The 56621-nt window shown below is 54.5% G+C and carries 53 protein-coding genes, 1 tRNA gene and 1 riboswitch (1 of these 55 only partly in view); of the genes, 25 read left to right on the top strand and 29 right to left on the bottom strand.

Going from position 1 to position 56621, the window contains the following annotated elements; translation table 11 throughout:
• Positions 1-198: 198 nt before the first annotated feature.
• The 3 genes from ACXI0A_RS18765 to ACXI0A_RS18755 all read right to left on the bottom strand — a co-directional run bounded on the left by ACXI0A_RS18765 (position 199) and on the right by ACXI0A_RS18755 (position 2068).
• Positions 199-357 (bottom strand): hypothetical protein, encoded by a 159-nt coding sequence (locus ACXI0A_RS18765; RefSeq protein ID WP_476150907.1) that lies wholly within the window; start codon positions 355-357, stop codon positions 199-201.
• Between the two features lie 649 nt (positions 358-1006).
• A tRNA-Ile gene (locus ACXI0A_RS18760) sits at positions 1007-1082 on the bottom strand.
• 203 nt (positions 1083-1285) lie between these two features.
• Positions 1286-2068, bottom strand: coding sequence for an SDR family NAD(P)-dependent oxidoreductase (locus ACXI0A_RS18755; protein WP_476150908.1), 783 nt, complete (start codon positions 2066-2068; stop codon positions 1286-1288).
• 136 nt (positions 2069-2204) lie between these two features.
• Between ACXI0A_RS18755 and ACXI0A_RS18750 the strand changes: the two genes are divergently transcribed.
• The 3 genes from ACXI0A_RS18750 to ACXI0A_RS18740 all read left to right on the top strand — a co-directional run bounded on the left by ACXI0A_RS18750 (position 2205) and on the right by ACXI0A_RS18740 (position 4151).
• Entirely contained in the window at positions 2205-2792 is a 588-nt protein-coding gene (locus ACXI0A_RS18750; protein WP_476150909.1) for a TetR family transcriptional regulator, read from the top strand.
• Positions 2789-3304: a G/U mismatch-specific DNA glycosylase gene (gene mug / locus ACXI0A_RS18745; protein ID WP_476150911.1), complete on the top strand. Its 516-nt coding sequence runs from the start codon at positions 2789-2791 to the stop codon at positions 3302-3304. The genes ACXI0A_RS18750 and mug overlap by 4 nt, the downstream gene beginning before the upstream one ends.
• A gap of 88 nt (positions 3305-3392) precedes the next feature.
• Entirely contained in the window at positions 3393-4151 is a 759-nt protein-coding gene (locus tag ACXI0A_RS18740) for a substrate-binding domain-containing protein (RefSeq protein WP_476150912.1), read from the top strand.
• A 50-nt stretch (positions 4152-4201) separates the two neighbouring features.
• On the opposite strand, the gene rpoD is transcribed toward ACXI0A_RS18740, so the two are convergent.
• The 3 genes from rpoD to rpsU form a co-directional block, all read right to left on the bottom strand.
• Positions 4202-6046, bottom strand: a complete 1845-nt coding sequence (gene rpoD, locus ACXI0A_RS18735; protein WP_224933918.1) for an RNA polymerase sigma factor RpoD — start codon at positions 6044-6046, stop codon at positions 4202-4204.
• A 356-nt stretch (positions 6047-6402) separates the two neighbouring features.
• Positions 6403-8148 carry a DNA primase gene (gene dnaG, locus ACXI0A_RS18730; protein WP_224933917.1) on the bottom strand — a complete coding sequence of 582 codons (1746 nt, stop codon included), beginning with the start codon at positions 8146-8148 and terminating at the stop codon, positions 6403-6405.
• Positions 8149-8266: 118 nt separating this feature from the next.
• Positions 8267-8482, bottom strand: coding sequence for a 30S ribosomal protein S21 (gene rpsU / locus ACXI0A_RS18725; protein WP_001144069.1), 216 nt, complete (start codon positions 8480-8482; stop codon positions 8267-8269).
• A 278-nt stretch (positions 8483-8760) separates the two neighbouring features.
• Here rpsU and tsaD point away from each other — a divergent pair, with 278 nt between their 5' ends.
• On the top strand, positions 8761-9774 hold the full coding sequence (gene tsaD, locus ACXI0A_RS18720; protein WP_224933916.1) for a tRNA (adenosine(37)-N6)-threonylcarbamoyltransferase complex transferase subunit TsaD: 1014 nt from the start codon (positions 8761-8763) through the stop codon (positions 9772-9774).
• Positions 9775-9804: 30 nt separating this feature from the next.
• Here tsaD and plsY read toward each other — a convergent pair whose 3' ends face one another.
• Complete coding sequence (gene plsY / locus ACXI0A_RS18715) at positions 9805-10404, bottom strand: glycerol-3-phosphate 1-O-acyltransferase PlsY (protein ID WP_034828352.1); 600 nt, start codon at positions 10402-10404, stop codon at positions 9805-9807.
• A gap of 107 nt (positions 10405-10511) precedes the next feature.
• Here plsY and folB point away from each other — a divergent pair, with 107 nt between their 5' ends.
• On the top strand, positions 10512-10871 hold the full coding sequence (gene folB, locus ACXI0A_RS18710) for a bifunctional dihydroneopterin aldolase/7,8-dihydroneopterin epimerase (RefSeq protein ID WP_224933915.1): 360 nt from the start codon (positions 10512-10514) through the stop codon (positions 10869-10871).
• Between the two features lie 191 nt (positions 10872-11062).
• On the top strand, positions 11063-11881 hold the full coding sequence (bacA, locus tag ACXI0A_RS18705; protein ID WP_476150914.1) for an undecaprenyl-diphosphate phosphatase: 819 nt from the start codon (positions 11063-11065) through the stop codon (positions 11879-11881).
• Positions 11882-11898: 17 nt separating this feature from the next.
• Here the strand turns inward: bacA and ACXI0A_RS18700 are convergent, their stop codons facing one another.
• Both ACXI0A_RS18700 and ACXI0A_RS18695 read right to left on the bottom strand, forming a co-directional pair.
• Complete coding sequence (locus ACXI0A_RS18700; RefSeq protein ID WP_476150916.1) at positions 11899-13131, bottom strand: multifunctional CCA addition/repair protein; 1233 nt, start codon at positions 13129-13131, stop codon at positions 11899-11901.
• Positions 13132-13271: 140 nt separating this feature from the next.
• On the bottom strand, positions 13272-13895 hold the full coding sequence (locus tag ACXI0A_RS18695; protein ID WP_224933913.1) for a TIGR04211 family SH3 domain-containing protein: 624 nt from the start codon (positions 13893-13895) through the stop codon (positions 13272-13274).
• A gap of 204 nt (positions 13896-14099) precedes the next feature.
• Here ACXI0A_RS18695 and ACXI0A_RS18690 point away from each other — a divergent pair, with 204 nt between their 5' ends.
• The 3 genes from ACXI0A_RS18690 (at position 14100) to hldE (ending at position 19854) form a co-directional block, all read left to right on the top strand.
• Entirely contained in the window at positions 14100-15410 is a 1311-nt protein-coding gene (locus ACXI0A_RS18690) for a CYTH domain-containing protein (RefSeq protein WP_476150917.1), read from the top strand.
• Positions 15411-15441: 31 nt separating this feature from the next.
• Positions 15442-18300, top strand: a complete 2859-nt coding sequence (gene glnE / locus ACXI0A_RS18685; RefSeq protein WP_476150919.1) for a bifunctional [glutamate--ammonia ligase]-adenylyl-L-tyrosine phosphorylase/[glutamate--ammonia-ligase] adenylyltransferase — start codon at positions 15442-15444, stop codon at positions 18298-18300.
• A gap of 129 nt (positions 18301-18429) precedes the next feature.
• Positions 18430-19854, top strand: a complete 1425-nt coding sequence (hldE, locus tag ACXI0A_RS18680; protein WP_476150920.1) for a bifunctional D-glycero-beta-D-manno-heptose-7-phosphate kinase/D-glycero-beta-D-manno-heptose 1-phosphate adenylyltransferase HldE — start codon at positions 18430-18432, stop codon at positions 19852-19854.
• A gap of 241 nt (positions 19855-20095) precedes the next feature.
• On the opposite strand, the gene ubiK is transcribed toward hldE, so the two are convergent.
• The gene (ubiK, locus tag ACXI0A_RS18675) at positions 20096-20401 is read right to left on the bottom strand and encodes a ubiquinone biosynthesis accessory factor UbiK (RefSeq protein WP_034828368.1); all 306 of its coding nucleotides are present in this window, start codon (positions 20399-20401) and stop codon (positions 20096-20098) included.
• A gap of 171 nt (positions 20402-20572) precedes the next feature.
• Positions 20573-20722: riboswitch (FMN riboswitch) on the top strand.
• 111 nt (positions 20723-20833) lie between these two features.
• On the opposite strand from ubiK, the gene ribB reads away from it, so the two are divergent.
• Positions 20834-21490: a 3,4-dihydroxy-2-butanone-4-phosphate synthase gene (gene ribB / locus ACXI0A_RS18670; RefSeq protein ID WP_224933909.1), complete on the top strand. Its 657-nt coding sequence runs from the start codon at positions 20834-20836 to the stop codon at positions 21488-21490.
• A gap of 220 nt (positions 21491-21710) precedes the next feature.
• Positions 21711-22496, top strand: coding sequence for a 4,5-DOPA-extradiol-dioxygenase (ygiD, locus tag ACXI0A_RS18665; RefSeq protein ID WP_476150923.1), 786 nt, complete (start codon positions 21711-21713; stop codon positions 22494-22496).
• Positions 22497-22533: 37 nt separating this feature from the next.
• On the opposite strand, the gene ACXI0A_RS18660 is transcribed toward ygiD, so the two are convergent.
• The 3 genes from ACXI0A_RS18660 to tolC form a co-directional block, all read right to left on the bottom strand.
• Entirely contained in the window at positions 22534-23697 is a 1164-nt protein-coding gene (locus ACXI0A_RS18660) for a glutathionylspermidine synthase family protein (protein WP_476150924.1), read from the bottom strand.
• Between the two features lie 8 nt (positions 23698-23705).
• Positions 23706-24395, bottom strand: a complete 690-nt coding sequence (locus tag ACXI0A_RS18655; protein WP_476150925.1) for a DUF1190 family protein — start codon at positions 24393-24395, stop codon at positions 23706-23708.
• Between the two features lie 141 nt (positions 24396-24536).
• On the bottom strand, positions 24537-26009 hold the full coding sequence (tolC, locus tag ACXI0A_RS18650; RefSeq protein WP_476150926.1) for an outer membrane channel protein TolC: 1473 nt from the start codon (positions 26007-26009) through the stop codon (positions 24537-24539).
• Positions 26010-26222: 213 nt separating this feature from the next.
• Here tolC and nudF point away from each other — a divergent pair, with 213 nt between their 5' ends.
• Genes nudF through ACXI0A_RS18620 form a run of 6 tightly spaced genes read left to right on the top strand, consistent with a single transcriptional unit; the run spans position 26223 to position 31630 of the window.
• Positions 26223-26858 (top strand): ADP-ribose diphosphatase, encoded by a 636-nt coding sequence (gene nudF, locus ACXI0A_RS18645; protein WP_224933904.1) that lies wholly within the window; start codon positions 26223-26225, stop codon positions 26856-26858.
• A complete protein-coding gene (locus tag ACXI0A_RS18640) occupies positions 26855-27280 on the top strand; it encodes a DUF1249 family protein (protein WP_224933903.1) in 426 nt (141 codons plus the stop codon). The genes nudF and ACXI0A_RS18640 overlap by 4 nt, the downstream gene beginning before the upstream one ends.
• A gap of 37 nt (positions 27281-27317) precedes the next feature.
• Positions 27318-28145, top strand: coding sequence for a 3',5'-cyclic-AMP phosphodiesterase (gene cpdA / locus ACXI0A_RS18635; RefSeq protein ID WP_476150928.1), 828 nt, complete (start codon positions 27318-27320; stop codon positions 28143-28145).
• Between the two features lie 3 nt (positions 28146-28148).
• Positions 28149-28730: an esterase YqiA gene (gene yqiA / locus ACXI0A_RS18630; protein ID WP_224933901.1), complete on the top strand. Its 582-nt coding sequence runs from the start codon at positions 28149-28151 to the stop codon at positions 28728-28730.
• Positions 28731-28777: 47 nt separating this feature from the next.
• Positions 28778-30673 carry a DNA topoisomerase IV subunit B gene (parE, locus tag ACXI0A_RS18625; RefSeq protein WP_224933900.1) on the top strand — a complete coding sequence of 632 codons (1896 nt, stop codon included), beginning with the start codon at positions 28778-28780 and terminating at the stop codon, positions 30671-30673.
• Positions 30674-30730: 57 nt separating this feature from the next.
• The gene (locus ACXI0A_RS18620) at positions 30731-31630 is read left to right on the top strand and encodes a LysR substrate-binding domain-containing protein (RefSeq protein ID WP_224933899.1); all 900 of its coding nucleotides are present in this window, start codon (positions 30731-30733) and stop codon (positions 31628-31630) included.
• Between the two features lie 32 nt (positions 31631-31662).
• Here the strand turns inward: ACXI0A_RS18620 and ACXI0A_RS18615 are convergent, their stop codons facing one another.
• Both ACXI0A_RS18615 and ACXI0A_RS18610 read right to left on the bottom strand, forming a co-directional pair.
• The gene (locus ACXI0A_RS18615; RefSeq protein WP_224933898.1) at positions 31663-31971 is read right to left on the bottom strand and encodes a putative quinol monooxygenase; all 309 of its coding nucleotides are present in this window, start codon (positions 31969-31971) and stop codon (positions 31663-31665) included.
• A gap of 31 nt (positions 31972-32002) precedes the next feature.
• Positions 32003-32584, bottom strand: coding sequence for an NAD(P)H-dependent oxidoreductase (locus tag ACXI0A_RS18610; RefSeq protein WP_224933897.1), 582 nt, complete (start codon positions 32582-32584; stop codon positions 32003-32005).
• Between the two features lie 163 nt (positions 32585-32747).
• Here ACXI0A_RS18610 and ACXI0A_RS18605 point away from each other — a divergent pair, with 163 nt between their 5' ends.
• Positions 32748-33512, top strand: a complete 765-nt coding sequence (locus tag ACXI0A_RS18605) for a transporter substrate-binding domain-containing protein (RefSeq protein WP_476150930.1) — start codon at positions 32748-32750, stop codon at positions 33510-33512.
• 86 nt (positions 33513-33598) lie between these two features.
• On the opposite strand, the gene ACXI0A_RS18600 is transcribed toward ACXI0A_RS18605, so the two are convergent.
• The 6 genes from ACXI0A_RS18600 to ACXI0A_RS18575 all read right to left on the bottom strand — a co-directional run bounded on the left by ACXI0A_RS18600 (position 33599) and on the right by ACXI0A_RS18575 (position 39175).
• Positions 33599-34462, bottom strand: a complete 864-nt coding sequence (locus ACXI0A_RS18600; RefSeq protein ID WP_200576816.1) for a ketose-bisphosphate aldolase — start codon at positions 34460-34462, stop codon at positions 33599-33601.
• Positions 34463-34820: 358 nt separating this feature from the next.
• Positions 34821-35672 carry a class II fructose-bisphosphate aldolase gene (locus tag ACXI0A_RS18595; RefSeq protein ID WP_476150933.1) on the bottom strand — a complete coding sequence of 284 codons (852 nt, stop codon included), beginning with the start codon at positions 35670-35672 and terminating at the stop codon, positions 34821-34823.
• A 9-nt stretch (positions 35673-35681) separates the two neighbouring features.
• Positions 35682-36773 (bottom strand): PTS fructose transporter subunit IIC, encoded by a 1092-nt coding sequence (locus ACXI0A_RS18590; RefSeq protein WP_224933894.1) that lies wholly within the window; start codon positions 36771-36773, stop codon positions 35682-35684.
• A gap of 11 nt (positions 36774-36784) precedes the next feature.
• Entirely contained in the window at positions 36785-37099 is a 315-nt protein-coding gene (locus tag ACXI0A_RS18585; RefSeq protein ID WP_034828411.1) for a PTS fructose transporter subunit IIB, read from the bottom strand.
• Positions 37100-37123: 24 nt separating this feature from the next.
• Positions 37124-37594 (bottom strand): PTS sugar transporter subunit IIA, encoded by a 471-nt coding sequence (locus ACXI0A_RS18580; RefSeq protein WP_100703384.1) that lies wholly within the window; start codon positions 37592-37594, stop codon positions 37124-37126.
• Between the two features lie 18 nt (positions 37595-37612).
• Entirely contained in the window at positions 37613-39175 is a 1563-nt protein-coding gene (locus ACXI0A_RS18575; protein WP_476150936.1) for a PRD domain-containing protein, read from the bottom strand.
• 411 nt (positions 39176-39586) lie between these two features.
• On the opposite strand from ACXI0A_RS18575, the gene parC reads away from it, so the two are divergent.
• The 3 genes from parC (at position 39587) to ftsP (ending at position 44174) form a co-directional block, all read left to right on the top strand.
• Positions 39587-41860 carry a DNA topoisomerase IV subunit A gene (parC, locus tag ACXI0A_RS18570; RefSeq protein ID WP_224933892.1) on the top strand — a complete coding sequence of 758 codons (2274 nt, stop codon included), beginning with the start codon at positions 39587-39589 and terminating at the stop codon, positions 41858-41860.
• Positions 41861-41898: 38 nt separating this feature from the next.
• Positions 41899-42636, top strand: coding sequence for a 1-acylglycerol-3-phosphate O-acyltransferase (locus tag ACXI0A_RS18565; protein WP_224933891.1), 738 nt, complete (start codon positions 41899-41901; stop codon positions 42634-42636).
• Between the two features lie 110 nt (positions 42637-42746).
• A complete protein-coding gene (ftsP, locus tag ACXI0A_RS18560; RefSeq protein ID WP_224933890.1) occupies positions 42747-44174 on the top strand; it encodes a cell division protein FtsP in 1428 nt (475 codons plus the stop codon).
• Positions 44175-44333: 159 nt separating this feature from the next.
• Here the strand turns inward: ftsP and dkgA are convergent, their stop codons facing one another.
• The gene (gene dkgA, locus ACXI0A_RS18555) at positions 44334-45161 is read right to left on the bottom strand and encodes a 2,5-didehydrogluconate reductase DkgA (protein WP_476150939.1); all 828 of its coding nucleotides are present in this window, start codon (positions 45159-45161) and stop codon (positions 44334-44336) included.
• Positions 45162-45367: 206 nt separating this feature from the next.
• Here dkgA and ACXI0A_RS18550 point away from each other — a divergent pair, with 206 nt between their 5' ends.
• Positions 45368-46279 (top strand): AraC family transcriptional regulator, encoded by a 912-nt coding sequence (locus ACXI0A_RS18550; RefSeq protein ID WP_224933889.1) that lies wholly within the window; start codon positions 45368-45370, stop codon positions 46277-46279.
• On the opposite strand, the gene ACXI0A_RS18545 is transcribed toward ACXI0A_RS18550, so the two are convergent.
• The 5 genes from ACXI0A_RS18545 to ACXI0A_RS18525 all read right to left on the bottom strand — a co-directional run bounded on the left by ACXI0A_RS18545 (position 46280) and on the right by ACXI0A_RS18525 (position 51201).
• Positions 46280-46939, bottom strand: coding sequence for a DedA family protein (locus ACXI0A_RS18545; protein ID WP_224933888.1), 660 nt, complete (start codon positions 46937-46939; stop codon positions 46280-46282).
• Between the two features lie 105 nt (positions 46940-47044).
• Positions 47045-48235: a cystathionine beta-lyase gene (metC, locus tag ACXI0A_RS18540; RefSeq protein WP_224933887.1), complete on the bottom strand. Its 1191-nt coding sequence runs from the start codon at positions 48233-48235 to the stop codon at positions 47045-47047.
• A 133-nt stretch (positions 48236-48368) separates the two neighbouring features.
• Complete coding sequence (locus tag ACXI0A_RS18535) at positions 48369-49655, bottom strand: TRAP transporter large permease subunit (protein ID WP_476150942.1); 1287 nt, start codon at positions 49653-49655, stop codon at positions 48369-48371.
• A 15-nt stretch (positions 49656-49670) separates the two neighbouring features.
• Positions 49671-50177, bottom strand: coding sequence for a TRAP transporter small permease subunit (locus ACXI0A_RS18530; RefSeq protein ID WP_476150944.1), 507 nt, complete (start codon positions 50175-50177; stop codon positions 49671-49673).
• A gap of 49 nt (positions 50178-50226) precedes the next feature.
• The gene (locus ACXI0A_RS18525; protein ID WP_476150946.1) at positions 50227-51201 is read right to left on the bottom strand and encodes a TRAP transporter substrate-binding protein DctP; all 975 of its coding nucleotides are present in this window, start codon (positions 51199-51201) and stop codon (positions 50227-50229) included.
• A 353-nt stretch (positions 51202-51554) separates the two neighbouring features.
• Here ACXI0A_RS18525 and exbB point away from each other — a divergent pair, with 353 nt between their 5' ends.
• From exbB to tcuC, 3 genes are all read left to right on the top strand, one after another.
• Positions 51555-52283 carry a tol-pal system-associated acyl-CoA thioesterase gene (exbB, locus tag ACXI0A_RS18520; protein ID WP_224934022.1) on the top strand — a complete coding sequence of 243 codons (729 nt, stop codon included), beginning with the start codon at positions 51555-51557 and terminating at the stop codon, positions 52281-52283.
• 5 nt (positions 52284-52288) lie between these two features.
• The gene (gene exbD / locus ACXI0A_RS18515) at positions 52289-52711 is read left to right on the top strand and encodes a TonB system transport protein ExbD (protein WP_224933883.1); all 423 of its coding nucleotides are present in this window, start codon (positions 52289-52291) and stop codon (positions 52709-52711) included.
• A 182-nt stretch (positions 52712-52893) separates the two neighbouring features.
• On the top strand, positions 52894-54216 hold the full coding sequence (tcuC, locus tag ACXI0A_RS18510) for a tricarballylate/proton symporter TcuC (protein ID WP_476150947.1): 1323 nt from the start codon (positions 52894-52896) through the stop codon (positions 54214-54216).
• Positions 54217-54371: 155 nt separating this feature from the next.
• Here tcuC and ACXI0A_RS18505 read toward each other — a convergent pair whose 3' ends face one another.
• Positions 54372-55343 (bottom strand): spore coat protein U domain-containing protein, encoded by a 972-nt coding sequence (locus ACXI0A_RS18505; protein WP_476150949.1) that lies wholly within the window; start codon positions 55341-55343, stop codon positions 54372-54374.
• Positions 55340-56621, bottom strand: the 3' portion of a protein-coding gene (locus tag ACXI0A_RS18500) for a fimbria/pilus outer membrane usher protein (protein WP_476150951.1). The gene runs 1154 nt beyond the window's last position; the window shows 1282 of its 2436 coding nt (coding positions 1155-2436); its start codon lies beyond the right edge, outside the window; it ends in the stop codon at positions 55340-55342. Before ACXI0A_RS18500 ends, ACXI0A_RS18505 begins: the two co-directional genes overlap by 4 nt.

Genomic DNA, 56621 nt, shown 5'->3' with positions numbered 1-56621 from the left:
TTTAAAATCTCGTATATAGCATTTCATTATTTCCTCTTGATAGAGCTTATCAATATTCATGATATTGAAATTTAAGTCTATTTTTGTAAGTTGACCGTTTGTTCTTTGGCATAAAGCGTTTTGTTTGAACGCTATTCAGGCCGGAGTTTTGGGTAACTATATTTCGATGATAAAGCTGATTAACGATGTTTTGCCGAATTAGCGCGCTAAACCGATAACTCTTGCCTGAGCTTGATACTGTTTAAGATTTTGCTCAATTTTTTGCACAGTTTCACCCGTTTCAATAGCTGTTGAGCTAGCTACGGAGCGGTAGATTTGTTGTTTGGTGATTTTGGCGCTGGTAACTCGACATTGCATTAACTGGTCCTCGTTGTGCTTAACATAATTGTGGAGGGTGTGAGATGGGCTTTCAAGGTGGTTTATCAGCGGATGTTTCCCGGAATATAGCCCACCCTTGAGATGGGCTCAGCAGCTTAGTCTTGGTGTCTGGCTCTTGCTCTCATTTCCTGCATGTTCATTCCGTGATGTGTACGCGGATGTCCGCACATCCAGCATGAACAGGGGCATGGCGTATGGTAAGCCTTACCGATATTGACGATAGTCGCGCCTTTAGGCCAGTTGTAAGCAGCATTATTATAATGACTGCGTTTAGCTTTGAGCCTTTTCATATGATGGCGGCGAAACGCTCGAGTTCTTGATTGCATGGGTAATCCCCGAAAAAACCGTCGGGGCAGCCACACCTTCGTGTGACCGCCGGAACGTGTATTCGGAGTGGAGGATTTTACGCATTGTTAAGCCCTCTGATTCACTGCTTTGCTGATTTATTCCAGAAAATTAAGTCCGGCTTAAACATTCCATGCCCGCCCGTGAGTTGCTGATTTCATTTCAAGCTGGGTGATTATAAAACTAGCTAAATATTATGAGAGCGGGATTAGGACGTCGCTAAGCAACTATATCAATTGAAAGATTATAAATTATTATGAGCTATTGATTGGAATGGAGAATTTGGTGGCCCCTGCTGGGTTTGAACCAGCGACCAAGCGATTATGAGTCGCCTGCTCTAACCACTGAGCTAAGGGGCCAGCGGAGCGGGGATTATAAAGTATCTCGGAGGGGTGATCCAGCGTTCGCCAATCGGTTGGTGAAAATTAGAACAATCTCTGACTCCTTGATCTCCAAGAAAAAATCCCTTTCCACCACCTAAGATCCTCCAATCAGCCCCCAACCTCAGCAGGTTTTTGAGACAAGGCCATCCTTCAACCTCATCTCAATCACCACTCAAAACTCACAAATAGCGCGAAGCCGGCTTATTCAACGAGATAAACGGCAGGATGGCGAAGCGGGCGCTCTCCATGCTCTGCCACAAGCCCACATCCTCCACCGAAGGGATGGTGATCAGCTCGCCGCTATCCAGTCCGTGCAGCGCCGCGACCACCAAATCCTCAACCTCCATCACGCTTTCTGGCGGAAGGTCATCAACCGATTTCCCTGAGCGTTCGAAGATCTCGGTACGGGTTAAGCCCGGCAGCACAGCCTGAATACGCACGCCACTCTCCGCCAGCTCACGCTGCATATTACGCGTCAGCGAGAGCACAAAGGCTTTACTGGCGTTATACGCACCATTCGCCATTTCATTCACCAGCGCCAGCACGGAAGCGATATTCACAATCGTGCCTTCGCCACGGCCGCGGAATGCTTGCGCGGCTGCATGCGCCAACTGCGTCAGCGCTACAATGTTCAATGTCAGCATGGTTTGTATCTGCGTGATATCACCCGCTACGAACTCGCCTTCGACTGCCATCCCGGCATTGTTCACCAGCATCGTAATCTGCTCATTGTCCGCAAGGGCTTGCGCCACACGCTGCAAATCTTCAGTGCGCGTCAGATCCGCCGCCAGCACACTCACTTCCACGCCGTGAGCGTCACGCAGCGATTGCGCCAGCTGGTTAAGACGTGACGCATCACGTGCCACCAGAATCAAATTGCTGCCGCGCGCGGCCAGCTGTTTTGCATAGGTTGCGCCAATTCCGCTGGATGCGCCGGTAATCAATGCCAGTTGTTGTGTCATGGTCGGTTCCTGTAAATGATGGTTGTCATATCTAATGGAACTTAATATGACGGCCATCATATTTTCCGTCAAGCTGGAATATGATGATCGTAATAATTACACTGATTGCCATAAACGATGAGCAGGATGGTGAGAGATGGAAAAGCTGAGCCACAAGGCGCGCACGCGGCAGCGCATACTGGATGAGGCAGCAGTGGTGATGCGCGAATGCGGCACCGAAGGCATTGGCGTGGCGGCGCTGATGAAGCGCGCAGGCTTAACTCACGGCGGCTTCTACGCCCACTTTGATTCGCGGGAAGCGCTGGTTGAAGCGGTGATTGCCGAGATGTTTGCCGATTCAGCGCAGCGCTTTGCCGCCATCACCCAAATCGAAGATCCAGCCGAGCGATTGACACAACTGATCGACAATTACCTCTCTGAGCATCATCGCAACACGCCGGGAGAAGGCTGCCCGATGCCTGCTCTGGTGAGTGAGATTGCCCATCTGCCGATTGAAACACGCACTCTGTTTTCACAACGTCGTGATGCGGTGCGTCAGCGACTGGCGCAGGCACTCAACGAAATGCATCATCCTCAGGCTGATGATGTCGCCGCCAGCATACTGGCCGAAATGGTCGGTGTGGTAGCGCTGGCGCGTGCCTGTCCGGATGATGAGGAAGCGCGCACTATGCTGGCGATCAGCCGTCAATCGGTGAAACAGCGCGCAGGATTGGAGAACGCATGAGCGAACACGATATTCAGGACATCATTGCACCGGGTTTGCAGGTGCTGTTTTGCGGCATCAATCCGGGCAAATCTTCGGCGCACACCGGCTTTCATTTTGCGCATCCCGGCAATCGCTTCTGGAAAGTGATCCATCAGGCCGGTTTTACCCGCGAATTGCTGAAACCAGAACAGGAGCAGCGACTGCTGGATACCGGTTGTGGCATTACCATGCTGGTTGAGCGTCCCACCATTCAGGCCAATGAACTGGCGGGTGAAGAGTTAAGGGATGGCGGGGCACGATTGCAGGATAAGATCTTACGTTATCAGCCGCGCGCACTGGCGGTGCTGGGCAAGGATGCGTTCCAGAAAGCGTTTCGACAGCGTAAAGTGGAGTGGGGCGAGCAGCCGCAAACGTTGGGGGAAACCCGTTTATGGGTGCTGCCGAATCCCAGCGGGTTGAACCGCGCGACGATTGAGGAGATGGCGGCGGCTTATCGCCAACTTCATGATTGGTTACAGAATAACGCGTGAGCGTGCTCCGCTTAACGCGGCCCTGAAGTTGTTCAATTTGCAGTTTCTGACTAAACCCAAATCTTTACGGCCAATAAAGAGAGGGAAGATGAAACGCACACTCGCGTTAGCGGCGCTGCTGGTGATGGCGCAACCAACGGCACAGGCAGAGACACTGAAAGTGTTTAGCTCCGGTGGCATGTATCCGGTAATTGAGAGCCTGAAGCAGGATTATCAGCAGCAAACCGGCAATACCCTGCAGCTGGAAGCGGCGCCATCGATGGGCGATACGCCGCAGGCCATCCCTAATCGTCTGAAACGTCAGGATAATGCCGATGTGCTGGTGATGGTCGATTACGCCATTAAACCGCTGGAGCAGGCTAAATTTGTTGATAGCAGCAGTCATCAGGTGTTGGCGCACTCCTACATCGCGATGGCGGTGAAACAGGGCATGACGCCGCCGGATATCAGCACCGTGGCGAAATTCAAACAGGTCCTCACGGAAGCATCCAGCATCGCGATATCAGACAGCGCCAGCGGCAAATATATTCAAGGCAAGATGCTGAGTAAGCTGAAGTTGGGGCCGAAGACCGCCAGCAAAGTGTCCGTGATCCCCGCTACGCCAGTGGGTGAAGCGGTGGCGCAGGGTAAAGCGGAGCTGGGCTTCCAGCAGAACAGTGAACTGCAGGCAGTGAAGGGGATTACCATCGTCGGACTGATTCCGCCAACGGTGCAGCAGGATACGCTATACGGCGCGGTGATTACGCGCAGCACACAGCAGAAGCAGGCGGCGGCGCAGTTTGTGAAGTATTTGCAGAGCGACAAAGCGCGCAAAATGATGCAGGAAAAAGGGCTGACGCCGTTTTGAAGGCAATAAAAAACCCCGGCAAGCCGGGGTTTTTTTCGTCTTAACGAGGATTAATCGTCAAGGAAGCTACGCAGTACTTCGGAGCGGCTTGGGTGACGCAGCTTGCGCAGCGCCTTGGCTTCGATCTGACGAATACGCTCACGCGTAACGTCAAACTGTTTGCCAACCTCTTCCAGCGTGTGGTCGGTGTTCATATCGATACCGAAACGCATACGCAGGACTTTCGCTTCACGCGCAGTCAGACCCGCCAGCACGTCGTGGGTGGCTGAACGCAGGCTTTCTGAGGTAGCAGAATCCAGCGGCAGCTCCAGCGTGGTGTCTTCGATAAAATCGCCCAGATGTGAATCTTCATCATCACCAATCGGCGTCTCCATTGAGATCGGCTCTTTAGCGATTTTCAGCACTTTGCGAATTTTATCTTCTGGCATCAGCATACGCTCAGCCAATTCTTCCGGCGTCGGCTCACGGCCCATCTCTTGCAGCATCTGGCGCGAAATACGGTTGAGCTTGTTAATGGTCTCAATCATATGCACCGGAATACGGATGGTACGCGCCTGGTCAGCGATAGAACGGGTGATAGCCTGACGAATCCACCAGGTCGCATAAGTTGAGAACTTATAACCACGACGGTATTCAAACTTATCAACCGCTTTCATCAGGCCGATGTTACCTTCCTGAATCAGATCAAGGAACTGCAGACCACGGTTGGTGTATTTCTTCGCGATAGAAATAACCAGACGTAAGTTTGCTTCAACCATCTCTTTCTTCGCACGACGCGCTTTGGCTTCGCCGATCGACATGCGACGGTTGATGTCTTTAACCTGCTCGATGGTCAGGCCGGTTTCTTCTTCGATCTGCTGCAATTTCTGCAGTGAACGCGTTACGTCGTCTTCAACTTCCAACAGTTTTTCTGACCAGGGTTTATTCATGGCCAGCGCAGCTTTGAACCAGCTTGGATTGGTTTCATTGCCGGTAAACAGAGTGATGAAGTTTTTCTTCGGCATTTTACAGATTTCAATACACAGCTTCATGATCAGGCGCTCTTGCGTGCGCACACGATCCATCATCACTCGCATACTGTTCACCAGGTAATCGAATTGCTTCGGTACCAGGCGGAACTGTTTAAACACTTCAGACAGGTTGTTGATCTCTGCAACGGCATCAGCGTGACTGCGGCCTTTCGCTTTAATCACCGTACGGGTGGTTTCGTACTGAGTGCGCAGGTCGTTGAATTTCTCACGCGCCAGTTCTGGATCGATGGAATTATCATCGTCAGAGCTGTCGTCATCGCCATCTTCGTCTTCTTCTTCGTCGTCGTTACGGTCTTCTTCAGACAGTTCAGAACCGACGTGGGTCGCGGTAGGGGCAACATCTGCTTCCGCGTTCGGATCAACAAAGCCGGTGATCAGATCAGACAGGCGAGAATCGCCCGCTTCCACGCGATCGTACTGATCGAGCAGATAGGTGATGGCTTCCGGGTATTCGGCAACAGAGCACTGAACCTGATTGATACCGTCTTCGATACGCTTGGCGATGTCGATTTCGCCTTCGCGCGTCAGCAGCTCAACGGTACCCATTTCGCGCATATACATACGCACGGGGTCAGTAGTACGACCAATTTCAGATTCAACGCTGGAGAGTACCTGCGCGGCAGCTTCAGCGGCATCTTCGTCAGTATCACTGCTGTTTTCATTCAGCATCAGATCATCGGCATCAGGTGCTTCTTCAACAACCTGAATACCCATGTCATTAATCATCTGGATGATGTCTTCGATCTGATCGGAGTCGACGATATCTTCCGGCAGATGGTCATTGACCTCAGCATAGGTCAGATAGCCCTGCTCCTTACCACGGGTGACAAGCAGCTTAAGCTGTGACTGCGGGTTTTGCTCCATAAGACGGTATCCACACTTCTGTTAATTAGATTGGTGTCGGTCGGCAGCGAGCCAACTATAACAGTGAAGGCGTTGTGTTTTTGCCGCTGCCTTCAACGCGGCCAGGGCTTCAGCCCTTCATATATCGGCACTTAAGCCGCTTGAGTTCTGTTCGGGCCTGGCTTACTCGCCATTTCCGTCCCCGGCAGTGCTCGCAATCCTCACGTACTTCAGTACGCTCCGGTTGCTGCGCGCTGGCGGTAACGAAACTGGCTTCGACGCCGACGGCCCTCGTACGGTGCGCTTAAAACCGAACCGAACGATCAAACCAAAACGGCGGCTTTAACAGCCTTCAACGTTCTGGTCTGGTAAAAATCTTATTTTTTCGCTAATGCCTGGCTTAAAGCCCAGAATTCGCGGCGTTCGGCGGCGCTAAGGCCTTCGGTACGATCGCGTGCGATGAGCGCTTCAAGGCGCTGTTCAAGGGCTGAGTCATAAAGACTCGCCAGTGAATCCTGGAACACGGCTTCTGCTTCTTCATCCACTATCATGTGGTTCCAGGTTGCCAGCGTTTCAAGGGGCTGGCTAAATTCTGTCCCGCGATATAACTCTAGTAGCTGTCCGGTCGTCAGGCCAGGATTCTCCGTACAACGACTGACTATCTCCACAAACAGCGGCAAACCCGCCATTTTTGACTGCTCAAGCCCGTCCAGCGTAGGAACGATGGCGGCAAATTGCGGATTCTGCACCAGCAACGCAATCAACACGCGCATGGTGGTGCGCTTCAACGGAGGAGCCGTTGGCGCTGCACCGCTCTCTGCCAGCTTCGGCATCAGCTTGTCTAACTGGTTATCGTCAAGAATGCCGAGTTTATTACCCAACGTTTGACGCATATAAATACGTAACGTTTCGCCTGGGATCTGGCTTATCAACGGTAAAGCTAGCGTTGCCAGCTTGGTTTTACCGTCGCGTGTGCTCAGATCGACCTGCGGCATCAGGCTGTCGAATAAAAACGTGGAGAGCGGTAAAGCCTGCTCCATCCGCGCTTCGAAGGCTTCTTTACCCTCTTTTCGAACCAGCGTGTCCGGGTCTTCTCCATCCGGCAAAAACATAAAGCGTAGCTGACGACCGTCATTCATGTAAGGCAATGCAGTTTCAAGTGCACGCCAACCGGCTTCGCGTCCCGCTCGGTCGCCGTCGTAACAGCAAATCACCGTATCGGTGGAACGAAACAGCAGCTGAATGTGTTCAGCAGTGGTCGAGGTGCCCAGCGAGGCAACGGCATAATCGATGCCAAATTGCGCCAGCGCCACCACGTCCATATAGCCTTCTACAACCAGTAAACGCGCTGGCTGCGGATGATTCTTTTGCGCTTCATACAGGCCATATAACTGACGGCCTTTATGGAAAATCGGTGTTTCCGGGGAGTTCAGGTACTTCGGCGTATCGTTGCCCAGTACACGTCCACCAAAGCCAATTACGCGTCCACGTTTATCGCGGATCGGGAACATCACGCGATCGCGGAAACGATCATAAGTGCGGCCGGAATCGTTACTGACCAGCATGCCCGCTTCCATCAAGGATTCGCGGTCTTCTTTCTGCTGACCAAAACGCTTCAGTGCGTTATCCCAACCTGCTGGTGCATAACCAATCGCAAAGTGATCGATCACTTGCTGGCTGAGACCGCGCGTGGCGAGATAATGTTGTGCAGATGTCGCTTGCGGGTTACGCAGGCTTTGCTGATAGAAACCGTCGAGGCCTTCCAGCAGCTGATACAGACTTTGACGCTGATGACGTTCCATCGGGCTGGGGCCGTTGCCCGCTTCATACGGCACTTCTAAGCCGTGTTGCGTGGCCAGCTCCTCAACGCTTTCCACGAAATCCAGACGATCGTGATTCATCAGGAAATCGATGGCGTTACCTTTGGCGCCACAGCCGAAGCAGTAATAGAACTGCTTCTCACCGCTTACGGTGAAAGAGGGGGTTTTCTCGTTATGAAAAGGACAGCACGCGTGATAGTTCTTACCCTGCTTTTTCAGCTTAACGCGGGCATCGATAAGATCCACGATATCCGTGCGGGCAAGTAAATCATTGATAAATACGCGTGGAATTCGTCCAGCCATAAGCCCCGGTTTTTCCGCTCATAAACGGCAACAAGCCGCGCTTCCTTTCGGAAAGCACGGCCTCTTACTTGACTCTGTCTGCGTTTAACACGCGGCGGAAGCGAACTTCCGAAAGAAATTAGTACAGACGAGTGCGGCGTGCGTTTTCGCGAGCCAGTTTCTTGGCATGACGCTTAACTGCAGACGCTTTAGCGCGCTTACGCTCAGTCGTTGGTTTTTCATAAAACTCACGACGACGAACTTCCGCCAGAACACCTGCTTTCTCGCAAGAACGCTTGAAGCGACGCAGTGCTACGTCGAAAGGCTCGTTTTCACGTACTTTAATTACCGGCATGTAACTCTTACCTCGATAAATTCGGTTTTGCTGCTGACTGCGGCGCCAGCACTTTTAAAATGGTGCAGCATTTTACTCCAGCCGTAGCTGACTTGTAAAGCACCATGAACAATTTAGAACCAACAGAGGCATTTGCCATCGCGGCTGCCGGTTTTTTCAGGCCGTGGAGTATAGCGCACTCTTTGTGCGACAGAAAAACACTTTTTCCTGGCAAAGTCGTCCAGCGTGTGATTCGCCTGTGCTACACTGCGCGCCGCAAGAAGAGGGTGATAAAAGCTATGCGAGTACTGGGTATTGAAACGTCCTGCGATGAAACCGGCATCGCGATTTATGACGATGCGTCCGGTCTGTTGGCGAATCAATTATATAGCCAGGTCAAACTGCACGCCGATTACGGTGGTGTGGTGCCCGAACTGGCCTCACGTGACCACGTGCGCAAAACCGTTCCGCTGATTCAGGCCGCGCTGAAAGAAGCCGGACTGGAAGCAAAAGAAATTGATGCTGTGGCTTATACTGCGGGTCCAGGTTTGGTCGGTGCGCTATTAGTGGGCGCCACTATCGGCCGTGCGCTGGCGTTCGCGTGGAACGTCCCTGCCGTGCCGGTTCATCATATGGAAGGCCATCTGCTGGCGCCGATGTTGGAAGACAATCCACCAGAATTTCCTTTTGTGGCGCTGCTGGTTTCCGGCGGTCACACGCAGTTAATCAGCGTTACCGGCATTGGTGAATACACCTTGCTGGGCGAATCGATTGACGATGCGGCCGGCGAAGCTTTCGATAAAACGGCCAAACTGCTCGGTCTGGATTATCCAGGCGGGCCGATGCTGGCGCGCATGGCGCAGCAGGGCACGCCGGGCCGTTTCAGATTCCCGCGCCCGATGACCGATCGCCCTGGGCTGGATTTCAGCTTCTCAGGTCTGAAAACCTTCGCCGCCAACACCATTCGTGAGCATAACGGCGATGAGCAGGCGCGTGCCGATATCGCACGTGCGTTTGAAGATGCGGTGGTGGATACGCTGATGATCAAGTGCAAACGCGCGCTGGAGCAAACGGGCTTTAAACGCCTGGTGATTGCCGGCGGTGTGAGCGCCAACCGCACGTTGCGTGAGCGTATGGCGGAGATGATGCAAAAGCGCGGTGGTGAAGTGTTTTACGCTCGCCCGGAATTCTGCACCGATAACGGCGCGATGATTGCCTATGCTGGCATGGTGCGGCTGAAAGGCGGTACGCGCGGTGGATTGGGCGTCAGCGTCCGGCCACGTTGGCCACTGGCCGAATTGCCCGCCATCTAAAACGAAAAAACCGGCATCGCGCCGGTTTTTTTATTTCTTCTTTTTCCGCTTCCAGATCTTATTTTCCTGGCCGCGCCACAGGCGCTGGATGTTGTCGTGATGACGCAACAGAATCAAACAGGAGAGCATCGAAACCGGGAAGGTAAACTGCGGTTTGAACCACCACACGTAGAACGGAGCGATCAGCGCACTGACAATCGCGCCCAGCGAGGAGTAGCCGCTCAGCAGCACCGTCAGCAGCCAGGTGCCGGTCATCAATCCCGTCAAATCCCAGCCAATCGGCGCAATCGCACCAAAGGCGGTTGCCACGCCCTTACCACCACGGAAACGGAAGAACACCGGATAGATATGGCCGAGGCAGGCAGCAATCGCCGTTAAGCCGAGATACATCGGCGTGACGTGCAGCAGATAGGCGATCCACACCGGAATCATCCCTTTAGCGACATCGAAAATCAGTACCGCTGCGGCAGCGGCTTTACCGCCGATACGCAACACATTGGTTGCGCCGGGATTGCCGGAGCCAGCAGTACGCGGATCGGGTAAACGCGCGAGTTTACAAACCAGTATCGCACTGGAAATCGAGCCGCAAAGATACGCGAAAATAATCATACCAAGCGCGATAGCACTCATAGCCTCGTACCGTTCCTTTTGGGTCGTTTTGTTCTCGATAAGCGTGGATAATACGCATAATCCGCCGGAAGTGGTATCCGGCTTAGCCAAAAACAGAGACTGACATCATGGATATCGTATTTATAGAACAACTCACCGTGTTCACCACCATTGGCGTTTACGACTGGGAACAGGGCATGCAGCAGAAGCTGGTGCTCGATGTCGAAATGGCGTGGGACAACCGTCGTGCCGCGGTGAGTGACGATGTGAACGACTGTCTGAGCTATGCCGATGTCACCGAGGTTATTCTTAATCATCTGCAGGGCCAGCGGTTTGCCTTAGTCGAACGCGTGGCAGAAGAAATTGCCGATCTGTTGATGAATCGTTTCAAAACGCCGGGCGTGCGCATCAGGGTGGGTAAACCGGGTGCAGTGGCCCAGGCAGCGACCGTTGGCGTGCGTATTGAGCGCGGGACTATTCCTAAATAAATCATCCGTGATTGCCATCACAATGAAACCAAACCAAATTATGGTGTGTCTCACTTGAGGCCGTTGCGCTAACGGACGCGAAGTTGCCGATTTTCTTAAGGTTTCCTTCAGCGTGGCGCAGGCATAATTTTAGGCGGTAGCACCTTGCGACCGCCTTTTTACTGTTTAAAACGGATAGAGGAAAAATTTTGATGGCAGATATTCACCAGCTTTGGGTTGCTGCAATCCTGGGGGTTGTGGAAGGCCTCACGGAATTCCTGCCGGTCTCTTCTACGGGCCATATGATCATCGTTGGCCACCTGTTGGGCTTTGAAGGTGATAAAGCTGAAACCTTTGAAGTGGTCATTCAGTTGGGTTCAATTTTAGCGGTAGTGGTGATGTTCTGGCGTCGCCTGTTTGGACTGATTGGTATTCACTTCGGCAAGGAGCCGCATGAAGGCACCGGAACCGGGAAACTGACGCTGATTCACATCCTGTTAGGTATGATTCCCGCGGTGGTGATTGGTTTGCTGCTGCACGATCAAATCAAAAGCCTGTTTAATCCGATTAACGTGATGTACGCGCTGGTCGTCGGTGGCGTGTTGCTGTTGGTGGCTGAGTACTTCAAACCTAAACAGCCTAAAGCGGTGGGTATCGATGATATTACTTACCGTCAGGCGTTTATGATTGGTTGCTTCCAGTGTCTGGCGCTGTGGCCGGGCTTCTCGCGCTCGGGTGCCACCATTTCTGGCGGTATGCTGATGGGCGTGAGCCGTTATGCTGCATCGGAGTTCTCGTTCATCCTTGCGGTGCCGATGATGATTGGCGCCACCGGATTGGATCTCTACAAGAGCATGGGCTTCCTGACCATGCAGGATTTCCCGATGTTCGCTGTCGGCTTCGTGACCGCCTTTATCGTGGCTCTGCTGGCGATCAAAGTGTTCCTGGAACTGATTAAGCGTATCTCGTTTGTTTCGTTCGCTATCTATCGCTTTATCGTGGCGGCGGCGGTTTACGCCATCTTCATGTAAGCGCGGCGTGCGGCTGGTTATGCTGGCCGCACGTTGATCAACCCTTCCTGCACTGCCATCACCCGACGACGCGTCAACTCTTCCCGCACGGCCGGTCCTTTAAATCCTGCTGCAACCACATCCTTAGTCGGCACCGCCTGAGACAGGGCAAACGCCTGACGCAGGTAATCGCCTTGTGGATAGGCCAGGCTTTCCATTCCGGTGCGTCCACGCGCGTCGGCTTCGCTGGTTAGCGCCATCTTCTCTACGCGATCGGGCTTGCGCCACGCATCAATGCGATCAAACAGAGCCACCAATGACTCCGCTGACTGACGTTCAATGGTGTGCACGATATCGTGAAATTCGGTGACGATTAACGCCAGATCGCGCACCTGATTGGGCACGCGCAGCCGCTGGCACAGCGCTTCGACAATTGGTACGCCGGCTAAACCGTGGCCATGATGGCTAGGCCATTTCTCGGGAGGCGTCAGCGCTTTACCGACATCGTGGAACAGCGTGGCAAAGCGCACGTCCAATTCCTCGGACAGCGCGGCAGACATCGTCAGCGTCATCAACGCATGTATGCCGGTATCGATCTCAGGATGCCATTTGATGGGCGCCGGAATGCCGTAAAGGTTATCCAGCTCCGGGAACAGCACTTGCAATGCGCCACAGTCACGCAGCACCTGGAAAAAGACCTGCGGATTACGCGTTAACAGCGCCTTCTCGGTCTCTTTCCACACGCGCTCGGCGGTCAGGTCAGCCAGCTCGCCGCTCTCCGCCATCTCACGCATTAAGGCCTGCGTTTCTTCAGCCACACGGAAATTGAGGTGGGCAAAGCGAGCAGCAAAACGCGCCACGCGCAGGACGCGCAGCGGATCTTCGTTAAAGGCGGCGGAGACATGGCGCAAGGTGCGATTCGCCAAATCCTGCTGGCCACGATAAGGGTCGATTAAACTGCCGTCGTCAGCCTGCGCTATGGCATTGATGGTGAGATCGCGGCGCTGTAAATCCTGCTCCAGCGTCACGTCCGGCGCAAATTGTGTGACAAAACCCGTGTAGCCTTTGCCATTTTTGCGTTCGGTACGCGCCAGCGCATACTCTTCACGACTGCGCGGATGCAAAAAAACCGGAAAATCCCGGCCGACCTGCTGATAACCTTGTGCCAGCATCGCGTCAGGCGTCGCGCCTACCACCACCCAATCTCTATCTTTTACCGGCAAACGCAGTAAGGCATCACGCACCGCGCCACCGACCAGAAACGTCTTCACTCAACTACTCCAGAGGCAATGTATTCTGCGCGCCGTGCACGCATGTTGCGTTATTGTTGCATACTTTGGCTAAAAATCGGGCACGCCAAAAGGGGCATCTTACGATCCCCTTGAAGAAAAGAACAAATCGGCGTGGCGGTTTAGTTCATCCAGCGATCGTTTTTCTTGCGGCGTGGCACCATGTGCGGCAGTACCAAACCAAGCAGCAAGCCAACACCCAACACGCCGCCGCCATACATAAACCACTGCATGATGATGGTGCGCTGTTTGTCATCCAGCTGGACGTTAGCGGCGCTGACTTTCTTCTGCGCAACAATCAGCTCGTTCTTCAGCTTCTGATTTTCGGCTTTCAGGCCGTCAATGGTGCCGTCGCTGTTCGCCACTTTGTTCTGCATTTCAGAGGTGCGCTGATTCCAGCTGTTGTCGATGTTCGCCAGCTTGGCGGTGAGATCTTTAACCTGTTGCTCCAGCTGCGGCACGCGGGTGCGCAGGCTGGGATCGGCACTCAACTGTGACAACGGGATCCAGTTGGTTTTCCCTTCGGCATCACGAATCTGGCCATATTGGGAATCATTGTTGACCTGCAACAGGGTGACTTCCTCTCCGGCATTCAGCTTGCCAATCAGGCGATATTGATCGCCCGGGCCGCTGCGTACCCAAGTGGATAATTCATCGGAGATGTAACGCTTTTCGTCAGCAGCATGAACAGGGGCGATGGCGCTAAATGCCAGCAAAGAAAGGGCAGCAAGTGTGATTTTTTTCATTCGATGTCGTTTTTTCTTAATGGCGTAAAATTACCGGCACAGTCTGGAGACGCTTCTCAAAAATCTGAATGAGAACTATCCTGGTCTCAATCTGGTGCGAAAAGGGTCGTAAAAGCACAAGAAAGCGGAGACAGCGGGCTTCCGGTGCATTACTCTTCGCCAGATTAAACTCGTAAGTGCCAGCAGCGTATTGAATAAAAAATTATGACCATCGAAATCGAATTAAAGTTCATTGCCACACCACAAGCCGCCGAAAAACTCGGTGAAACTCTTGCCGCGTGGCCACATCAGCACTTCGCCGCGCGCGAGCTGACCAATATCTATTTTGAGACCGATGACAATCAGTTACGTCGTTGGGATATGGGCCTGCGCATCCGCGGTGTCGATCAGCGTTATGAGATGACGCTAAAGGCCGCCGGAAAAACCATTGGCGGCCTGCATCAGCGCCCGGAGTATAACGTCGACCTCACGGAGCCCACGCTGGATATCGCCCAGCTTCCGGCTGAAATCTGGCCGGAAGGCACTGATGTCGCGGCATTACAGCAGCGTCTGCAACCGCTGTTCAGCACGCACTTCCAGCGTGAAGCCTGGCTTGTACAGTTTGGTGACAGTGAAATTGAAGTGGCGTTTGATCGCGGAGACGTCGCAGCAGGTGAACTGAGTGAGCCACTGTATGAAGTCGAGCTGGAGCTGAAAAGCGGCCAGCGTGCCGACATGCTGAAGTTCGCCGAAGCCTTGATCACCTCTGGCGGCCTGCGCCTGGGCAGTTTGAGCAAAGCGGCGCGCGGCTATCAGCTGGCTCAGGGCAATCCTGCGCGTCCGCTGCGTGCGTTAGCACTGCAAAAAATCGGCGCCAAAGCCTCAGTCGAGCAGGGCATGATCAATGCCATGACGGCAGGTCTGAATCAGTGGCAGTACCACGAAGAAGTCTGGTTGCGCGGTAATCCGGACGCCAAAGCGGCGTTGATGGATGCACTGGAAACCCTGCGTCAGGCGTTCTCCCTGTTTGGCGCTTTGGTGCCTCGTAAAGCCACCAGCGATCTGCGCCAAAAGTTGACGCAGATGGATGAGCTACTGGCGGATGCTGACATCACTGCGGAAGCGGCCTGTTATTCGCCTGTTTCAGTCGCGTCCCAGTTAGCACTTACTCACTGGCTGGTGGAGTCGCAATGGCAGAACTGGCTGGATGACAAGAGCAAAACCAAGCTGCAGGGTTCGTTTAAACGCTTCAGTGACATCATGCTCAGCCGTATTGCCGCCGATCTGCGTGAAACCTTCGTCGATGTGCAGCTGTTCAACGAATTCCAGGATAAATCCACGCGTCTGAATCGCCAGCTACTGGCAGTGCATCTGCTGGCGGGTGCCTATCCTGCTGATGAGGTGAATGTCTGGCTGTCGGGCTGGCAGGAGTTGCAGCATGCGATTGCGACCCAGCAGGAGCGCGGATTGATTCAACTGGTAAATCTGGCCATTCGGCCATCGCCGTTCTGGCTAAATAGTGGAGTGAAGCGCTAAGCCGGACGCACAATCGAATCAGGGAGGGAAGATGTTGTTACCGTTACCGGCGCTGATGCAGGCGCAGTTAGCTATAGTGGCTGAGCGCCTGAATATGCCGCCTTCCGCCTTTACGCCAGAACAGGCGGGCGCGCTGACCTTTAGTGACTTTATCGTTGATAACCTGCAGCAGCATCCGGAGTGGTGGCAACAGCTCCAGCAGCAACCGCCTGCGCCAGATGAATGGCAGCACTACAGTGCCTGGCTGAATCAGGCGCTGGTGAGCGTGGAGAATGAAACTTCCCTGATGCGAGAGTTGCGCCTGTTCCGCCGTCATATGCTGGTGCGTATGGCGTGGATGCAGGCGCTGCAACACGCCAGTACCGAACAGAGCCTGACGCAACTCAGCACGCTGGCGGAGATCCTCATCGCCGCCGCACGTGATTGGGTGTGGCAGGATTGCAGCCGCGACTTCGGCACCCCTTGCAATGAAGCCGGTGAAGCGCAGCCAATGCTGATCCTTGGCATGGGCAAGCTGGGTGGCGGCGAACTCAACTTCTCCTCAGATATCGACCTGATCTTTGCCTGGCCGGAAAATGGCGTCACGCAAGGGGGTCGTCGTGAACTCGATAACGCTCAATTCTTTACCCGCATGGGCCAGCGCCTGATCAAAGTGCTGGATCAACCTACCGTGGATGGTTTCGTCTATCGCGTGGATATGCGGCTGCGTCCGTTTGGTGACAGCGGTCCGTTAGTGCTGAGCTTTGCTGCGCTGGAAGATTATTACCAGGAGCAGGGCCGCGACTGGGAGCGTTACGCAATGGTCAAAGCGCGCCTGATGGGCGACGACCAGGGCCACTGGAGCCAGGAGTTGCAGCAGATGCTGCGGCCGTTCGTCTATCGCCGCTACATCGATTTCAGTGTGATTCAGTCACTGCGTAACATGAAAGGCATGATTGCGCGTGAAGTGCGGCGTCGCGGCCTGAAAGACAACATCAAGCTCGGCGCGGGCGGCATTCGCGAAACCGAATTTATCGTGCAGGTGTTCCAGTTAATCCGTGGTGGACGTGAGCGCTCACTTCAACTCCGTTCCCTGCTGCCAACGCTGCAGGCCATCGGTGAACTGGCATTACTGAGTCCGGCGCAGGTGGAACATCTGCGTGGGGCCTATCTGTTCCTTCGTCGTCTGGAAAACCTGCTGCAAAGCATCAACGATGAGCAGACGCAAACGCTGCCGGAAAACCCACTCGATCGCCAGCGTTTAGCCTGGGCGATGGGCGCGGCGGACTGGGATGCGCTGATGTCGCAGCTTGAGCAGCAGATGGCAGGCGTGCGCAGCATCTTTGATGAACTGATTGGTGATGATGCGCCAGACGTTGACGATCAACCACAGCTGGCTGAGTTTGCTGGCCTGTGGCAGGACACGCTGGAGGAGAGCGATCTCATTCCTGTCGTGCCACAGCTGAATGAAGCGCAACGTCACGCGCTGTACGAATCGCTCAACAGTTTCCGCCAGGATGTCAGTCGTCGCACCATTGGTCCGCGTGGGCGTTTAGCGCTTGATCAATTGATGCCGCGCCTGTTGAGCGAAGTCTGTCCGCGCGAAGACGCCGATGTGGTGCTGGGGCGCCTGACACCGCTGCTGCTCGGTGTGTTGACGCGCAGCACCTATCTGGAGCTGCTGACGGAATATCACGGCGCACTGCGCCATCTGATTCGCCTGTGTGCCGCCTCGCCAATGGTCGCCAGCCAGCTGGCACGCTATCCGCTGTTGCTGGATGAACTGCTCGATCCCGCCACGCTGTACCAACCGACAGCCACCGATGCCTATCGCGATGAATTGCGCCAGTATCTGCTGCGCATTCCTACCGATGATGAAGAACAGCAGCTGGAAGCGCTGCGACAGTTCAAGCAGGCGCAGCATCTGCGTATTGCCGCCGCCGACATTGCCGAAACGCTGCCGGTAATGAAAGTGAGCGATCACTTAACCTGGTTGGCAGAAGCCATCATCGAATCGGTGGTGCAGCAAGCATGGCAGATGATGGTGCAGCGCTATGGGCGTCCTTCTCATCTCACCAGTGACAGCGAGCGCGGTTTTGCTGTGGTTGGCTATGGCAAACTGGGCGGCTGGGAGCTGGGTTACAGCTCGGATCTGGATTTAGTGTTCCTGCATGATTGTCCGGATAATGCGGAAACCGATGGCGAGCGCGTGATTGATGGCCGCCAATTTTACCTGCGGCTGGCGCAGCGCGTGATGCATCTATTTAGCACGCGTACCTCCTCCGGCATTTTGTATGAAGTCGATGCACGCCTGCGTCCTTCTGGCGCGGCGGGCATGCTGGTCAGTACCTTTACGGCCTTCGATGAGTATCAGCGCAGTGAAGCCTGGACCTGGGAACATCAGGCGCTGGTGCGCGCGCGTATTGTGTTTGGTGAGACGGCGCTCTGCGATCGCTTTAATGAAATTCGTCGCGGCATTCTCTGCCTGCCGCGTGAGCGTCCTGTGCTGCAAAAAGAAGTGCGTGAGATGCGTGAGAAAATGCGCGCGCACCTCAGCAACAAACACAAAGGCCGATGGGAAATTAAAACTGATGAAGGCGGTATCACTGATATTGAATTCATCGCGCAGTATCTTGTCTTAGGCTACGCGGCCGAACAGCCCGCGTTGACGCGCTGGTCAGACAATGTGCGTATTTTTGAGCTGATGGCGCGTCAGGAAATCATGGATGCAGAAGAAGCGCAGGCGCTAACGCATGCTTACGTCACGTTGCGTGATGCATTGCATCATTTGGCATTGCAGGAGCTTCCTGGGCATGTCGCGCCGGAATCTTTTGCCGCGGAGCGTGCTGCCGTGCATAGCAGCTGGCAACGCTGGCTGGCTGCCACCGAATCTGATAGCGCGGAAGCGTAAAACAACGCTTTGCCCCCATGATTATTCGGCATTCAGGAAGGCGCGCAGTCCACGCTCCTGTGGCTCGAAGTATCACCGGGGTATGTTATTATCCGCGCATAATTTTGACCGTAGTCTGGAGTCTTTGGAATGAAAGTAACGCTGCCCGCTTTTGGCAAAGCCGCTGTGCTGGTTGTTGGCGATGTCATGTTAGATCGCTACTGGTATGGCCCAACGAGCCGTATTTCGCCTGAAGCCCCGGTGCCGGTGGTGAAAGTCGATACCATCGAAGAGCGTCCAGGCGGCGCGGCAAACGTGGCGATGAACATTGCTGCACTCGGCGCTGGCTCGCGTTTGATTGGCCTGACCGGTGAAGATGATGCGGCACGTGTGCTGAGTGAGACGCTGGAAAAGGTCAAAGTCGATTGTGATTTTGTCGCGGTGAAAAGTCATCCAACCATCACCAAACTGCGTGTGCTTTCGCGTAACCAGCAGTTGATCCGCCTCGATTTTGAAGAAGGTTTCGAGCAGGTTGACCCGCAGCCGATCCACGATCGTATGCGTCAATCGCTGGCACAGGCCGGTGCATTGGTGCTGTCAGATTACGCCAAAGGCGCGCTGAGCAGCGTGCAAACCATGATCCAGCTGGCGCGTGAAGCCAACGTGCCGGTGTTGATCGACCCGAAAGGCACCGATTTCGAGCGCTATCGTGGTGCTACGCTTCTGACGCCTAACCTGTCGGAATTCGAAGCCGTGGTGGGCAAATGCAAAACCGTGGAAGAGATTGTCAGCCGCGGCATGCAGCTGATCGCTGATTATGAACTCTCTGCGCTGCTGGTCACCCGTTCTGAAAACGGCATGACGTTACTGCAACCAGGCAAAGCGCCAGTGCATTTACCAACGCAAGCGCAGGAAGTGTATGACGTCACCGGCGCAGGCGATACGGTGATTGGCGTGCTGGCCGCCGTGCTGGCAGCGGGCGATAGCCTGGAAGAAGCCTGCTTCCTTGCCAATGCGGCAGCGGGCGTGGTTGTGGGCAAACTCGGGACGTCAACTGTCAGCACCGTTGAGCTGGAAAACGCCATTCACGCCCGTCCGGATAGCGGATTTGGTGTGATGACCGAAGCTGAGCTGAAAGCTGCTGTGGCGCTGGCACGTCAGCGCGGTGAGAAAGTGGTGATGACCAACGGCGTGTTCGACATCCTGCATGCGGGCCACGTTTCTTATCTGGCCAATGCACGTAAGTTGGGCGATCGCCTGATTGTGGCGGTGAACAGCGATGCTTCAACCAAACGTCTGAAAGGTGAAACCCGTCCGGTTAACCCGCAGGAAAACCGCATGATCGTGCTGGGTGCGCTGGAAGCGGTGGATTGGGTGGTGCTGTTTGAAGAAGACACGCCGCAGCGTTTGATTGCGGGTGTATTGCCAGATTTGCTGGTGAAGGGCGGTGATTACAAGCCGGAAGATATCGCGGGCAGTAAAGAGGTTTGGGCGAGCGGCGGTGACGTGCGCGTGCTGAACTTTGAAGACGGTATCTCCACCTCTAACATCATCAAGACGATTCGCAGCCACTAACGGCGAGTATTGAGATCCCAGATGGTTCGCTTTCACTAAAAGCGAGCACTGGGATTTCCAATGATTCGTAGCCATTAACGGCAAGCACTGAGTTCCCAGGCGATTCGCAGTCGCTAACGGCGAGCGACAAAGCAAACGTATTCTGACTAAACAGGCGGCCATAAGGCCGCCTGTTATTGTCTGTGAGCAATGTACGCTCAGCGAATGCTTGCGAGCGATATACGCCCGGCGAGTCAGTTATTTACTGCGGAGTGTCGATCTTACCCGCCGGATCCGGTGTCACCACCGCAGGCGCCGGTGCAGCAGGGCTCTCACTCTCCAGTTTTGCCAGGCGCTGTTCCAGTGCGGCCAGCTTCTCACGCGTGCGCAGCAGTACCTGCGTCTGCACATCAAACTCTTCACGATTCACCAAATCCATGCGGGTTAACTGCGCCTGCAGCACCTGACGAATTTTCTTTTCGACATCGTCGCCAAAGTCGCGAATCCCTTTTGGCATGGCTTCATGGACCTGGCGAGCCAGTTGTTCAATTTTCTTCGTGTCGATCATGATGATTTCCTGGTTGCGGTGGCTGATAACAGCACGTGTTCCGACTCAACAAAGGTTAAGTGTAATGCCTGAATCGAAAAGGTTAAACCTGAATTCCGCATCGCAGTAAATGCAAAAGCATTTGCACTTTTGTCGATTGCCCGTCCAGATGATTGGCGTTATAGTGACCTCGCTTATTCTCAGGGCGGGGCGAAATTCCCCACCGGCGGTAAATCAGCTTCGGCTGAAAGCCCGCGAGCGCTTTCGCTGCAAAGTGAAAGGTCAGCAGACCCGGTGTAATTCCGGGGCCGACGGTTAGAGTCCGGATGGGAGAGGGTAACGACATCAGCCGGGCTTACGCCCGCGTCACGTTTTTGCCATGTGTATTATTTGCGCACTCCTAAGCACGCCCTGGTTCTGGTAACTCATATATTTTTTATAAGGTTTTTTACCATGAATCAGACGCTTCTTTCTGAATTTGGCACGCCGGAACAGCGTGTAGAACGCGCCATCGATGCGCTGCGCAACGGTCGCGGTGTGATGGTGCTCGACGATGAAAATCGTGAAAACGAAGGCGACATGATCTTTGCCGCCGAAACCATGACCGTAGAGCAAATGGCGCTGACCATTCGCCACGGCAGCGGCATTGTGTGCCTGTGCATCACCGAAGAACGCCGCCAGCAATTGGATCTGCCAATGATGGTAGAAACCAACACCAGCTCCTATGGCACCGGCTTCACCGTGACCATTGAAGCGGCGGAAGGTGTCACCACCGGCGTTTCTGCCGCTGACCGCATTACCACCATTCGTGCCGCTGTTGCTGATGGCGCTAAACCGAGCGATCTGAATCGTCCTGGCCATGTCTTCCCGCTGCGCGCCCGTGAAGGCGGCGTGCTGACGCGCGGTGGACATACTGAAGCGACCATCGATTTGGTGACGCTGGCGGGCTTCAAGTCCGCAGGTGTGCTGTGCGAATTGACCAACGATGACGGCAGCATGGCGCACGCGCCAGAAGCGATTGTGTTTGCCAAACAACACGATATGCCGGTGGTCACGATTGAAGATCTGGTGGCTTATCGCCGCGAGCGCGAAACGCGTCAGGCAAGCTAAGCCTCAGTTATCATCATCAAAAGATCCGCGGTTTTTACAGGCTGCGGATTTTTTTCGCGCGAAAATGCCTCTTTAAAACCCCATCATAGTCACTCATCTGCCCCACAAATTCTTATTCAAATTCCCTGATAGAGATCATCACAGTTATCAGCGTTAATCCCGGCACGAAAGCGCGTATCGTAACGGCTAATAAAGCGACACTTTCGTCAGAGGAGCCATCATGAGCCACACCCGTATGCCCGCCCTGTTCTTAGGTCACGGCAGCCCGATGAACGTACTGGAAGACAATACCTATACCCGCGCATGGCAGCATCTGGGTGCAACATTGCCACGTCCGCGCGCCATCCTCGCGGTGTCGGCACACTGGTACACACGTGGTACGGCGGTGACGGCCATGAATAATCCGCGCACCATTCATGACTTTGGTGGTTTTCCGCAGGCGCTGTTTGATGTGCGCTATCCGGCGCCGGGTTCACCAGAGCTGGCACAGCAGGTGATCGATCTGCTGGCACCGATTGACGTCCATGCTGATCAGGAGTGGGGATTTGATCACGGTTCATGGGGCGTGCTGGCAAAAATGTATCCGCAAGCCGATATCCCGGTGGTGCAGTTGAGTATTGATGCTACGAAACCGGCTGAGTGGCACTTCGAATTAGGTCGTAAACTGGCGGCGATGCGTGACGAAGGAGTGATGATCGTCGCCAGCGGTAACGTGGTACATAACTTGCGTATGCTGCGCTGGCAGGGTGCGGCAACAAGCTATCCGTGGGCCGAAAGCTTCAATGAATTTGTGCGTGAGAATTTGAGCTTTGCCGGTGATGCAGCGGATCATCCGTTGGTGAATTATCTGCAGCACGAGGGCGCAGAACTCTCAAACCCAACGCCAGAGCACTATCTGCCGCTGCTGTATATCCTCGGCGCACGTGCCTATGAGGAGTCGATCAGCATTCCGGTGGAAGGGATGGAGATGGGCGCTATCAGTATGCTTTCGGTGCAGGTGAGTTAATGCGCTGGCCGCCCGTGTCTCACGGGCGGCACAGAATTTATTCGATAAAGGTATGCGGGTAGAAGCGTGACAGATCCTGAGTGATCAGCGCGCGATCTTCACGAATGCCGATGCCTGCAGGTTGATCGTCAATCAGCCAGCTGCCGATCAAGGTGTAGCTGTCGCCGAATTTTGGCAATTGATAGAACTGCTGGATGATCATCCCTTCTTCGCCGTACGGACCTTCTGCACTGGCGATCTCCTGACCGTTTTCGATGATGCGAATATTGGCACCTTCACGTGAAAACAGCGGTTTCACCACGTACTTGTCCATTTGCGGGGCATTTTTATCATCGGCAAAGTAAGCGGGCAGCAGGTTGGGATGATCAGGGAACATCTCCCACAACAGCGGCAGCAGCGCTTTATTCGAGATAATGCTTTTCCACGCCGGTTCTAACCAACGCACACCGGCATCGGCCAGCTTGGTGGAGAACACTTCGCGCAGCATGAATTCCCATGGATAGAGTTTAAACAGGTTGCTGATCACCTGATCGTGCTGATCGGTAAACTGTCCTCTTTCACCCAATCCAATTTCATCGATATACAGGAATTCGCTCGGCAGGCCGGCTTCGGTGGCGCAATCCTGCATGTACTGCACGGTGGCGCGATCTTCTTCGGTGTCACGGCAGCAGGCAAAGTGCAGCAAATTAAAACCGTGCTCCTGATGCAGCGCCGCAAAACGCTCAATCAGCTTTTCCTGCAGGCTATTAAACTGGTCACTGCCTTGCGGCAGGTTGCCCGCCTTGGCTTGATCTTCCAGCCAGATCCACTGGAAAAAGGCCGCTTCATACAGAGAGGTCGGCGTGTCGGCGTTGTTCTCCAGCAGCTTGGCATCGCCTTTACCGTCCCAGGCTAAATCCAGACGAGAGTAGAGCGACGGCTGGCGCAGCTTCCACGAGTCACGCACGAAATCCCAGGTATGTTTAGGAATGCAGAAGCGGGTGAGCAGTTCATCACTGTTCACCACTTTTTCCACCGCTTGCAGACACATCTGATGCAGTTCAGCGGTGGTATCTTCTAATTGCTCAACCTGTGCCAGCGTGAACTGGTAATAAGCGTCTTCACACCAGTAGGGTTCGCCGTACATGGTATGAAACTGGAAGCCGTATTCGTTGGCTTTTTCGCGCCAGTCCGGGCGTTCGCTGATAGCAATACGTTGCATACTGCGGCTTAGCCTCCCATCGAGCGGCTGCTGCCAGTGCTGCTGCGATTGGTGCTGGTGGCATTGCTGCGCTGCATGGTGTTTTGTTTCGCAACGGTCTCACCGAAGCCACCACGGGTGATGGTGGAAGTGGTCGCCGGTTTTGGCGCCATGGCGGTTTTCGGCACGTTCATGCTGCGGCCTGATGTTGCGGTACCGTAGTTTTTGCCTGAAGCATCGACAAACTGACCGTTAGCCGGGCTGTTCGGCGTTTTAGGAGAGAACAACGGTTGCTGCGCAAAGCCCGCGCCGCCGCCCATCATACGACCTATCATGTAACCGGCCATCAATGGCATCCAGAAGCTGCCGCTCTGCTGTGCTTCAGCATTGTTAGTGGTGCCAACGCCCGCCTGAGCCGGTGTCTGCTGGCACTGATTTTCACCGAACTCTGCAACGCAATCTTCACGCGTGGCGTATTTCGGTGCGGTGCGTTCGGCTTCTTTCTTCGCATCGTTATAAGCAGTAGTACATTGCGCGCTCTGGCTTGGGTTAGCTTTCGCGCAATCATCCGCATTTTGATACATCGAGACAGTTTCATCGCTCTGTTCGCAGCCAGCCAGCATAAACACCGCGGTCACCGCGAGTGCTACTGGCGTTAAATGGCGTGCCTGCCAGCTTTTACGAAAAGCGGCATGACGAATATGTTTAGTCCGTTTCATTATTTTCATCCTGTGCCCAAAGGTGGGGCTTAGGATAGGTGATGAGTGGTGGAAAATGAAGCGAGAAGCCGGATGGCTGGGGGATCTTTACGTTGTTATACGTTTGAATGCGAAAGGGGCCGCAAGCGGCCCCTTAAGGGATTAATTACCGAAAGGATTTCCGCTGCTGTGAGCGGCAGCCGGGCGTGCTTTCGCAGCGGCTGACGGGGCAGTGGTTTTCGGACCATTATCCACACGTGAAGCCTGCTGGCTGTTCTCCGGCGCAACCATTTCAGGTGCAGTGGTGATTTCTTTGCCCAGCGAGCTGTTCAGCAATTGCAGGTCCTGCTCATTCAGCGTACCCAGCGCATATTTGATGTTCAGCTGGTTGATCAGGTAGCTGTAACGCGCATCAGAAAGCTGCTGTTTGGAGTTGAACAGGGTTGTGGTCGCATCCAGCACATCAACGATGGTACGGGTACCCACCTGATAACCGGCTTCCATCGCATCCAAAGAGCTCTGTGCAGAGACAACGGCCTGCTTGTAAGCATCAATGCTGCTGATCGACGCATTGACGTTGTTGAAGGAAGAACGGACGGTCTGGATCGCACTACGATGTGCACCTTCCAGCTGCTCGCTGGCGGCGACAAAGTTGTACTGCGCCTGTTTCACCTGCGAGGTCACCGAACCACCGCTGTACAGTGGCAGAGAGAAGCTCAGGCCAACCTGGTTAGTACCGGTGATGGAATCGGTGGTGCCTGAACTCTGGTTCGCACGGCTACCGCCATATTTGCTGTTAGACATACCGGTGGAGGCAGTCAGATCCAGCGTTGGCATATGGCCGGTTTCCGCAGAGCGAATCTGCTCGCGCGCCAGATCCTGGCTCAAACGTGCAGATAACAGGTTGAGGTTGCGGCTTTCCGCCTGTTTCAACAGCGTTGCAACGGCATCAGGACGTGCGGTTTTGAAACGATCGATATTCAGTGACGCCAGTGCCAGGTAATCCATACCGGTGATCTGACGCAGCGATTCCACCGCGTTATCAAGGTTATTGCGCGCGGTCACTTCGTTAGCCAACACGCTGTCGTACTGCGCACGGGCGTTCTGCACGTCAGTGATCGCCACCAGGCCCACGTTGAAGCGTTGGGTGGTTTGATCCAGTTCACGGTAGATCGATTGTTTCTGCGCTTCTGTGTAAGAAAGGGTATCAATCGCCTTCAACACGTTGAAATACGCAGTTGCGGTATTCAGAATCAGATCCTGTTGTGCAACCTGATAGGTGACATCCTGAATCCCGGCGGTTTTTTCCTGCAGTGACAGCGCACGCCATTTCGACATATCGAAAATGGTTTGTGTTAATTGCAGAGAAGCGCTGGTCGTGTTGGAATGAATACCGCTGCTGTCACGGTAACCGTTGTTATAGGTATAATCTGCACCCAGGCCTAACTGTGGAAGTAAAGGGCTACGCGCTTCGTTAATTTTCTCAAAGGCTGCATCACGGTCAGCGGCTGAAGCACGCAGATCCGGGTTGCTAAGGCGCGCCTGCTGGTAAACCTGCAACAGGTTCTCTGCCTGGCTGGCAAGGCTAAATCCGCCCAGGCTCAACCCAATAAAAAGTGGGAGCAGTTTTTTCATTTGCATTCCTTTTGTTGCAGCAAGTTGCACTGGTAGTGCTGCAGGTAAGCCAAAAAAATAATCGCCGATTCTACAGAGGCGGCGTCAGAGATAAGTTGGCTGAACGTGCCTTCTTCCCCTAATTTACGTAAATAATTCAGAAAGAACCACTCGGACGGAGCACCAGGTTTGGCTTTTCTTCGCTCCATCCCAATCTGCATAAGGAACCAGATGATGGCGAGTGAAAAAAAATCCCCTGTGACTTTCACAAAAAACGATGTAGAAATTATTGCACGCGATACACGCTACGATGGTTTTTTTTCCATCGTCCGCTACCGTTTCCGTCATCGCCGCTTTAATGGTGAGATGAGCGGAGAAGTAGTACGCGAAGTTTTTGAGCGCGGACACGCCGCCGTGCTGCTACCCTATGATCCCTTACGCGACGAAGTGGTGCTGATCGAACAGATCCGCATCCCGGCTTATGATTCCAGCCCAACGCCCTGGCTGCTGGAAATGGTGGCCGGTATCATTGAACCTGGTGAAACGCCGGAAGATGTGGCGCGACGTGAAGCAGTAGAAGAAGCGGGCCTCAAGGTGGGGCGCGTCAAACCGATAGTGAATTACTTAGCCAGCCCTGGCGGAACGTCTGAACGTTTGTCGGTGCTGGTGGGCGAAGTGGATGCCAGCCTGGCAGAGGGAAATCATGGGCTGGAGGAAGAGAATGAGGATATTCTTGTCCATGTGGTGAGCCGCGAACAGGCTTATCGCTGGGTGGAAGAGGGGATTATTGATAACGCGGCATCTGTCATCGCCCTGCAATGGCTGGCGTTGCACCATGAAAAACTACGACAAGAGTGGAAGCTAAAATGAAACAGCGCTATACCCCTGACTTTCCCGAAATGATGCGTCTGTGCGAAACCAATTTCGCCCAGCTGCGTCGCCTGCTGCCGCGTAATGACGAGGCAGGCGAGTCGGTGGTTTATCAGGTGAGCGGCGCCCGTTATCAGCTGACTATTCAGGAGTCGACGCGTTATACCACGCTGGTGGAGATTCGCCAGGTGGCTCCGGCAGTGAGTTACTGGAGTCTGCCATCCATGTCCGTTCGGCTGTACCATGATGCGATGGTCGCTGAAGTGTGTTCCACTCAGCAGATCTATCGTTTCAAAGCGCGCTATGATTACCCTAATAAAAAACTGCATCAGCGCGATGAAAAACATCAGATTAACCAGTTTCTTGCAGATTGGTTGCGCTATTGTCTGGCGCACGGTGCAGTAGCTGTGCCGGTCTGCTGATAGCATACAACTATGGCGTGGAGAGAAAGGAAACGCTTTGGATAGCCTGCTTACTCTTCCTGCGGCAAATGGGGCCGATATCAGGATTTTACAAATCACGGATACCCATCTTTTTGCAGGAAAACATCAATCGCTGCTTGGGGTAAATACCTGGTCGAGTTTTGATGCGGTGCTGGACGCCATCATGGCGCAACAGCGCGATTATGATTTGATTATCGCCACTGGCGATCTCGCCCAGGATCACACCGTCGAAGCTTATCAACACTTTGTAGCGGGCATTACACGCCTGCCGAAGCCGTGTGTCTGGCTGCCGGGTAATCACGATTTTCAACCCGCCATGGTGAATACGCTCGCCGATGCTGGCATCGCTGCGGATAAACATGTGCTGCTGGGTGAACACTGGCAGCTGGTGCTGCTGGATAGCCAGGTCTTTGGTGTGCCGCATGGCATGTTGAGCGAGTACCAGCTGGAGTGGCTGGATAAAGCCCTGCGCAAGCATCCTGAGCGCCATACGCTGGTGCTGCTGCACCATCATCCGCTTGCTTCCGGCTGTACCTGGCTGGATCAGCACAGCCTGCGCAATCCCCATCAATTAGAAGCGGTGCTGCAACACTTCCCGCGTGCGCGTAATCTGGTATGTGGCCATATTCATCAGGAGCTGGATCTCGACTGGCATGGCCGTCGCGTGCTGGCTTCTCCTTCGACCTGCGTACAATTCAAACCGCATTGCACCAACTTCGCCATTGATGACGTGGCACCGGGTTGGCGCTGGTTAACCCTCAAAGCCGACGGCGTGCTGGAAACCGAAGTGAATCGACTGCAAAGCAATCTGTTCCGTCCCGATCTCGATTCCGAAGGTTACTAAGCAATGGCGGCGCTGATCTATTTGCATGGATTTAACAGCTCTCCGCAATCGGCCAAAGCCATGGAACTGCAACAGTGGATGGCGGAACAGCATCCGCATATCGACGTGCTGGTGCCGCAACTGCCCACTTTTCCGGCCGAAGCCGCCAGCATGCTGGAAGAACTGGTGATGCAATATGCGGGTGAACCGCTCGGCCTGGTAGGATCGTCGCTCGGGGGCTATTTCGCTACGTGGTTGTCGCAATGCTTTATGCTGCCTGCGGTGGTGGTCAATCCGGCGGTACGCCCGTTTGAGCTGCTGGTGGATTACCTCGGTGAAAACCGTAATCCCTACACCGGCCAGCAATATGTGTTAGAGTCACGCCACATTTACGATCTGAAAGTCATGCAGATTGACCCTCTCGAAGCGCCCGATTTACTCTGGCTGCTGCAACAGACCGGCGATGAAGTGCTCGATTACCGCCAGGCGCTGGAATACTACAGCGCATGCCGCCAGACGGTCGAAGAGGGTGGCAATCATGCTTATATCGGATTCGAACGCCATTTTGCGCAGATCATTGATTTTCTGGGATTAAACGCTCCCTGATTGCTGCGAGATGGACCCCTATTCCTATTGCTAATCAGACAGTTACGATGAGCCAATCAAGTTATAATGCCGATGCCATTGAGGTCTTAACCGGCCTTGAACCGGTGCGTCGTCGTCCGGGGATGTACACCGATACCACACGCCCAAACCATCTGGGCCAGGAAGTGATCGATAACAGTGTCGATGAGGCGCTGGCCGGTCACGCCAAACGCGTGGAAGTGATCCTGCATGCGGATCAGTCACTGGAAGTCATTGATGACGGTCGCGGCATGCCGGTGGATATTCACCCGGAAGAGGGCGTACCAGCGGTTGAGCTGATTCTTTGCCGTCTGCATGCGGGCGGTAAATTCTCCAACAAAAACTACCAGTTCTCCGGCGGCCTGCATGGCGTAGGGATTTCGGTGGTTAACGCCCTGTCAAAACGTGTTGAAGTCACCGTGCGTCGTAATGGCGAAGTGTATGACATCGCGTTTGAAAATGGCGATAAAGTGCAGGATCTCACCGTTACTGGCACCGTTGGCAAGCGTAATACCGGCACGCGCGTCCATTTCTGGCCAGACGAAAGTTTCTTCGACAGCCCACGCTTCTCCGTTTCACGCCTGACGCACGTGCTGAAAGCCAAAGCCGTGCTCTGTCCGGGCGTGGAGATCGTGTTTAAAGACAAGGTCAACGATACCGAGCAAACGTGGCTCTATCATGGTGGCCTCTCTGATTATTTAGCGGAAGCGGTCAATGGCCTGCCCACTTTGCCGGAAAAAGCCTTTGTGGGCAGCTTTGCCGGTGATGTAGAAGCGGTGGATTGGGCGCTGCTGTGGCTGCCGGAAGGCGGTGAACTGCTGACCGAAAGCTATGTCAACCTGATCCCAACCATGCAGGGCGGGACGCACGTCAACGGTCTGCGTCAGGGCCTGCTGGATGCGATGCGTGAGTTCTGTGAATTCCGCAATATCCTGCCGCGCGGGGTAAAACTGTCGGCAGAAGATATCTGGGAACGCTGCGCCTACGTTCTGTCGGTAAAAATGCAGGATCCGCAGTTTGCCGGTCAGACTAAAGAGCGTCTTTCTTCACGTCAGTGCGCGGCATTCGTCTCGGCTATCGTTAAAGATGCGTTCAGCTTGTGGTTGAACCAGAACGTGCAGGCAGCAGAAATGCTGGCTGAACTGGCCATCTCCAGTGCCCAGCGTCGTATGCGCGCCGCCAAGAAAGTGGTGCGTAAAAAGCTCACCAGCGGGCCGGCACTGCCGGGCAAACTGGCAGACTGCAGCGCACAGGATCTGAATCGTACCGAACTCTTCCTGGTGGAAGGGGACTCAGCAGGTGGATCCGCCAAGCAGGCGCGCGATCGTGAATATCAGGCGATCATGCCGCTCAAAGGTAAGATCCTGAACACCTGGGAAGTGTCCTCGGATGAAGTGCTGGCCTCGCAGGAAGTGCACGATATCTCGGTGGCGATCGGTATCGATCCTGACAGTGAAGATCTGAGCCAGCTGCGTTACGGCAAGGTCTGTATCCTCGCGGATGCGGACTCCGATGGCTTGCACATCGCCACCTTGCTGTGCGCACTGTTCGTGAAGCACTTCCGCTCACTGGTGCAGCATGGCCATGTGTACGTGGCCATGCCTCCGCTGTATCGCATCGATCTCGGTAAAGAAGTCTTTTACGCGTTAGATGAAGATGAGAAAGAGGGCGTGCTGGAGCAGCTGAAGCGCAAGAAAGGCAAACCGAACGTGCAGCGCTTCAAAGGTCTGGGTGAAATGAACCCGCTGCAGCTGCGTGAAACTACGCTCGATCCTAACACGCGCCGTCTGGTGCAGTTGACGGTAAGCGATGAAGACGTCGAGCAAACGCTGCGTGTGATGGACATGCTGCTGGCGAAGAAGCGTTCTGAAGATCGCCGTAACTGGCTACAGGAAAAAGGCGATCTCGCCGACCTGGAAGCTTAATCACAGAGGACGCTACGGCGTCCTTTGTTATTTAGGGCGAGCCCCGGAGAACAGAACGTGAAAATCACACTGGAAGAGCTGCGCGCCTGGGTGGCGGTGGTGGACAGCGGATCGATTACCGCTGCTGCCGAGCAACTCGATCAAACCAGCTCAGGCATCAGTCGGGCACTGAGCCGCCTCGAAAGTAAGTTACAAACGACCCTGATGCACCGCACCACGCGGCGTCTCGCGCTCACCGAGGAAGGACTGATCTTCCTCGATCATGCGCGGCAGATCCTCTCGTCGGTGGAATTAGCCGAAGAGCAAATCGCCCAGCGTCGCGACATTCCTTCAGGCAGATTGCGCGTTAATGCCAACGCCCCGTTTATGCTGCACGTGATTGTGCCGCTGGTGGCGGAGTTTCGGCAGCGCTATCCGCTGATTCAGCTGGAGCTGAACACCGACGACATCATGATCGATCTGCTGGAGCAGCAGACCGACATCGCGATTCGCGTCGGAGAGCTTCGTGATTCCACGCTGCGCGCCCGCGTGTTGGGCAGCAGTGCCACGCGCTTAGTGGCCAGTCCGGCTTATCTGCAACAGCATGGCGAGCCTGCAACGGTAGAGGCGTTAGCCGCCCATCAACTGCTCGGTTTCAGCCAGTTGGATGCACACAATGTCTGGCCTGTTTGGCAAAGTGAGGGTGAGTATTTGCAGATTAAGCCCACGCTGTCGGCATCCAGCGGCGAGACGCTTCGCCAGTTGGCGTTAGCCGGGCAGGGCATTGCGCGCTTATCTGATTTTGTCAGTCGGGAAGATCGTGCGCGGGGGGATTTGGTGCAGGTGTTAGAGCAGGAAACGCGTGAATTGCGCCTGCCGATTCACGCCGTGTATTACCGCAATCAATCTCTGACCTCACGCATTACCTGCTTTCTCGATTTTCTGCGCGAGAAGATAGAACAAGATCGCCTGTTATAAAAAAGCCCCTGCACAGGCAGAGGCTTGGGTGTTTAGCGAACCGGCTCTAATACCAGGATTTTCACATCCACCACATCATCTTTAATGATGGCGCGGTGCGCATCCATGTGCGGCATCTGCTGATGCTGTTCAAGGTGGCGTAGCGACTCCCACTGTTCCAGCATGAAAATGGAATCCGGTGAATTCTGCTTCCACGGCACCTGCGCCTGATGATCGACCAGCGCATCGTACTGATGGCAACCTTCCTCTTCCAGTACGGTAGGGATCAGCTTATTGATAGCATCCAGTACCACATGGCGACGACCTGGTTTGACACAAATTTCTGCAACAACAGTTAACATAGCGCTTCCTCTTTTCCCGGTGTGCTTACAGTTAAGCAAAAATCTGGCTGAGATGAGTCCGATAACGTTCAATATCGCGCGGCACGTCCGGCATCTTGATCACATCATTACAGATAAAGGTCGGCAAAGCTTCCATGCCGAGGAACTGGTTAGCTTTGTGGAAGTGCAGATAGAGGCCGTCTACGCCGACGCCTTCAAAGAACTGCTCAGGGTCGTTAAACGCTTCCAGTGGCGCATTCCACGTCAGCGACAGCATGTATTTTTTGCCCTGAATCAGACCGCCCGAACCGTATTTCTTGCCCGCATCGCTGCGGCTGCGGCCGTCACTGGCATACAGTGAACCGTGGCCTTCGGTGAACACGTCATCAATGTACTTTTTAACCGTCCACGGCTCGCCCATCCACCAACCTGGCATCTGATAGATCACCACATCACTATCGAGATACTTCTGCACTTCTTCTGCCACGTTGTAGTCGCTGTCAGCAAGGGTGACAACCACGTTATGGCCCAGATCGCGCAGTTGGCTGGCCGCCACGTCAGTGAGGGTGTGATTCAGTTCGCCTTTCGAGTGGGCAAAGGTTTTACCGCCGTCGATGATTAAAATATTGCTCATGGATGATTCGCTCCGTTTCCCGTTGATGGCGCACACTGTACGCGCGCAGGCGAGGCAGAAAAATGCGTGATTGATCACAAGACTTTTGCTAATAAAGCAATAATGCGGAGGGCTATGCAACAATCCGTACGTAAACCAACATCAACATATAAAAGAAGAACCCATGAAAACCGCGATACTGAGTGCATTACTTCTGGTGACGGGCGCTGCTCAGGCGCAATCCCACCTCGATGAAATTCGTAGTAGTAAAACCCTGAAAGTCTGTACCACCGGCGACTACAAGCCTTACAGCTATCTGCGCAGTGATGGGCAGTATGAAGGGCTGGACATCAGCATGGCGCAGTCATTGGCGGCGAGTCTGGGCGCGAAAGTGCAATGGGTGCCGACCACCTGGAAAACCATGAGTGATGATTTTGTGGCGAAGCAGTGTGATATCGCGTTGGGTGGCGTTTCCGTTACCTTAAAACGCCAGCAGATTGCCTGGTTTGCCGAGCCCCTGGGTGTGGATGGCAAAATCCCGCTGGTGCGTTGCGATGACAAAGATAAGTATCAAACGGTAGAGCAGATCAATAAGCCGAGCGTGCGGGTGATTGAACCGGCTGGCGGCACCAATGAAGCCTTTGTGCATAGCCACTTGCCGCAATCGACGCTGCAGCTGGCCGACAACGTCGGCATTTTCCAGCAGCTGGTGGATAAGAAAGCCGATGTGATGATCACTGATGCGTCCGAAGCGCTCTTCCAGATGAAGCATTACCCGACGCTTTGCGCCATCAATCCGGATAAGCCGATGCAATACGGTGAGAAAGCTTACATGATCCCGCGTGATGATATGAGCTGGAAACTGTACGTCGATCAGTGGCTGCATCTCAGCACCGCCACCGGCGAATATGCGCAGATCGCCTCGCAGTGGCTGGGTGTGATTAAGTAAACTCATGCCTGATGCATCGCGCCGCTACTGGAGCGGCGCGGTTTACTGCGTGGCTTAAAAGGGGCAACGTGGCCCCATGCCGGCACTCAACGATACAAACTCGCTTTACCCAATCCACCAAACAGATTCATCTTGTAGCGAATCACCGCTTTGGCGGCGGTAATGGCTTCCGGGTAAATCACGTTAGGATCCCACCAGGTTTCACGTGCCAGAATCTCACGCAGTTTGGCGAAGTAGGCGTACTTCATGTCGCTGGAAATATTGATTTTGCCCACGCCCAGCGTCACCGCTTCGGCGATTTCTGTATCCGGGTTGGCTGAACCACCATGTAGCACCAAAGGAATGGTGGTGCGCTGAGCAATGTCTCTCAGGATGTGCATCTGCAGTTCCGGTTTCATATCTTTTGGATAGATGCCGTGCGCGGTGCCAATCGCCACTGCCAGGGTATCGACGCCGGTGCGCTGGATAAAATCTTCCGCCTGCGCCGGTTCGGTATAGATCACCTTGCTGACGCCGCCTTCCACGGTGGTGCCGGTATCACCGATGGTGCCGAGTTCGCCTTCCACTGAGACGCCCACTGAATGCGCCAGTTTCACCACTTCTTTGGTCAGTGCCACGTTCTCTTCATACGGCAGTAGCGATCCATCGATCATCACCGACGTAAATCCACACTGAATGGCGCGCAGTACCTGCGCAATCGATGCGCCGTGGTCGAGGTGAATGGTGAAGGGCACTTTGCTCTTCAGCGTGCGTTCCCGCACATAGCCAAAGAACTCATCGGTGACGAACTCCAGTTCACTCGGGTGAATCGAGATGATCGCCGGGGTGTTGGTGGCTTCGGCTTCCTCCACCACGGCACGGATAAAGCAGCTGTCTGCTACGTTAAATGCGCCGATGGCGTAACGGTGTTCACGAGTCGGTGCCAACATCTCTTTCATTGAAATCAACATGTTAATATTTCCTCAACGTGAGTTTTACCAGAGCCGACGTGTGCGCCGACCCGATGATGGATTTAAGGGAAATGCATTAAATACCGATTACCTGCGCGCCCTTACCGGTGCGCATAAATGCGATGAATCACGTGCGTCGATTTAAACGGTGCGCATAAATGCGATTAATTTCGTGCGTCCATTTAAACGGTGCGCATAAATGCGATTAATTTAGTGCGTCCATTTAAACGGTGCGCATAAATGCGATTAATTTAGTGCGTCCATTTAAACGGTGCGCATAAATGCGCACCCTACAGGGGGGGCGGTTGCACCTTACCTTGTAGGGTCGCCATTTATGGCGACTTGATGCGTTCGCGCATTACGCTTTGCCAGCCGATCCCGACCAGCTCAGATACTCAATCACCACCTCGCGGCAGGCGGATTCCATCAGCCCCAGCAAATCGGCAAGCTCTGCGTGCGGATGCTGTTTCAGTGCCTGCTCCACTGCATTCTTCCCGGCATCAAACACCGCGGCGCCGACGTTAATCTTGGCCACGCCGTACTGGCTGACGCGGCGGATATCCTCGGCGGGTGTGCCTGAACCCCCATGCAGCGCCAGTGGGCGGGTTGAAACCGCATGCAGTTCCTGCAAACGCTGGAAATCGATCTTCGGCTTCACGCCCGCTGGATAAAGTCCGTGCGCGGTGCCCACCGAAATCGCCAGTAAATCGATATCGGTTTGCTCGATAAACGGCAGTACATCTGCAACCTGCGTCATCTTCACGGAGGCATCGGCTAACTCGTAGGTCGGCGCATCGGCGATATGCCCCAGCTCGCCTTCAACGCAAACGCCAGCGGTGTGCGCCATTTTCACCACCGCTGCGGTCTGGCGAATGTTCTCGGCCAGCGGATCGGCGGAAGCATCGATCATCAACCCGGTGAACCCGGCGCGGAATGCCTGACCAATTAGCGGAAAGGCCTTGCCGTGATCCAGCGCCAGCGCAACCGGCACGATGGCGTCTTTCGCCAGCGCCTGCACCAGCGGCACGGCCACAGCAGGAGGGAAGTGCTGGCTGTGACCCTGATAGACGTTGAGGATCAGCGGGGCGCGCTGTTGTTCGGCGGCCTGAATAGCCGCCCGCGCGGTTTCAAGGTTGAAGCAGTTAATCGCCAGCACGGCATACTGCTGCTTAGCGGCGGCCTGAATCAGGTCGTTCATCATGGCAAACATGGTGGCTCCTTATTCCAGTGTGAATTTGATCTCTTCGTCGCGGACGCCGGGGGCTTCCACGTCATCGAACTCTTCATCTGCCTGCGTCACCGGTTTTTTCATCAGCGACAGCATCACGCCGCACACCACGGTGCCGATACCCAGCGCCAGACAGAACATCAGCGGTTTGGTGAACAGCGGCACTACAAACATCCCGCCGTGTGGCACCGGTGCTTCGACGCCCCACACCATAATCAGCCCACCGGCGATGGCTGAAGCCACCACGCAGCTGCCGACCACGCGCAGCAGGTCACGCGCCGCAATCGGAATCACCCCTTCGGTGATCATGCAGATCCCCATCGGGAACGCAGCTTTCAGCGCCTCTTTCTCTGCTTTGGTGTACTTATGGCGCGTCAGCAGATAAGACAGCGTGATGCCGAACGGCGGGATCATCGATCCGACAAACTTCACCGCTTCCGGGCCGTAAATCCCGTCGACCAGCATGCCGTCAGCGAACAGCGACATGGTCTTGTTGACGGGGCCACCGAAGTCAAAAGTCGCCATCGCGCCTAGCACCGCACCCAGCACAAACTTAGAACCGCCCTGCATCGACTCCAGCAGGTGAATCAGCGCCTTCTGCAGCCAGATAATCGGCTGACCGATGAAGGTCATCATCAGCAACCCGGCAATGATGGTGCTCAATACAGGCAGCACCATAATCGGCATCAAACCCTGCATCGACTGCGGCAGCTTAATGGTGCGGCGCAGCAGCAGCACCGTGTAGCCCACCAGGAAGCCGCCGAGCATGCCGCCGATAAAACCGGTGCCGATCTGGCCGCAGATAAAGCCGATGATCAAACCGGGCGCAAAGCCGGGACGATCAGCGATGGAGTAGGCGATGGCCGCACTGATCAGCGGCACGATCAGCCCCATACCCCAACCGCCGATCTGATTCAGCATCCAGGCGATGGTGCCGGGGTGCTTACCAACATCTGGCCCACCGATCACCTGGCCGAGCGCGATACAGATCCCGGCGGCGACGATCAGCGGGATCATCCAGGAGATCCCGGTGAGCAAGTGACCTTTGATCTCCTGCCCGTACTGACGTTTGTTTTCGTTCATGGTGGATCTCCTCAGGCACGCGCCAGTGAATCCGCCACTTTTTCGAGGAATTTAACCGGTGACTTGATCACCACTTCGGTTTTCACTCGCACGATGGGTTTGCCCTGAAAGCGCTCTTCGCCGTTGATCTTCACGTCGATGGCAAGGATCACCACGTCAGCGGCCGCGATATCTTCACGCGTGAGCGCCGTTTCGGTGCCAATGGTGCCTTGCGTTTCGACGTGGATGGTGTGGCCCAGTGCATGAGCGCCTTTGATCAGTTTTTCACGCGCAATATAGGTATGCGCGATGCCTGCCGTGCAGGCCGCTACACAGACGATATTCATTTTTCACCTCAAGGAGTTAGGGTATTAACAGAGGTCGGTTTCGGCGTACTGGCTAAACAGCCGGATGATATTGCTGGGGTCGTTTTCCACCAGCAGTTGGGCTATCACCTCATCATCGGCCAGCGCGCTGGCCACCTGCGACAACAGGCGAATATGGGTGGTGTTCTGATCTTCCAGTCGCACCGCGAACAGGATGATGCAGCGCACCTGGCTGCCATCGAGCGTTTCCCAGGGGATATCCTGTTGGGTACGACCGATGGCGAGTGTGGTGTGTTGGACGGCGGCTGATTTGCCGTGCGGGATGGCTACGTGGTTTTCGAAACCCGTCGAACCTTCAGCTTCACGCAGCCAGACGTCTTCAATAAACGCCTCACGATCGGTGATGGCGCCGTCCTGATACAGCAGATCGGTGAGCTGGTGAATCACCTCTTCTTTGGTGGTGGCAGTCAGTGCCAGGTTAACGCGGCGTGGCGTCAGAATGCGGGAAATATCCATGGGTTTTACCTCATTCAATTAATGTTCAGCCAACGCGCAGTGCGCGCCGTCCGGCAGCTGGCTGCCAATCATGGCGTCAGTGACCCGCCGGATATCGTCATCGTTAAAAAATGCACTCACATACACTGCCGGAATAGGCCCGGCGTTGAGATGGATAGTGGTGATCACTAAATCCACGGTCTGGTTCTGACAAAACGCGGCGTGATTGCTGGCGGAGACCACACCGGCAATTTCCCAGTCAGGGAACGCCCGCAAGATACGACTCTTCAGCAGATGCGAAGTCCCCACGCCGCTGGAACACACCACCAGAATGCGTTTATGGGCAATTTGCCGCTCCAGCGCCGCCTGGAAATGCACGCAGAGATAACCAATTTCGTCGTCAGCCACCGGCGATAGCCCATAAGTGTGAGCGGTTAATTGCATCGCCTGCTGCGTTAAGGAAAATATCCCCTTCATTTCCTGCTGAATATCCTCCAGCAGGGGATTGCGAATATGAATGTGATATTTGAGTCGATTTAATAATGGCTTTATATGCACCAATAAACCGTCGAATAATAATCGGTCCTGCGCTAAGTCCTGCTGAATAAAAGCCGAAAAACGATCGATTAATTCACAGGTTATTTTTACGGACTCTGCGGTGGAAAATTGATTGTGCATCGGCGCATTATCGCCACGTTCTTCCACCACAATGCCGGACGAGACAATATATTGATAAATAAAACCGACTTCATCAGCGGGAAGGGCACAACACATCCGCTGCTCGATTTGCACCACCATCTGTTGCGCGATAAGCAAAATACGCTGATCGAGATCCTGAACCGTGGTGAGTGTTTCCAGTGCCAGCGCATTGCCCTGCGCCATACGGTGCATCATGATCAGAATATGAGTACAGAGATTCAGATACCAGGCATCGCCTAACGGGTAACTGAGTTGCTGCTCCATCTGTTGCAGCAGCGCCTGCACAAAAGCCACATCCTCATCGCCAAAATAATGCACCAGCGCCTGCTGGCTACCGGGATCGAGGCGCGGCAACAGCGGCGTGCCAGCGACGTTTTGCTGCATCACGTCATTGATCAGTGAGACCATTGCCTGGCGCAGTGTCTGCTCATTGCCTTCAATGTGTGTACCGCCCGGCCCGCGTTGCAGCGTCAAACCCAACGGCTGCAGCCACTCTTCAATCACTTTCAGGTCGTTCACTATCGAGGCGTGACTAATAAAATAGCGCTCTGACAGTTTGCTGATTGAGGTCACCCGCGGTGCATCGCTCAGTAGCTGCGACGCAATCTTCACCCGACGGCTGTTTTGCCCCAGCGCATCGGCACTGCTTTCATCGCCGTTGAGCTGCTGTTCCAGTTGTAACCGCTGCTGGATATCATCAACCCGTAAGCGCACACCGCGTCCTGGAGTCTTCTCCAGCGTCAGTGACCAGCTGCCGAGCCAGCTTTCCAGCCATTGTAAATCGCGTTGAATGGTCTTTTCTGATACGCCCAGCTGTAAGGCTAATTCTCTGATCGGCTGCGGTGCAGCATGTTGCAACAGCAGTTTGACTAAACGGTGTTGTCGCGAAGTCAGTATTTGCATTCGGTCACCCTTTATTTTGGCAAAGCGTTTTTAAGATTATTTCCTCGTTATCTATTTCTTCATGCCAGAAATCAGGAGCGCAATATTTGTGTCTTATGGAGTATGAATTTAGAAAAGGACGGCGTAAGCAACAATACTAAATGTTGTCCATGATTACGGACAGCTTTAATACACCTGAAATCATTAATAATTAATTGCGATCCTGCTCACATATTAATCGCTATATTCATTGTGATGCTGATCTCATTCCTTTTTAATTTCCTGACCAATATCACGTTATTTAACGCAATACGATTCTGGTGGTGGCCATTGGCTTCCCTGTGACTAACTCGCACGAATAAGGTACTATCCTCGCCAAATGAGCGCCGGATGCCCCGCCGTTGCGGGCCACGAAGTGAGGATGCGAGCTTAATGAGCGAATTGACGCAGGATGGTGCAGAGCGTCTTGCCCTGCACAAATTTACGGAAAACGCGTACCTGAACTACTCCATGTACGTGATCATGGACCGCGCACTGCCGTATATCGGCGATGGCCTCAAGCCGGTGCAGCGCCGTATTGTGTATGCGATGTCGGAATTGGGCCTCAATGCCAGCGCCAAATTCAAAAAATCCGCGCGTACCGTCGGTGACGTATTAGGTAAATACCATCCGCACGGCGACAGCGCCTGCTACGAAGCGATGGTGTTAATGGCGCAGCCGTTCTCCTATCGCTATCCGCTGGTGGATGGTCAGGGCAACTGGGGTGCACCGGATGATCCCAAATCCTTCGCCGCGATGCGTTACACCGAGTCACGCCTCTCCAAATATGCCGAGATTTTGCTGGGCGAGTTGGGACAAGGCACGGTCGATTACATCCCGAACTTTGACGGCACCATGCAGGAGCCGAAGATGTTGCCGGCACGCCTGCCGAACATCCTGCTGAATGGCACCACCGGTATTGCCGTGGGCATGGCCACCGATATCCCACCGCATAACCTGCGTGAAGTCGCGGAAGCGGCGGTGAAGCTGATCGACAAACCCGATACCACGCTGGATGAGTTGCTGGATATTGTGCAGGGGCCGGATTATCCGACCGAAGCCGAGATCATCACGCCACGCAGCGAGATCCGCAAAATCTACCAAAGCGGGCGCGGTTCGATCCGTCAGCGCGCGGTGTGGAAGAAAGAAGATGGCGATGTGGTGATCACCGCGCTGCCGCACCAGGTTTCCGGTGCACGCGTGCTGGAGCAGATCGCCAACCAGATGCGCAATAAAAAGCTGCCGATGGTGGAGGATCTGCGTGATGAATCCAACCATGAGAACCCAACGCGTCTGGTGATTGTGCCGCGTTCTAATCGTGTGGATGTGGAGCAGGTGATGAATCATCTGTTCGCCACCACCGATCTGGAGAAGAGCTATCGCGTTAACCTGAATATGATCGGGCTGGATAACCGTCCGGCGGTGAAAAACCTGCTGGAGATCCTGTCTGAATGGCTGGTGTACCGTCGCGATACCGTGACGCGCCGCCTGAACTATCGCTTAGATCGCGTGCTGCGCCGCCTGCATATCCTCGAAGGTTTGCTGGTGGCGTTCCTCAATATTGATGAAGTGATTCACATCATCCGTACCGAGGACGAACCCAAGCAGGTGCTGATGTCGCGCTTTGAACTCAGCGACACGCAAGCCGAATCCATTCTGGAACTGAAACTGCGCCATCTCGCCAAACTGGAAGAGATGAAGATTCGCGGTGAGCAGGCGGAGTTGGAGAAAGAGCGCGATCAGCTGCAGGCGATTCTGGCGTCCGAGCGCAAGATGAGCAACCTGCTGAAGAAAGAGCTGTTAGCCGATAGCCAGACGTACGGTGACGCTCGCCGTTCACCGCTGCATGAGCGCGAAGAAGCCAAAGCATTGAGCGAAACCGAGCTGGTGAGTGCCGAGCCGGTCACCATTGTGCTGTCGCAGATGGGTTGGGTGCGCAGTGCCAAAGGGCACGATATCGATCCTACCGGGCTCAGCTATAAAGCCGGTGACAGCTACCTCGCCGCCGCACGTGGCAAGAGCAATCAGCCAGTGGCCTTTATCGACTCCACCGGCCGCAGCTATACGCTGGACCCGACCTCGTTGCCATCGGCGCGCGGGCAGGGCGAGCCGCTGACCGGCAAGCTGACGCCACCGCCAGGTGCTGCGTTTGAACAGGTATTGATGGAAGCGGACGATCAAAAACTGCTGATGGCCTCCGATGCCGGTTACGGCTTTATCTGCACCTTTGCCGATCTGATTTCGCGCAACCGTGCCGGTAAAGCGCTGCTGACGCTGCCAGAGAATGCCAAAGTGATGACGCCAATGGCGGTGCACTCCGGTGATGACATGCTGCTGGCGATCACCCAAGCCGGCCGCATGTTGATGTTCCCGGTGAGCGATCTGCCACAGATGTCGAAAGGCAAAGGCAATAAAATCATCTCTATCCCATCAGCGGATGCTGCCGCTGGCGTGGACAAACTGCAATGGTTGTTAATCTTGCCGCCGGGCAGTTCACTCACTCTTTACGTCGGCAAGCGTAAGCTGATTATGCGCGATGAAGACCTGCAAAAAGTGCGTGCCGATCGTGGCCGCCGTGGCAGTGTGTCACGCGGATTACAGCGTATTGATAGCGTGGAAGTGAATGCGCCAGCGCGCCCGAAAAGTGACGCGAGTAGCGAAGAATAAGACTGAACAGGCAATGGATTGCCCAACTTGAGGAAGCTATGTTACTAATTTTACGCACGATTATTGTCATCATTTATTCGATTTTAGTGTGCATCTTCGGCAGTATCTGGTGTTTGTTCTCACCGCGTAACCCGCGTCATGTGGCGACATTCGGCCATATGTTAGGTCGCCTGTCGACGGTGTTTGGTGTCAAAGTTGAGCTGCGCAAACCCGCTGATGCCGGGAGCTATGGTAATGCGATTTACATCGCTAACCATCAGAACAACTACGACATGATCACGGCGGCCAAGATCGTGCAGCCGACCACCGTGACCGTCGGTAAAAAGAGCCTGTTGTGGATCCCGTTCTTCGGTCAACTCTACTGGCTGACCGGTAACCTGCTGATTGATCGAGACAACCGCGCCAAAGCGCACGGCACCATCGGTGAATTGGTCGGGCAGTTTAATAAAAAGCGCATCTCTTTCTGGATGTTCCCGGAAGGAACGCGCAGCCGTGGACGTGGTTTGCTGCCCTTCAAAACCGGCGCCTTCCATGCGGCTGTGGCTGCAGGCGTGCCGATCATCCCGATTGTGGTCTCGAACACCCATGACAAAATCAAACTGAACCGCTGGAACAACGGCCTGGTGATAGTTGAAATGCTGCCTCCGGTCGACACTAAGCAGTTTGAAAGCACCTCGGTGCGCAAGTTAGCCACCCACTGCCGCGAATTAATGTCTGCTAAGCTGGAAGAATTGAACGCCGAAGTCGCCGAACGCGAAAAAAGCGGTAAACTCTAGCCATCCACGGGGCAGAGATTCTGCCCCGTGCTCATCACAGCAAAAAACTCACTAACAAAAACAACATGGACACGGCGTCCTCACGCCACGCTCAAAAGGTCTGAAGTTTTATGTCTTGCAGCAGACGTCAGTTTATTCAGCTTTCCGCCGGTGTTGCGCTGGCTTCCAGTAGCATGCCTTATGCCGCCTACGCTGCGGCCCCGATGGGCGATGTGCCCCTGCCGATCCCACCATTGATTGAGTCTCGTCGTGGTCAGCCGTTGTTTCTGACGCTGCAACGCAGCCATTGGTCATTCAGCGGCAACAGCAATAAAGTGCCGGTTTGGGGCATTAATGGCATGTACCTCGGACCCACGGTACGCGTTTACAGCGGCGATGACGTGAAGATGATCTACAGTAACCGCCTCAACGAGCCAGTAGCGATGACCGTTAGCGGCTTGCAGGTGCCAGGTGCCTTAATGGGTGGCGCGCCGCGTCTGATGTCGGCGGGCGTTGACTGGGCGCCGGTGTTGCCGATTCGCCAGGGCGCTTCCACATTGTGGTATCACGCCAATACCCCGAATCGTATGGCACCGCACGTCTATAACGGTCTGGCAGGCATGTGGTTGATTGAGGATGAGGTCAGTAAAGCCTTACCGCTGCCTAAGCACTATGGCGTCGATGACTTCCCGTTGATTATTCAGGACAAGCGCCTCGATAACTTTGCTACGCCGGTTTATAACCCACCTTCCGATGGCGGTTTCCTCGGCGACACCTTGCTGGTGAATGGCGTGCAAAACCCGTATATCGAGGTTTCTCGTGGCTGGGTGCGTTTACGTTTATTAAACGCATCAAACGCGCGTCGTTTTGATTTAAATTTCTCTGATAATCGCCCGTTTACCGTGATTGCCAGCGACCAGGGTTTTCTGGCTGCGCCGGTTGCGGTGCAAACGCTGTCGCTGGCACCCGGTGAACGCCGCGAAGTGCTGGTGGATATGTCGCAGGGCGATGAAGTCTCGATTACCGCCGGCACTGCGGCGGGGCTGATGGATCGCCTGCGCGGTCTGTTTGAGCCTTCCTCGATTCTCGCCAACACGCTGGTGCTGAGTCTGCGTCCGACCGGCTTACTGCCGCTGGTCACTGACAATCTGCCGATGCGTCTGCTGGCCGATCAGATTCTGGATGGCGTGGCGGTGCGCACCCGCGAATTCCGCATTGGCGACAGCGTGCCGGGCATCAATGGCGCACTGTGGGACATGAGCCGCATCGATACGACGGTGCAGCAGGGCACGTTTGAACGCTGGATTATTCACGCCGATCGTCCACAGTCGCTGCATATTCAGGGCGTGATGTTCCTGATTAAGAACGTCAATGGCGCGCAGCCGATGGGTGAAGATCGCGGCTGGAAAGATACGGTGTGGGTGGATGGTGATGTGGAGCTGCTGGTGAGTTTCCCGCAGAGTTCGTCGGATCACTTCCCGTTTATGTACTACAGCCAGACACTGGAGTTAGCCGACCGCGGCACGGCAGGGCAGTTACAGGTCAATCCAGTCCCTTAAGAAAAAAAGGTGCGCGGCGATGCGCACCTTACAAGAGATCGTCAAATTGTCAGGTCGTCATTCGTTAAAGGCGACTGGCACATGACCCCACAGTCATTATCACGCCAATGTTGGCGAGCACGCGTGAGCTGTACCCGCAGGCGGTTAAACTGTGCCGAATCAACCGTTAAACTTCTCCGGATCCGGCCCCAAACGATTTCCCTTATCCAGCTTAGTAATCTCGCTGATCTCGGTTTTTTCCAGCCTGAAGTCAAACACCTGGAAGTTCTCACGAATGCGTTCCGGGGTGACAGATTTTGGAATCACCACCAGTCCGCTATCCAGATGCCAGCGAATCACAATTTGCGCCGGCGTTTTGCCATACTTCTTCGCCAGTTCGCGGATGATTTCCTGATCGAATACCCCTTTACCGCCTTGTGCCAGTGGGCTCCAGGATTCGGTTTGAATCTGATGCAGCGCATTCCACGCATGCAGTGTGCGCTGTTGCAGCATCGGATGCAGCTCAATCTGGTTCACTACCGGTGACACGCCAGTCTCATCGATCAGACGTTTGAGGTGCGCTTCATGGAAGTTACAAACGCCGATGCTCTTGGTTAAGCCCTGCTGCTGCAGCTCAATCATCTTCTTCCAGGCTTCAACGTAGTGATCTTTCTCCGGGCACGGCCAGTGCATCAGATAGAGATCGACACTCTCCAGTTGCAGCTTCTTCAAACTGGTTTCGATCGCCTGCTGGCTGTTCTGCTGGTCGTCATTCCACAGTTTAGTGGTGATGAAAATGTCCTCGCGTGCGACATCGGTGTCCTGCAGCGCCTGACCGACCGCTTCCTCATTTTTGTAGATGGCGGCGGTATCGATGGAGCGATATCCGACTTTCAATGCTTCCACAATCGCGTTACGGGCATCCTCAATGCTCGCCTGCCACACACCGAGTCCGATCTGCGGCATCATATTGCCGTCGTGCAGTTTGATAATGGGTTGCTCTGCCATTGTTGCTCCTTATCTGTCGCAGTGACTTACCGAAAAAGCGCTGTGGTTAAGTCTAGTCAACAAACTCAACCGCAGGATCATTGTGGCAATCGCATCGCAATTTTACCCTGGTCATTTCTGCCTGAATCTTGCCTGATTCTGCTGAAGGGTGGAGCTTTGAGCAGCATTACGGCACACTGATTTTTTTTGCTGCCTGAGAGAGATGCATGCCGAACGATGCCCTTTGCCGCCAGCTGGCGCAGCGCGTGACCGCGCTAATGAACGATGTGCGTAAGCCGTTGTGCGCCGTGGAAAACGTCAAGCTGATCTACGCCTGTGAAACGCTGCCGCGCACGCCAATGATGTATCAGCCGGGCATCGTGATTCTCTTTCAGGGGCGTAAAACCGGTTATCTCGGCAGCACGGTGTTTCATTACGACGCCACTAAGTATTTGATGCTGACGGTGCCGCTGCCCGTGGAATGCGAAACTGAAGCCACGCTGGAAGAGCCACTGGCGGGCATGTGCCTGAGCGTGGATATTGCCAGCTTGCAAGACCTGTTGATGGATATCGGCGACGACGAGCAATTCCAGCCGCAGTTACACACGTCCGGTATCCATTCGGCGTTTATGAGTGAAGAGATGCTGTGTGCCGCCGAGCGTTTGCTGGATGCGATGAGCCATCCGCGTGATGCGCGCGTACTCGGTCCACAGCTGGTGCGTGAGATTATCTACTATGTGCTCACCGGCCCGATTGGCGGCGCGTTGCTGTCGCTGGTTAACCGTCAGACGCAATTCAGCCAGATTGCGCGCGCCTTGCGCCGTATCGAAAGCCATTTCGCCGAAAGCCTCAGCGTCGATATGCTGGCCGCCGAAGTGAACATGAGCGTTTCGGCGTTCCATCACAACTTCAAAGCCGTGACCCAAACTTCGCCGCTGCAATACCTGAAGCGTTATCGTCTGCATCAGGCGCGGTTGATGATGTTACAGGATGGGATGAAAGCCAGTGCGGCAGCGGTCCGCGTGGGCTATGAGAGTCCTTCGCAGTTTTCGCGGGAGTTTAAACGCTATTTCGGCGTGACGCCGGGAGAGGAAGCCAGCCGCGTGCGCCAAACGTTGCCGTTTGACGCCGCGTCTTAATCAGATTTTCTGGCGACGTTTTTTCCAGATCACCACGATGCTGCCGGTCAGACCGACAAACAGCAACACCATCGGCAGCACCATCAGCACCGCCATCACCTGATCTTCATGGCGCTTGATAAACGGTACCTGGCTGATGCCATACCCCATAGCGACCACAATCCCGACCCACAGTGCGCCGCTCAGCCAGTTGAACAGCTGGAAGCGACCGTTCTGTAAACCTGAAATGCCTGCCATGGTCGGCAGCAGCGTGCGAACGAACGCCAGAAAGCGCCCGACCAGCAGCGCCATCAGACCGTGGCGGTTAAACAGATTCCAGGCGCGCTGATGATATTGCGCCGGCAAATGCATCAACCAGCTTTTCACCAACCGCGTGTTGCCCAGCCATCGGCCCTGCAAATAACTCAGCCAGCAGCCCAGACTGGCGGCGGTGGTCAGAATCACCATGGTGGGCACGAAATCCATCACGCCTTTGGCAATCATGGCACCCGCGAGCAGCAGCAGGCTGTCACCCGGTAGAAAAGAGGCGGGCAACAAACCGTTTTCCAGAAACAGCGTCAAAAACATTACGGCGTAGACAACCCACACGACATCCGGATTGGCCAGCGCGGCAAAATCCTGATGCCAGAGCGCGTGGACAATCTCATGTAAAACACCCATCTGCTATCCCATCGAGTCACAAGGATTCTATTTTAACCATCTGTGGCACCGTAGACGTTGATCTCACCGATGCGGCACGAAATGGTTTAGCTTTTGTTTAGATATTTACTGCTTTAAGCGCGCAAAGCCCGCTTTCAGGTCATTCAGCAGGTCATCGACATGCTCCAGACCAATATGCAAACGCACCAGCGTGCCGTCGAAATCGACGCCGCCCGCCGGGCGAATTTCCGCCAGTTCTTCCGGCTGGTTGGCCAGAATCAAGGATTCATAGCCGCCCCATGAATAGGCCATGCTGAAATGGTGGAAGTGATCGAGGTAATTAGCCAGCTGCTCACGGCTGAGTTTTTCATGCAGGATGAAGGAAAACAGTCCGCTGCTGCCGTTGAAGTCACGCTGCCAGAATTCATGGCCTTTGCTTTGAGCCAGTGCCGGATGATTGACGCGCGCGACTTCCGGTTGTGCCGCCAGCCATTCGGCAACCTGCAAACCGCTTTCTTCATGCTGGCGCAAACGTGTACCCAGCGTGCGCAAGCCGCGACTGGCCATGTACGCCGTATCGGCATCCACCATCTGGCCCATCAAATACGAATTTTCACGCAGCTGCGGCCAGCAACGCTCATTGGCGACGGCCGTGCCAATCATCGCATCGCTGTGACCAATAATGTATTTGGTGCCTGCCTGAATCGAAATATCGATGCCATGCTCCAGCGCGTTAAACAACACGCCTGCGGCCCAGGTATTATCGATCATAATGATCGCGTCGGGCGCTTTCGCGCGCACGGCGGCGACGATGGCGGGAATGTCCTGTACTTCCATGGTGATGGAAGCAGGAGATTCGAGGAACACCACGCGCGTGTTCGGCTGAATCAGCTCACTGATTTCGCTGCCGATGCAGTGATCAAAGAACGTGGTGGAGACATTCAGCTTACTGAGAATTTTGGTACAGAAATCCTGCGTTGGTTCATAGACTGCGCCGCTCACCAGAATGTGATCGCCCGCTTCGACAAAGGAGATAATCGCATTGGATACCGCTGCCGCACCGCACGGATACAGCGCGCAACCCGCGCCGCCTTCCAGTTCGGTCATGGCGTCTTGCAGCGAGAAGTGGGTGAGGGTGCCACGGCGGCCATAAAAAAGCTCGCCCGATGCACGGCCTGCAGTCGCCCGTTTTTTGTCAGCGACCGTGTCAAAAACCAGTGAAGATGCGCGTTGAATGACGCTGTTAACTGAGCCCTGAGTGTAACGTTTGCTTCGTCCCGCGCTAACCAGCGTGGTATCAATTTTATTCGTTGCCATCACTGCCTTTCCTGACACTTACCACAAAACATTCACGTTACCACGAAATACTGCAGTGGGTTGACCCTGATTGCGGATTATCAGAGTCAGTCGATGAATTGATCGGGCAAAAGCGCGTCCCTGCGATTTCGCGTTACATCACACCCATCACATGCGGCAACCACAGCGACAGCGCGGGCACATAAGTGATCAGCATCAGGATGAAAAACAGCGTCACGTAGAAGGGCAGCATGGCTGTGACCACCTGCTCAATTTTCTGCTTACTGACAGCGCTGGCAACGAACAGCACGGTGCCGACCGGCGGGGTGATCAGGCCGATACCGAGGTTCGTCATCATAATCATGCCAAAGTGTACAGGATCGATGCCCAGGCTGGTGGCAACGGGCAGCAAGACGGGGGTCAAAATCAGAATGATAGGCGCCATGTCCATCAAGGTGCCGATCACCAGCAGCAGGACGTTGATGCACATCAGAATCACGTATTTGTTATCAGAGAAGCTGGTGAAGGCATCGGTGATCATGGTCGGCAATTGCATAAAGGTCATCACCGCGCCAAAGCCCGCCGCAAAGGCAATCAACACCATCACAATGGTGACGGTTTTGATGGTACGAAACACCAGGATATGCAGCTGATTCCATTTGAAATCGCGATAGATAAACATCGTGACAAAAAATGCCCACAGGCAGGCAATCGCAGCGGATTCCGAAGCGGTAAAGATGCCGGAAAGTATGCCCCCCAAAATAATGAAGATAGTGAAGAGTCCCCAGAACGCATCGAAGAAAATTTTCACGGCCTGACGCAGTGGAATTACTTCACCTTTGGGATAACCACGTTTTCGTGCGAACGCCAGGCACATCACCATCAGACAGAATCCCAGTAGCAGTCCCGGAATAATGCCTGCGACAAACAAGGAGGATATGGTGACGACGCCACCGGTGGCCAGCGAGTAGATAACGGAGTTATGGCTGGGCGGCGTTAATACCGCCTGCACTGAACCGCTGGCAGTCACGGCAGCGGCGAAATCACGCGGGTAACCTTTCTGTTCCATTTGCGGGATCATGACCGATCCGATCGAGGCGGTATCGGCCACTGACGATCCCGAAATCGCGCCAAAAAATGTCGATGCCACGATGTTCACCAACGACAATCCCCCGCGGATAAAACCGACGAAGATATAGGCAAAGTTCACCAGGCGTCGGGCAATCCCTCCCTCGGCCATGATCGCCCCGGCCAGAATGAAGAATGGAATGGTGAGGAGTGAGAATTTGTTAACGCCGTTGGTGACCTGAATCACCACGGCTTCCAGTGGCAAATCAATCCACCAGGCACCAATAAAGGCGGCAAATCCCACGGCAAAGGCCACTGGAAAGCCGACCAACAGCAGCAACACCAAACTACCTACCAGAATGAAAGCATCCATTTTAGTGCTCCGAATTTAGTGTGTGCCGCCAAGCATCACCAGCGGACGCTGGCTTTGATCGCCATTCAGTATTCGCTCGATCACAAACAGCAGCGTAAACAGCGCGCCGATGGGAATGGGCAGGTACATCTCCCCATACGTTACGGAGGGTAAGGCCGCCAGTGGTTGAACCCACATGGCCTCGCACAAGCTGTAGCTGGCCTGCAGCAGGATTAAGCACACCGCGATCAGTAGCAGGTTACACAGCCGTTGCGCCCATTTTTGCCCTGCTTCGGACAGGCGATCGGTCACCATGGAGACACAAATATGTGTGCCGGCCCGCAGCCCGACGGGCGCACCAATAAAGGTAAAGATGATCATGCAAACAATGGCGACCGGTTCTGGCCATGACAGGGCGCCGTTCAGCACATAGCGCGCAAAAATACCGATCGGTATCACCGTGACCATAATCAACAGCGCTACCGCGGCAATGCCCATGCACAACAGATAGAGCCCATCCATCAAACGGGAATATGCATTCATGCTTCGTTACCTGAGCAAGGCGCCACGCGATCGCGCGGCGCTGAGGGGGTTATTTCACATCAGCAATCTGTTTCATCAGATCCTGATAATTGCCACCAAACTGGTCGCGCACCGGCTGTGTGGCTTTCATAAAGTAATCGCGGTTGGTGTCCTGGAATGTCACGCCGCCGGCTTTCATCTTCTCTACCGACTGTGCGGTGTAAGTGGCCCACAGCTGGCGCTCTTCGTCCTGCGCTTCTTTGCCGAGTTTCTTCAGCAGCGCCTGATCTTCAGCAGAGAGCCGCCCCCATGAGGCTTTGGAGAATAGGATCATCTCCGGCTGAATAAAGTGGCCGCTCAGGGTGTAATACTTCGCCACGGGCAGGTAGTTGTGGGCGACAAAGGTCGGTGGATTATTCTCCGTACCATCGACCACGCCGGTTTGCATGGCGCTAAACACTTCGCTGACGCCCATCGCTACAGGATTGGCACCCATCGCTTTCAGGGTGGCGAGCGAGATGGCACTGTTTTGCACGCGAATTTTCATTCCCTGCAAATCTTCGGGTTTGGTGATGGGTTTTTTGGTGATCATGCTGCGTGTGCCCGCGTCGGTCCAGCCGAGGAACACCATGCGCGTGCGGGGATCGTTATCAAATTTCTCAACAATCTGTTTGCCGACATCGCCATCCAGCACTTTGTGCATGTGGTCTTCATCACGGAAAACATAGGGCAGGGTTAAGACGCTGGTTTCAGGGGCGATGGTGGTAACCGGGGCTAGCGAGACGCGAATCATATCAATCGCGCCAAGCTGAACCTGTTGCAACGTTTGATCCTCATCGCCCAGCACGCCCCCGGCATACACCTTCAGCTCAAGTCGTCCTTGTGTCGCCTCTTTCAACTTATCGCCCATATGTTGCAGAGCAACCACGGTGGGATAACCGGCGGGCTGAACTTCCGCGACTTTTAACACTTTGGCATGAGCGCTACTCGCCAGCAGCATAACCAGAGAAGAGATTGCAATCGTGAGTCGTTTTTTAGGTGTCATTATTATTGCTCCAGCTTGATGATCATCAGAGGTGTAAGGCACACCACAATCGGGAAGGGCTGGCTCAGAATAGTGAAATTGCGCTGGCGAAAAAGTGGTCAAATGTTGATTGAATGAAATGCGTCACATTTTGAAACGATGTTTTAATAAATTTTCAATTAAGGTCACATTTGTAAAACATCAGCTGCCGTATCCATAAAACCCCCAAAGATTGTTGGAAATTGAGGCATTAATCGTTTGTAAATAGTAATGAGAACTACTATCACTTCGGTCAATTTTTTTGCTATGATCCGCGCTTCAATCGTGAACTGTGCAACAGAAGTTGGAGACGCAGCGTGGTAGCCAGTGATTTGATGCAAACGGACCTTTCCGTTTGGGGCATGTATCAGCATGCCGATATCGTGGTAAAAGTCGTGATGATTGGCCTGTTATTGGCCTCCGTTGTCACCTGGGCGATTTTCTTCGGCAAGTTTGCTGAGCTGAGCGGGGCGAAACGTCGCCTGAAACGCGAGCAGCAAGCGCTGGGCGAAGCGCGTTCGCTTAACGATGCTTACCGCGCCGCCGAAAGCTTTAAAAGCAATAGCCACAGTGCGGTGTTGCTGAACGATGCGCAGAACGAGCTGGAACTCTCAGCGGGTGCCGAAGACCTTGATGGTATTAAGGAACGTACCAGCTTCCGCCTTGATCGTCGTGTTGCGGCATTCAGCCGTCATGCCGGTCGCGGGAATGGCTTCCTCGCTACCATCGGTTCTGTTGCTCCCTTCATCGGTCTGTTTGGAACCGTGTGGGGCATCATGAACAGCTTTATCGGTATCGCTAAAACGCAGACCACCAACCTCGCGGTAGTTGCGCCGGGCATCGCAGAAGCGTTGCTGGCGACCGCGATTGGTCTGGTTGCCGCTATCCCTGCTGTTGTTATCTACAACGTCTTCGCACGCATGATTGCCAGCTACAAAGCCTCTTTGGGTGATGTTGCGGCGCAGGTGATGCTGCTGCAGAGTCGCGATCTGGATCTCGGCAATGTGGACACCGCGAAAGAAGCGACCCGTCCGGCGGCGGCACAGAAACTGCGCGTAGGATAAGTATTATGGCGATGCGTTTAAACGATGACTCGGTAGGCGATGGCGAAATGCATGAAATCAACGTGACGCCGTTTATCGACGTCATGTTGGTTCTGCTGATCATCTTTATGGTCGCCGCGCCATTAGCCACGGTGGATGTGCGCGTTAACCTGCCTGCGTCTTCCAGCGCACCGCAGCCGCGTCCGGAAAAACCGGTTTATCTGTCTATCAAAGAAGATAAGCAGATCTACATCGGCAACGATGCGGTCACCAAAGAGACGCTGGTGAATGCGCTGACGGCGCAGACCGAAGGCAAGAAAGACACTACCATCTTCTTCCAGGCGGATAAGTCTGTGGATTATGAGACCCTGATGAGCGTGATGGATCAGTTACGTGAAGCGGGTTATCTGAAGATTGGTTTGATGGGCATGGAATCGGTGAAGAAGTAATTCACCCGTTTGATTGCTTACAAGGGCCGCTATCACTAGCGGCCCTTTTTTATTTGCCCGCGCTGCCGATGTTAATTTTTTGTTACTTTTGGTCTTATTTTTGTAAACTGCAATGGTGAAGCTGATCACATCTATTCCTGGCGCAACCCGCTACAACGGAAGAAAAACCCAGGAAGGACAATATGAGCGCGAGTCAGTCTTTACAAAAGCCATCGCAAGGCGGTGCCAAAACCATCTTTAGCGTTACCAGCGGTAACTTTCTTGAGATGTACGATTTCATGGTGTTTGGCTATTACGCCACGGCGATTGCCAAAACCTTTTTCCCCGGAGATGACCCCTTTGCTTCCCTGATGCTCACGCTGATGACCTTTGGCGCGGGCTTCCTGATGCGTCCACTCGGCGCGATTATTCTCGGTGCCTACATCGACCATCACGGTCGCCGTAAGGGGCTGTTGCTCACGCTGGGATTAATGGCCGTGGGTACGCTCACCATCGCACTGGTTCCTGGCTACGCCACATTGGGTGCTGCCGCGCCGATTCTGATCCTGCTCGGTCGTTTGCTACAGGGCTTCTCAGCAGGCGTGGAGCTTGGCGGTGTGTCGGTGTATCTGTCAGAAGTGGCACCAAAAGGACGCAAAGGTTTTTACGTCAGCTGGCAGTCCGGTAGCCAGCAGGTTGCAGTGATCTTCGCGGCGCTGCTCGGCCTCGGTCTCAACCATCTGCTGGCGAAGGATGCGGTTACCGAGTGGGGCTGGCGTATTCCGTTCGTTGTCGGTTGTATGATTGTGCCGTTCCTGTTCTGGATTCGCCGCATGCTGGAAGAAACCGAAGCGTTCAGCAAGCGCAAGCAGCATCCTTCCATGGGACAGATTATGCGCTCGGTTGGTGAAAACTGGGCATTGGTGCTGGCGGGGATGCTAATGGTGGTGACCACCACGGTGATGTTCTACATGATCACCGCCTTCACACCGACTTTTGGCAAAACCGTGCTGATGATGAGCGACGAACAGAGCTTTATGGTAACGCTGTTCGTCGGCATCTCTAACCTGATTTGGTTGCCGGTGATGGGTTCACTGTCAGACCGGATTGGACGCCGTCCGCTGCTGATCACCTTTACTATTCTGATGATTCTGACCACCTGGCCAGTGTTGCACTGGCTGGTGGGATCGCCGACCTTTGCGCATCTGGTGGAAGCGGAGCTGTGGTTATCGTTCCTGTATGCCAGCTATAACGGGGCGATGGTGGTTTACCTGGCGGAAATTATGCCGGCTGAAGTGCGCGCCACCGGTTTCTCACTGGCGTACAGTCTGGCGACCGCGCTGTTTGGTGGTTTTACGCCAGCGATTTCAAGCTACCTGATCCATGCCACCGGTGATAAAGCGATGCCCGGCGTGTGGTTGTCATTTGCGGCAGTGTGCGGATTGATCGGTACGCTGTTGATCGGCCGCATGGTGAAACAGTATCAGTCGCGCCATGGCGGCACGCCGGTGGGAGTATCGTTGTAACGCCCTGGCTGGCAGCGGGTCTCATACCAGCCCGTTAAGAAGCGATTCGAATATAGCTGCCCCTTCTCTGTAGGGGCAGCTTTTTATTTATATATGGGGTGGTGAAACTCAGTCATCGAGCCTTTTAACAAATTACATCGTCGCCACTGCCCTGCCTAAAACGACAGATCCACCACCACGCTGTCCGTGTAACTCCCCGCCGCTGGCGTATTCTGCGAAGTCAGAATCTGCGCCGTATAGGTGAAGTTGCGCGTCAGGGTATCTGCGTTGAGTGACGTCGAGGTGGTGCTGCTCCAGCGATCGGTGCCGGTCGGCCCCCAGCGTGATGTGGTAGTGGTGCCTTTGTAGATGTCATACGCCAGCCGGTTGGTACCGCTGGCCATCTGGCGCGTGGTGCCGCTGTAGTAGCTTCCGTTACTCAACCCCACGGTGTAGGTGCTGCCTTTTGAACACACCACGTTGATGGTCTGCTGCACTGTGGAGAAACTCCCCACCAGAGGTGCGCTGCCAAAACTCACGTTCGGGGCGGTGATGGTGGTGCAGTCATTGGTTAAAACTAATGTCACAGTGAATGTTTTAGCCACGTTGAGCTGTGTTTGTGTGGTGCCCAGACAAAGACCCAGCGCACTGGTTCCCACACATATTTTATAACTGACCAGAAGCGTAATCAGGGTTGTGTAAGTGCCTGCTGCGACAGTTTGCCCCGTGGTGGTGGTGAAATAGAGGGGGAGGGAAAAATTAAGGCTACTGCCTAATCCCAGCAATGCTGCACTCCAGGTATAAGTTGATCCCGTTAATAATTCGGTAGCGCAACTCGCATCAATGCACATACGAATAGGTATGTTATCGGTGGTGGTTACGCCAGTGGGTTTAAGCGTCGCCCGAGTGCCATTGAGATTGCTAGCAGTGCTGAAGGTATAGCTAACGTAATCGCCACTCGCGAGAGAAAGGCCCCCGGTCCCCCCACAGTTTACATTGGTGATAGAGGAGGTGGTGCTGGGCGTGGTGTTGGTGTAGAAGGTGGTCACCGACGAGCCGAAACTCGCGTTCGGTGTAGTGAGGCCGCAATCAGCAAAGCTGTATCCCGAGAATAAAAATAAGACCAGCAGCAGAAGAAACTTTCTCATGGCGAAATTCCTGACTGTGAATTATTGGCCGTACTGACCGCCGAACCTGGCGCAGGCGGCGGCAGGTCGCACGTCAGCGGGCCGTAGGTTTCCAGCGCTTTGGGCTGACCGTCTGCGATGGTCAGCGTGGTATCACAACTGCGTCCATCTGGCGTCACGACATGAATGGGGTTTTCAGCGCTCAGATTCTCCATCCAGACAATGCCATCCCATCCGATATATTCCGTACCCTGATTCGGGCGCAACACCTGGCTGGAGATCGGCAAAGGTTGACCCTGTTTATCGTGCAGCACCACGCTGGCGGCACGCAGACGTTCCACCGGGAAGTTCAGCAGGTAGCCGCTTTTACGTTTCACCGCAAAACGCTGTTCCACCTTCGGCGCGGTGCGGTCGGCGGGTAAATCCAGGGTATCGATATCGTATTTCGCGCCGTAATAGCTGCTGATCGACGGCACCAGCAAATAGCCTTGTTTATCAGTGCGTCCCATGGACTGATTCTCATAACGCACCGTGACATCCGGATAATCGGTTTTCACCACCACAAACGCATCATTGATATCGTTAGCGGCGAACACGCTGTTGTCCATTAGCACCACTGAACCGGTGACATCGGCCCACTGCGTGGTGTTATCGTTATCGCCATAGAATCCGGCAGAGGTGTCGATTTTATTATTGCGATAGCGCAGGCTCGCCTGACGATAATCACCGCTGTTGCCGCCCTGGTTGGCCCAGGCCGCATCGTAGGCGAAGCCGCCGTCGGTCGGCATTGCACGCGATACGTAAAGGCGCTGATTGTTGTTGCCCTGCTGATCGCGTTCGTAGCTCACCGAAGCGCTGCTCTGTTCACCGAACGGGATAATCAGCGAGATAGCCCCGCTCCAGTCGCCTTGTTCCTGATCGCGGCTGGCGGAAATATACAGGCTACTGTTGCCCCACAGGTTTTTGCTCCACGACAGGTTCAATAAGCGGGTGCGATCGCCCGATCCTCCGGCAATATCAAAATAGGCCAGACCCAGACTGCCATATTGATTGAGTGACACGCTGGCGGTGTACTGCGCACTGCGTCGCGCCAGAGAATAGCTGGTGTTGGCGCTGTCGCCCCGGCTGCCGACCAGCGCCAGGTTGCCGTAATCTGCGGTGCGTAACACATGCTGCGTGCCGAGGCTGAACCAGCTGTTGTTGTATTGATAACCCCAGCTGTATTGCGTGCCGGGTTTACCCTCCATCTGACTTTGCGCCAGGGCACCATTCACCACGCCCCAGCTGCCGAGCTTGACT

Source organism: Pantoea sp. C1E2 (assembly GCF_056491465.1).
Note: the sequence above shows the minus strand (reverse complement) of the source record. Positions and strands in the feature narration are given on the sequence as shown.

What these genes read in the sequence shown, in the direction of transcription:
- ACXI0A_RS18765 (WP_476150907.1), bottom strand. Translation starts at nt 357, where the DNA reads ATGCAATGTCGAGTTACCAGCGCCAAAATCACCAAACAACAAATCTAC.
- ACXI0A_RS18755 (WP_476150908.1), bottom strand. Translation starts at nt 2,068, where the DNA reads ATGACACAACAACTGGCATTGATTACCGGCGCATCCAGCGGAATTGGC.
- ACXI0A_RS18750 (WP_476150909.1), top strand. Translation starts at nt 2,205, where the DNA reads ATGGAAAAGCTGAGCCACAAGGCGCGCACGCGGCAGCGCATACTGGAT.
- mug (WP_476150911.1), top strand. Translation starts at nt 2,789, where the DNA reads ATGAGCGAACACGATATTCAGGACATCATTGCACCGGGTTTGCAGGTG.
- ACXI0A_RS18740 (WP_476150912.1), top strand. Translation starts at nt 3,393, where the DNA reads ATGAAACGCACACTCGCGTTAGCGGCGCTGCTGGTGATGGCGCAACCA.
- rpoD (WP_224933918.1), bottom strand. Translation starts at nt 6,046, where the DNA reads ATGGAGCAAAACCCGCAGTCACAGCTTAAGCTGCTTGTCACCCGTGGT.
- dnaG (WP_224933917.1), bottom strand. Translation starts at nt 8,148, where the DNA reads ATGGCTGGACGAATTCCACGCGTATTTATCAATGATTTACTTGCCCGC.
- rpsU (WP_001144069.1), bottom strand. Translation starts at nt 8,482, where the DNA reads ATGCCGGTAATTAAAGTACGTGAAAACGAGCCTTTCGACGTAGCACTG.
- tsaD (WP_224933916.1), top strand. Translation starts at nt 8,761, where the DNA reads ATGCGAGTACTGGGTATTGAAACGTCCTGCGATGAAACCGGCATCGCG.
- plsY (WP_034828352.1), bottom strand. Translation starts at nt 10,404, where the DNA reads ATGAGTGCTATCGCGCTTGGTATGATTATTTTCGCGTATCTTTGCGGC.
- folB (WP_224933915.1), top strand. Translation starts at nt 10,512, where the DNA reads ATGGATATCGTATTTATAGAACAACTCACCGTGTTCACCACCATTGGC.
- bacA (WP_476150914.1), top strand. Translation starts at nt 11,063, where the DNA reads ATGGCAGATATTCACCAGCTTTGGGTTGCTGCAATCCTGGGGGTTGTG.
- ACXI0A_RS18695 (WP_224933913.1), bottom strand. Translation starts at nt 13,895, where the DNA reads ATGAAAAAAATCACACTTGCTGCCCTTTCTTTGCTGGCATTTAGCGCC.
- ACXI0A_RS18690 (WP_476150917.1), top strand. Translation starts at nt 14,100, where the DNA reads ATGACCATCGAAATCGAATTAAAGTTCATTGCCACACCACAAGCCGCC.
- glnE (WP_476150919.1), top strand. Translation starts at nt 15,442, where the DNA reads ATGTTGTTACCGTTACCGGCGCTGATGCAGGCGCAGTTAGCTATAGTG.
- hldE (WP_476150920.1), top strand. Translation starts at nt 18,430, where the DNA reads ATGAAAGTAACGCTGCCCGCTTTTGGCAAAGCCGCTGTGCTGGTTGTT.
- ubiK (WP_034828368.1), bottom strand. Translation starts at nt 20,401, where the DNA reads ATGATCGACACGAAGAAAATTGAACAACTGGCTCGCCAGGTCCATGAA.
- ribB (WP_224933909.1), top strand. Translation starts at nt 20,834, where the DNA reads ATGAATCAGACGCTTCTTTCTGAATTTGGCACGCCGGAACAGCGTGTA.
- ygiD (WP_476150923.1), top strand. Translation starts at nt 21,711, where the DNA reads ATGAGCCACACCCGTATGCCCGCCCTGTTCTTAGGTCACGGCAGCCCG.
- ACXI0A_RS18660 (WP_476150924.1), bottom strand. Translation starts at nt 23,697, where the DNA reads ATGCAACGTATTGCTATCAGCGAACGCCCGGACTGGCGCGAAAAAGCC.
- ACXI0A_RS18655 (WP_476150925.1), bottom strand. Translation starts at nt 24,395, where the DNA reads ATGAAACGGACTAAACATATTCGTCATGCCGCTTTTCGTAAAAGCTGG.
- tolC (WP_476150926.1), bottom strand. Translation starts at nt 26,009, where the DNA reads ATGAAAAAACTGCTCCCACTTTTTATTGGGTTGAGCCTGGGCGGATTT.
- nudF (WP_224933904.1), top strand. Translation starts at nt 26,223, where the DNA reads ATGGCGAGTGAAAAAAAATCCCCTGTGACTTTCACAAAAAACGATGTA.
- ACXI0A_RS18640 (WP_224933903.1), top strand. Translation starts at nt 26,855, where the DNA reads ATGAAACAGCGCTATACCCCTGACTTTCCCGAAATGATGCGTCTGTGC.
- yqiA (WP_224933901.1), top strand. Translation starts at nt 28,149, where the DNA reads ATGGCGGCGCTGATCTATTTGCATGGATTTAACAGCTCTCCGCAATCG.
- parE (WP_224933900.1), top strand. Translation starts at nt 28,778, where the DNA reads ATGAGCCAATCAAGTTATAATGCCGATGCCATTGAGGTCTTAACCGGC.
- ACXI0A_RS18615 (WP_224933898.1), bottom strand. Translation starts at nt 31,971, where the DNA reads ATGTTAACTGTTGTTGCAGAAATTTGTGTCAAACCAGGTCGTCGCCAT.
- ACXI0A_RS18610 (WP_224933897.1), bottom strand. Translation starts at nt 32,584, where the DNA reads ATGAGCAATATTTTAATCATCGACGGCGGTAAAACCTTTGCCCACTCG.
- ACXI0A_RS18605 (WP_476150930.1), top strand. Translation starts at nt 32,748, where the DNA reads ATGAAAACCGCGATACTGAGTGCATTACTTCTGGTGACGGGCGCTGCT.
- ACXI0A_RS18600 (WP_200576816.1), bottom strand. Translation starts at nt 34,462, where the DNA reads ATGTTGATTTCAATGAAAGAGATGTTGGCACCGACTCGTGAACACCGT.
- ACXI0A_RS18595 (WP_476150933.1), bottom strand. Translation starts at nt 35,672, where the DNA reads ATGTTTGCCATGATGAACGACCTGATTCAGGCCGCCGCTAAGCAGCAG.
- ACXI0A_RS18590 (WP_224933894.1), bottom strand. Translation starts at nt 36,773, where the DNA reads ATGAACGAAAACAAACGTCAGTACGGGCAGGAGATCAAAGGTCACTTG.
- ACXI0A_RS18585 (WP_034828411.1), bottom strand. Translation starts at nt 37,099, where the DNA reads ATGAATATCGTCTGTGTAGCGGCCTGCACGGCAGGCATCGCGCATACC.
- ACXI0A_RS18580 (WP_100703384.1), bottom strand. Translation starts at nt 37,594, where the DNA reads ATGGATATTTCCCGCATTCTGACGCCACGCCGCGTTAACCTGGCACTG.
- ACXI0A_RS18575 (WP_476150936.1), bottom strand. Translation starts at nt 39,175, where the DNA reads ATGCAAATACTGACTTCGCGACAACACCGTTTAGTCAAACTGCTGTTG.
- parC (WP_224933892.1), top strand. Translation starts at nt 39,587, where the DNA reads ATGAGCGAATTGACGCAGGATGGTGCAGAGCGTCTTGCCCTGCACAAA.
- ACXI0A_RS18565 (WP_224933891.1), top strand. Translation starts at nt 41,899, where the DNA reads ATGTTACTAATTTTACGCACGATTATTGTCATCATTTATTCGATTTTA.
- ftsP (WP_224933890.1), top strand. Translation starts at nt 42,747, where the DNA reads ATGTCTTGCAGCAGACGTCAGTTTATTCAGCTTTCCGCCGGTGTTGCG.
- dkgA (WP_476150939.1), bottom strand. Translation starts at nt 45,161, where the DNA reads ATGGCAGAGCAACCCATTATCAAACTGCACGACGGCAATATGATGCCG.
- ACXI0A_RS18550 (WP_224933889.1), top strand. Translation starts at nt 45,368, where the DNA reads ATGCCGAACGATGCCCTTTGCCGCCAGCTGGCGCAGCGCGTGACCGCG.
- ACXI0A_RS18545 (WP_224933888.1), bottom strand. Translation starts at nt 46,939, where the DNA reads ATGGGTGTTTTACATGAGATTGTCCACGCGCTCTGGCATCAGGATTTT.
- metC (WP_224933887.1), bottom strand. Translation starts at nt 48,235, where the DNA reads ATGGCAACGAATAAAATTGATACCACGCTGGTTAGCGCGGGACGAAGC.
- ACXI0A_RS18535 (WP_476150942.1), bottom strand. Translation starts at nt 49,655, where the DNA reads ATGGATGCTTTCATTCTGGTAGGTAGTTTGGTGTTGCTGCTGTTGGTC.
- ACXI0A_RS18530 (WP_476150944.1), bottom strand. Translation starts at nt 50,177, where the DNA reads ATGAATGCATATTCCCGTTTGATGGATGGGCTCTATCTGTTGTGCATG.
- ACXI0A_RS18525 (WP_476150946.1), bottom strand. Translation starts at nt 51,201, where the DNA reads ATGACACCTAAAAAACGACTCACGATTGCAATCTCTTCTCTGGTTATG.
- exbB (WP_224934022.1), top strand. Translation starts at nt 51,555, where the DNA reads ATGCAAACGGACCTTTCCGTTTGGGGCATGTATCAGCATGCCGATATC.
- exbD (WP_224933883.1), top strand. Translation starts at nt 52,289, where the DNA reads ATGGCGATGCGTTTAAACGATGACTCGGTAGGCGATGGCGAAATGCAT.
- tcuC (WP_476150947.1), top strand. Translation starts at nt 52,894, where the DNA reads ATGAGCGCGAGTCAGTCTTTACAAAAGCCATCGCAAGGCGGTGCCAAA.
- ACXI0A_RS18505 (WP_476150949.1), bottom strand. Translation starts at nt 55,343, where the DNA reads ATGAGAAAGTTTCTTCTGCTGCTGGTCTTATTTTTATTCTCGGGATAC.